This is a genomic window from Nonomuraea sp. NPDC003709, from assembly GCF_040610775.1.
Taxonomy (GTDB): Bacteria; Actinomycetota; Actinomycetes; order Streptosporangiales; family Streptosporangiaceae; genus Nonomuraea; species Nonomuraea angiospora_A.
The window spans coordinates 55,133-111,530 of sequence record NZ_JBEXMW010000018.1 but is presented as its reverse complement, the minus strand read 5'-3'; the positions used below and the strand labels follow the sequence as shown (position 1 = coordinate 111,530).

The 56,398-nt window shown below is 70.5% G+C and carries 49 protein-coding genes and 1 pseudogene (2 of these 50 cut by a window edge); 23 read left to right on the top strand and 27 right to left on the bottom strand.

The features are described 5' to 3' along the window. The 4 genes from purD to ABZX61_RS42705 form a co-directional block, all read left to right on the top strand. On the top strand, positions 1 to 908 hold the 3' portion of the coding sequence (purD, locus tag ABZX61_RS42720; protein ID WP_355202892.1) for a phosphoribosylamine--glycine ligase. 307 nt of this gene lie to the left of the window's left edge; 908 of the gene's 1,215 nt are visible here — the last part of the coding sequence; its start codon lies beyond the left edge, outside the window; it ends in the stop codon at positions 906 to 908. Further along, a complete protein-coding gene (locus tag ABZX61_RS42715; protein ID WP_355202889.1) occupies positions 905 to 1,741 on the top strand; it encodes a phosphoribosylaminoimidazolesuccinocarboxamide synthase in 837 nt (278 codons plus the stop codon). Before purD ends, ABZX61_RS42715 begins: the two co-directional genes overlap by 4 nt. A 77-nt stretch (positions 1,742 to 1,818) precedes the next feature. Continuing rightward, positions 1,819 to 3,084, top strand: coding sequence for a UDP-N-acetylglucosamine 1-carboxyvinyltransferase (murA, locus tag ABZX61_RS42710; RefSeq protein WP_350732587.1), 1,266 nt, complete (start codon positions 1,819 to 1,821; stop codon positions 3,082 to 3,084). Between the two features lie 201 nt (positions 3,085 to 3,285). Further along, positions 3,286 to 4,575, top strand: coding sequence for a GTP cyclohydrolase IIa (locus ABZX61_RS42705; protein WP_185069825.1), 1,290 nt, complete (start codon positions 3,286 to 3,288; stop codon positions 4,573 to 4,575). A gap of 545 nt (positions 4,576 to 5,120) precedes the next feature. Here the strand turns inward: ABZX61_RS42705 and ABZX61_RS42700 are convergent. Further along, a complete protein-coding gene (locus ABZX61_RS42700; protein ID WP_355202885.1) occupies positions 5,121 to 5,555 on the bottom strand; it encodes a rhodanese-like domain-containing protein in 435 nt (144 codons plus the stop codon). Between the two features lie 164 nt (positions 5,556 to 5,719). On the opposite strand from ABZX61_RS42700, the gene ABZX61_RS42695 reads away from it, so the two are divergent. Beyond that, positions 5,720 to 6,739 carry an EamA family transporter gene (locus tag ABZX61_RS42695; protein ID WP_355202882.1) on the top strand — a complete coding sequence of 340 codons (1,020 nt, stop codon included), beginning with the start codon at positions 5,720 to 5,722 and terminating at the stop codon, positions 6,737 to 6,739. Here ABZX61_RS42695 and ABZX61_RS42690 read toward each other — a convergent pair. Next, positions 6,674 to 7,903 (bottom strand): annotated as a pseudogene (locus ABZX61_RS42690) (aminotransferase class III-fold pyridoxal phosphate-dependent enzyme); the annotation flags it as partial. The gene ABZX61_RS42695 and the pseudogene ABZX61_RS42690 sit on opposite strands and share 66 nt — an antisense overlap. 114 nt (positions 7,904 to 8,017) lie before the next feature. On the opposite strand from ABZX61_RS42690, the gene ABZX61_RS42685 reads away from it, so the two are divergent. Genes ABZX61_RS42685 through ABZX61_RS42665 form a run of 5 tightly spaced genes read left to right on the top strand, consistent with a single transcriptional unit; the run spans position 8,018 to position 12,826 of the window. Next, positions 8,018 to 8,863 carry a fumarylacetoacetate hydrolase family protein gene (locus tag ABZX61_RS42685; protein ID WP_355202879.1) on the top strand — a complete coding sequence of 282 codons (846 nt, stop codon included), beginning with the start codon at positions 8,018 to 8,020 and terminating at the stop codon, positions 8,861 to 8,863. 9 nt (positions 8,864 to 8,872) lie between these two features. Continuing rightward, entirely contained in the window at positions 8,873 to 9,949 is a 1,077-nt protein-coding gene (locus ABZX61_RS42680) for an AraC family transcriptional regulator (RefSeq protein WP_355202877.1), read from the top strand. Between the two features lie 14 nt (positions 9,950 to 9,963). Next, the gene (locus ABZX61_RS42675; RefSeq protein ID WP_355202874.1) at positions 9,964 to 10,887 is read left to right on the top strand and encodes a BadF/BadG/BcrA/BcrD ATPase family protein; all 924 of its coding nucleotides are present in this window, start codon (positions 9,964 to 9,966) and stop codon (positions 10,885 to 10,887) included. Further along, positions 10,884 to 12,089 (top strand): hypothetical protein, encoded by a 1,206-nt coding sequence (locus ABZX61_RS42670; protein ID WP_355202872.1) that lies wholly within the window; start codon positions 10,884 to 10,886, stop codon positions 12,087 to 12,089. The genes ABZX61_RS42675 and ABZX61_RS42670 overlap by 4 nt, the downstream gene beginning before the upstream one ends. Then, positions 12,089 to 12,826: an SIS domain-containing protein gene (locus ABZX61_RS42665; protein WP_355202869.1), complete on the top strand. Its 738-nt coding sequence runs from the start codon at positions 12,089 to 12,091 to the stop codon at positions 12,824 to 12,826. The genes ABZX61_RS42670 and ABZX61_RS42665 overlap by 1 nt, the downstream gene beginning before the upstream one ends. On the opposite strand, the gene ABZX61_RS42660 is transcribed toward ABZX61_RS42665, so the two are convergent. The 6 genes from ABZX61_RS42660 to ABZX61_RS42635 are packed head-to-tail and all read right to left on the bottom strand — an operon-like array spanning position 12,823 to position 19,532. Beyond that, positions 12,823 to 14,166, bottom strand: a complete 1,344-nt coding sequence (locus ABZX61_RS42660) for a GTP cyclohydrolase IIa (protein WP_350732600.1) — start codon at positions 14,164 to 14,166, stop codon at positions 12,823 to 12,825. The two genes, ABZX61_RS42665 and ABZX61_RS42660, sit on opposite strands and share 4 nt — an antisense overlap. Further along, a complete protein-coding gene (locus ABZX61_RS42655; protein ID WP_355202866.1) occupies positions 14,145 to 14,951 on the bottom strand; it encodes an amidohydrolase family protein in 807 nt (268 codons plus the stop codon). Before ABZX61_RS42655 ends, ABZX61_RS42660 begins: the two co-directional genes overlap by 22 nt. After that, positions 14,948 to 15,685 (bottom strand): amidohydrolase family protein, encoded by a 738-nt coding sequence (locus ABZX61_RS42650; RefSeq protein ID WP_355202863.1) that lies wholly within the window; start codon positions 15,683 to 15,685, stop codon positions 14,948 to 14,950. The genes ABZX61_RS42655 and ABZX61_RS42650 overlap by 4 nt, the downstream gene beginning before the upstream one ends. After that, positions 15,669 to 17,261, bottom strand: coding sequence for a heparinase II/III family protein (locus ABZX61_RS42645; RefSeq protein WP_355202861.1), 1,593 nt, complete (start codon positions 17,259 to 17,261; stop codon positions 15,669 to 15,671). Before ABZX61_RS42645 ends, ABZX61_RS42650 begins: the two co-directional genes overlap by 17 nt. Beyond that, a complete protein-coding gene (locus tag ABZX61_RS42640; protein WP_355202858.1) occupies positions 17,252 to 18,253 on the bottom strand; it encodes a Gfo/Idh/MocA family oxidoreductase in 1,002 nt (333 codons plus the stop codon). The genes ABZX61_RS42645 and ABZX61_RS42640 overlap by 10 nt, the downstream gene beginning before the upstream one ends. Further along, on the bottom strand, positions 18,237 to 19,532 hold the full coding sequence (locus ABZX61_RS42635; protein ID WP_355202856.1) for an extracellular solute-binding protein: 1,296 nt from the start codon (positions 19,530 to 19,532) through the stop codon (positions 18,237 to 18,239). Before ABZX61_RS42635 ends, ABZX61_RS42640 begins: the two co-directional genes overlap by 17 nt. Positions 19,533 to 19,732: 200 nt before the next feature. Here ABZX61_RS42635 and ABZX61_RS42630 point away from each other — a divergent pair, with 200 nt between their 5' ends. The 3 genes from ABZX61_RS42630 to ABZX61_RS42620 are packed head-to-tail and all read left to right on the top strand — an operon-like array spanning position 19,733 to position 23,000. Beyond that, positions 19,733 to 20,620 (top strand): sugar ABC transporter permease, encoded by an 888-nt coding sequence (locus ABZX61_RS42630; protein WP_355202853.1) that lies wholly within the window; start codon positions 19,733 to 19,735, stop codon positions 20,618 to 20,620. Next, a complete protein-coding gene (locus ABZX61_RS42625; RefSeq protein WP_350732611.1) occupies positions 20,617 to 21,450 on the top strand; it encodes a carbohydrate ABC transporter permease in 834 nt (277 codons plus the stop codon). The genes ABZX61_RS42630 and ABZX61_RS42625 overlap by 4 nt, the downstream gene beginning before the upstream one ends. A gap of 26 nt (positions 21,451 to 21,476) precedes the next feature. Continuing rightward, complete coding sequence (locus ABZX61_RS42620) at positions 21,477 to 23,000, top strand: hypothetical protein (protein WP_355202850.1); 1,524 nt, start codon at positions 21,477 to 21,479, stop codon at positions 22,998 to 23,000. An 11-nt stretch (positions 23,001 to 23,011) separates the two neighbouring features. Here the strand turns inward: ABZX61_RS42620 and hisC are convergent, their stop codons facing one another. The 4 genes from hisC to fbaA all read right to left on the bottom strand — a co-directional run bounded on the left by hisC (position 23,012) and on the right by fbaA (position 27,019). Continuing rightward, the gene (hisC, locus tag ABZX61_RS42615; RefSeq protein ID WP_355202848.1) at positions 23,012 to 24,070 is read right to left on the bottom strand and encodes a histidinol-phosphate transaminase; all 1,059 of its coding nucleotides are present in this window, start codon (positions 24,068 to 24,070) and stop codon (positions 23,012 to 23,014) included. 90 nt (positions 24,071 to 24,160) lie between these two features. Continuing rightward, entirely contained in the window at positions 24,161 to 25,444 is a 1,284-nt protein-coding gene (locus tag ABZX61_RS42610) for an adenylosuccinate synthase (protein ID WP_355202845.1), read from the bottom strand. Positions 25,445 to 25,551: 107 nt separating this feature from the next. After that, complete coding sequence (locus ABZX61_RS42605; RefSeq protein WP_350732618.1) at positions 25,552 to 25,962, bottom strand: DUF3151 domain-containing protein; 411 nt, start codon at positions 25,960 to 25,962, stop codon at positions 25,552 to 25,554. A gap of 34 nt (positions 25,963 to 25,996) precedes the next feature. Then, positions 25,997 to 27,019 carry a class II fructose-bisphosphate aldolase gene (gene fbaA / locus ABZX61_RS42600; RefSeq protein WP_350732619.1) on the bottom strand — a complete coding sequence of 341 codons (1,023 nt, stop codon included), beginning with the start codon at positions 27,017 to 27,019 and terminating at the stop codon, positions 25,997 to 25,999. 108 nt (positions 27,020 to 27,127) lie between these two features. Here fbaA and ABZX61_RS42595 point away from each other — a divergent pair, with 108 nt between their 5' ends. Then, a complete protein-coding gene (locus tag ABZX61_RS42595) occupies positions 27,128 to 27,835 on the top strand; it encodes a DedA family protein (protein WP_350732620.1) in 708 nt (235 codons plus the stop codon). 62 nt (positions 27,836 to 27,897) lie between these two features. Then, positions 27,898 to 28,308 carry a hypothetical protein gene (locus tag ABZX61_RS42590; RefSeq protein ID WP_355202841.1) on the top strand — a complete coding sequence of 137 codons (411 nt, stop codon included), beginning with the start codon at positions 27,898 to 27,900 and terminating at the stop codon, positions 28,306 to 28,308. 64 nt (positions 28,309 to 28,372) lie between these two features. Here the strand turns inward: ABZX61_RS42590 and pyrE are convergent, their stop codons facing one another. Then, entirely contained in the window at positions 28,373 to 28,906 is a 534-nt protein-coding gene (gene pyrE, locus ABZX61_RS42585; RefSeq protein WP_350732624.1) for an orotate phosphoribosyltransferase, read from the bottom strand. 143 nt (positions 28,907 to 29,049) lie between these two features. On the opposite strand from pyrE, the gene ABZX61_RS42580 reads away from it, so the two are divergent. Both ABZX61_RS42580 and ABZX61_RS42575 read left to right on the top strand, forming a co-directional pair. Continuing rightward, on the top strand, positions 29,050 to 31,410 hold the full coding sequence (locus tag ABZX61_RS42580) for a sigma-70 family RNA polymerase sigma factor (RefSeq protein ID WP_355202839.1): 2,361 nt from the start codon (positions 29,050 to 29,052) through the stop codon (positions 31,408 to 31,410). 187 nt (positions 31,411 to 31,597) lie between these two features. Continuing rightward, the gene (locus ABZX61_RS42575) at positions 31,598 to 32,794 is read left to right on the top strand and encodes an NYN domain-containing protein (protein WP_355202836.1); all 1,197 of its coding nucleotides are present in this window, start codon (positions 31,598 to 31,600) and stop codon (positions 32,792 to 32,794) included. A 520-nt stretch (positions 32,795 to 33,314) separates the two neighbouring features. Here ABZX61_RS42575 and ABZX61_RS42570 read toward each other — a convergent pair. After that, positions 33,315 to 33,944 (bottom strand): response regulator, encoded by a 630-nt coding sequence (locus ABZX61_RS42570; protein WP_350732628.1) that lies wholly within the window; start codon positions 33,942 to 33,944, stop codon positions 33,315 to 33,317. Positions 33,945 to 33,947: 3 nt separating this feature from the next. Then, a complete protein-coding gene (locus tag ABZX61_RS42565) occupies positions 33,948 to 38,129 on the bottom strand; it encodes a HAMP domain-containing protein (protein ID WP_355202832.1) in 4,182 nt (1,393 codons plus the stop codon). Between the two features lie 570 nt (positions 38,130 to 38,699). On the opposite strand from ABZX61_RS42565, the gene ABZX61_RS42560 reads away from it, so the two are divergent. Next, positions 38,700 to 39,794 (top strand): GAF domain-containing SpoIIE family protein phosphatase, encoded by a 1,095-nt coding sequence (locus ABZX61_RS42560; RefSeq protein WP_350732630.1) that lies wholly within the window; start codon positions 38,700 to 38,702, stop codon positions 39,792 to 39,794. Positions 39,795 to 39,892: 98 nt separating this feature from the next. On the opposite strand, the gene ABZX61_RS42555 is transcribed toward ABZX61_RS42560, so the two are convergent. The 3 genes from ABZX61_RS42555 to rho all read right to left on the bottom strand — a co-directional run bounded on the left by ABZX61_RS42555 (position 39,893) and on the right by rho (position 44,099). Then, positions 39,893 to 41,665 (bottom strand): prolyl oligopeptidase family serine peptidase, encoded by a 1,773-nt coding sequence (locus ABZX61_RS42555; RefSeq protein ID WP_350732631.1) that lies wholly within the window; start codon positions 41,663 to 41,665, stop codon positions 39,893 to 39,895. Between the two features lie 144 nt (positions 41,666 to 41,809). Continuing rightward, on the bottom strand, positions 41,810 to 42,859 hold the full coding sequence (locus ABZX61_RS42550) for a putative RNA methyltransferase (RefSeq protein WP_355202828.1): 1,050 nt from the start codon (positions 42,857 to 42,859) through the stop codon (positions 41,810 to 41,812). A 133-nt stretch (positions 42,860 to 42,992) separates the two neighbouring features. Further along, entirely contained in the window at positions 42,993 to 44,099 is a 1,107-nt protein-coding gene (rho, locus tag ABZX61_RS42545) for a transcription termination factor Rho (protein WP_350732633.1), read from the bottom strand. Positions 44,100 to 44,509: 410 nt separating this feature from the next. Here rho and ABZX61_RS42540 point away from each other — a divergent pair, with 410 nt between their 5' ends. From ABZX61_RS42540 to ABZX61_RS42530, 3 genes are read left to right on the top strand one after another with little or no spacing between them, the layout of a single operon-like run. Beyond that, the gene (locus ABZX61_RS42540; RefSeq protein WP_355202825.1) at positions 44,510 to 44,662 is read left to right on the top strand and encodes a hypothetical protein; all 153 of its coding nucleotides are present in this window, start codon (positions 44,510 to 44,512) and stop codon (positions 44,660 to 44,662) included. A 30-nt stretch (positions 44,663 to 44,692) separates the two neighbouring features. Next, positions 44,693 to 45,412, top strand: a complete 720-nt coding sequence (locus ABZX61_RS42535; RefSeq protein WP_350732636.1) for an MBL fold metallo-hydrolase — start codon at positions 44,693 to 44,695, stop codon at positions 45,410 to 45,412. Positions 45,413 to 45,437: 25 nt separating this feature from the next. Beyond that, positions 45,438 to 46,361, top strand: a complete 924-nt coding sequence (locus ABZX61_RS42530; protein WP_355202822.1) for a hypothetical protein — start codon at positions 45,438 to 45,440, stop codon at positions 46,359 to 46,361. 3 nt (positions 46,362 to 46,364) lie between these two features. On the opposite strand, the gene ABZX61_RS42525 is transcribed toward ABZX61_RS42530, so the two are convergent. Beyond that, positions 46,365 to 48,266 (bottom strand): nitrate- and nitrite sensing domain-containing protein, encoded by a 1,902-nt coding sequence (locus ABZX61_RS42525; protein WP_355202820.1) that lies wholly within the window; start codon positions 48,264 to 48,266, stop codon positions 46,365 to 46,367. A 62-nt stretch (positions 48,267 to 48,328) separates the two neighbouring features. On the opposite strand from ABZX61_RS42525, the gene ABZX61_RS42520 reads away from it, so the two are divergent. Then, the gene (locus ABZX61_RS42520) at positions 48,329 to 48,742 is read left to right on the top strand and encodes a hypothetical protein (protein WP_313044104.1); all 414 of its coding nucleotides are present in this window, start codon (positions 48,329 to 48,331) and stop codon (positions 48,740 to 48,742) included. Between the two features lies 1 nt (position 48,743). On the opposite strand, the gene ABZX61_RS42515 is transcribed toward ABZX61_RS42520, so the two are convergent. Continuing rightward, entirely contained in the window at positions 48,744 to 49,085 is a 342-nt protein-coding gene (locus tag ABZX61_RS42515) for a hypothetical protein (RefSeq protein WP_355202818.1), read from the bottom strand. 89 nt (positions 49,086 to 49,174) lie between these two features. On the opposite strand from ABZX61_RS42515, the gene ABZX61_RS42510 reads away from it, so the two are divergent. Further along, the gene (locus tag ABZX61_RS42510) at positions 49,175 to 49,702 is read left to right on the top strand and encodes a DUF6886 family protein (protein WP_355202816.1); all 528 of its coding nucleotides are present in this window, start codon (positions 49,175 to 49,177) and stop codon (positions 49,700 to 49,702) included. Here ABZX61_RS42510 and ABZX61_RS42505 read toward each other — a convergent pair. From ABZX61_RS42505 to xylA, 7 genes are all read right to left on the bottom strand, one after another. Then, a complete protein-coding gene (locus ABZX61_RS42505) occupies positions 49,677 to 50,639 on the bottom strand; it encodes a 2-dehydropantoate 2-reductase N-terminal domain-containing protein (protein WP_355202813.1) in 963 nt (320 codons plus the stop codon). The genes ABZX61_RS42510 and ABZX61_RS42505 overlap by 26 nt on opposite strands. Positions 50,640 to 50,651: 12 nt before the next feature. After that, positions 50,652 to 51,386 (bottom strand): glycosyltransferase family 2 protein, encoded by a 735-nt coding sequence (locus ABZX61_RS42500; RefSeq protein WP_350732644.1) that lies wholly within the window; start codon positions 51,384 to 51,386, stop codon positions 50,652 to 50,654. Positions 51,387 to 51,448: 62 nt separating this feature from the next. Next, entirely contained in the window at positions 51,449 to 51,979 is a 531-nt protein-coding gene (locus ABZX61_RS42495; protein WP_355202810.1) for an AAA family ATPase, read from the bottom strand. Further along, positions 51,976 to 53,577, bottom strand: a complete 1,602-nt coding sequence (gene lysS / locus ABZX61_RS42490; protein WP_355202807.1) for a lysine--tRNA ligase — start codon at positions 53,575 to 53,577, stop codon at positions 51,976 to 51,978. The genes ABZX61_RS42495 and lysS overlap by 4 nt, the downstream gene beginning before the upstream one ends. Before the next feature lie 127 nt (positions 53,578 to 53,704). Beyond that, the gene (locus ABZX61_RS42485; RefSeq protein ID WP_355202804.1) at positions 53,705 to 54,805 is read right to left on the bottom strand and encodes a Gfo/Idh/MocA family oxidoreductase; all 1,101 of its coding nucleotides are present in this window, start codon (positions 54,803 to 54,805) and stop codon (positions 53,705 to 53,707) included. Then, positions 54,802 to 55,545 (bottom strand): sugar phosphate isomerase/epimerase, encoded by a 744-nt coding sequence (locus ABZX61_RS42480; RefSeq protein WP_355202801.1) that lies wholly within the window; start codon positions 55,543 to 55,545, stop codon positions 54,802 to 54,804. Before ABZX61_RS42480 ends, ABZX61_RS42485 begins: the two co-directional genes overlap by 4 nt. Next, positions 55,542 to 56,398: the 3' portion of a xylose isomerase gene (xylA, locus tag ABZX61_RS42475; RefSeq protein ID WP_355202799.1), read on the bottom strand. Its footprint extends 295 nt past the window's final position; the window shows 857 of its 1,152 coding nt (coding positions 296-1,152); its start codon lies off the right edge, out of view — the gene reads right to left on this strand; the stop codon is at positions 55,542 to 55,544. Before xylA ends, ABZX61_RS42480 begins: the two co-directional genes overlap by 4 nt.

Below are 56,398 nucleotides of genomic sequence, written 5' to 3'. Positions count from 1 at the left end.
AGACCTTCGCCAAGGAGGTCATGAAGGCGGCCGACGTGCCGACCGCGCGGGCCAGGACGTGCGTCACCGAGGAGGAGGCGGCCGCCGCGCTCGACGAGTTCGGGGCCCCTTACGTGGTCAAGGACGACGGGCTCGCGGCGGGCAAGGGCGTGGTCGTCACCGACGACAGGGACAAGGCCCTTGCGCACGCGCGCGCGTGCGAGCGCGTGGTGATCGAGGAGTTCCTCGACGGGCCGGAGGTGTCGCTGTTCGCGCTGTGCGACGGCAGCACGGCGGTGCCGCTGCAGCTCGCCCAGGACTTCAAGCGGGCCTACGACGGCGACGAGGGCCCCAACACCGGCGGCATGGGCGCCTACACGCCGCTGCCGTGGGCGCCCGACGGGCTGACCGAGCAGGTCATGCGGGAGATCGTGCACCCGACGATCGGCGAGCTGACCCGGCGCGGGCTGCCCTTCCAGGGCGTGCTCTTCGTGGGGCTGGCGCTGACCTCGAAGGGGCCGAAGGTCGTGGAGTTCAACGCGCGCTTCGGCGACCCGGAGACGGAGGTGCTGCTCGACCGGCTGGAGACGCCGCTGGGCGGGCTGCTGATGGCGTGCGCGACGGGCGAGCTGGGGCTCGACCCGGTGTTCAAGGACGGCTCGGCCGTGACCGTGGTGATCGCTTCCGAGGGCTACCCCGAGGCGCCGGTCAAGGGCGACGTGATCAGGGGGCCGCAGGAGAGCGGCGACGCGTACGTCCTGCACGCCGGGACCGCGCGGCAGGGTGACGAGGTGGTCTCCGCCGGCGGGCGGGTGCTCGCCGTGGTCGGCCACGGGCCCGACCAGGACAGCGCGCGCCGGGCGGCCTATGACCTCGTCGGCCGGATCGAGCTGCGCGGCTCCCACCACAGGACGGACATCGCCCGATGAAGCACGTGCACTCCGGCAAGGTACGCGACCTCTATCAGACCGACGACGGCAAGCTGTTGATGGTCGCCTCCGACCGCCTGTCGGCCTTCGACTACGTGCTGGAGCCCGATATCCCCGACAAGGGGGCCATTCTCACGCAGATGTCGTTGTGGTGGTTCGACCAGCTCAAGGACGTCGTGCCCAACCACGTCCTGGGCAAGGGCGACGACTCCCGCAGCGTGCTGTGCAAGCCGCTGACGATGGTGCAGGTCGAGTGCGTGGCGCGGGGCTACCTCACCGGCGGCGGGCTCAACGAGTACCGCGCCGACGGCACGGTCTCCGGGGTCCGGCTGCCGGAAGGGCTGGAGGACGGCTCCCGGCTGCCCGAGCCGATCTTCACGCCGTCCACCAAGGCGCCCATGGGGCAGCACGACGAGCCGATCTCGTACGAGCAGGTCGTCCAGGAGGTCGGCAAGGAGACCGCCGAGGAGCTGCGGCGGATCACCCTGGCCGTCTACACGCGTGGCGCGGAGATCGCCGCGGAGCGCGGCATCATCGTGGCCGACACCAAGATCGAGCTCGGCTGGGACGCCGACGGGGTGCTGACCCTGGGCGACGAGGTGCTGACCCCTGACTCGTCGCGGTTCTGGCCGGCCGACGAGTGGAAGCCGGGCCGCTCACAGTCCTCTTTCGACAAGCAATTTGTACGTGATTGGCTGCTATCGCCCGAATCGGGATGGGACAAATCCTCCGGAAACCCCCCACCTGCGCTTCCTGACCACATCGTGGAGCGCACGAGGCAGCGATACCTAGAAGCATATGAGCGCATCACGGGGGCTTCCTTTAGCGGATGATTCGGCTGGGCCAGTTGGTGTTACCGACTACTGTTGGCCCGATCGAGCCTCACCGTTGATTTCAAGGAGCCGCACGAATGGTCCGTTACCGCGTGCGCGGTGGCAACGCACTGCGTGGAACCGCGTTCATCCAGGGCGCGAAGAACGCCGTGCTCCCCATGATCGGTGCGGCTCTGCTCGCCGCCAAGGGCCGCACCGTTCTACGCAACGTGCCGATCATCGAGGACGTCCGCCGCGCGGTCGAGCTGGCCGAGGCGGTCGGCGCGTACGTCGAGCTGCACGAGTCGGAGCGCACGCTGGTCATCGACGCCTCCAGGCTGACCAGCGCCGTTCTGCCGGCAGAGATCGCCAGGCGCTTCCGCGGTTCCGTGCTGTTCACCCCCGCCCTGCTCCACCGGCTGGGCGAGGCCATCATCGAGGGGATCGGCGGCTGCAACCTCGGCAGCCGCAACCTCGACTTCCACTACCTCGGCTACAAGCGGCTGGGCGCGCTCGTGGACGAGGGCGAGACCGTCATCCACGTCAAGGCGTCCGGCCTGACCGGCGCGACCCTCTACCTCGACACCCCGTCGCACACCGGCACCGAGAACCTCATCATGGCCGCCGCCCTGGCCAAGGGCACGACCGTGATCGAGAACGCGGCCCTGGAGCCCGAGGTGCTCGACGTCATCGACATGCTGACCAAGATGGGCGCGCGGATCAGCGGCGGCGGCACGGGGTTCATCACCGTGGAGGGCGTGGAGGAGCTGCACGCCGTCGAGCACACCGTGATGCCCGACCGGCTCGACGCGGGCGTGTTCGCGATGGCCGCGGCGATCACCGGGGGCGAGCTGAGCCTGGTGGGCACGGGCCTCGACCTCGGCGTCGTCCGCTACAAGCTGGAGCAGATGGGCGTCGAGTTCGCCCGGCAGGGCGCCGTCCTGCACGTGCGGTGCGAGGGCCCGCTGCGCCCGATCAACATCATCACCGACACCTACCCCGGCTTCGCCACCGACCTGCAGTCGCCGATGATGACCGTCGCCGCGCTCGCCGACGGCACCAGCTACATCCACGAGCGCATCTTCGACGGCAGGTTCGCCCTGGCCGGAGAGCTGAACAAGATGGGCGCGAACGTCGAGGTCGAGGGCAGCCGGGCCATCGTGCGCGGCCGGACGCCGCTGATCGGCACCCAGGTGACGGCCCACGATCTCCGCTCCGGCATCGCCCTGGTGCTCGCCGGCCTCGCCGCCGAGGGGGAGACCCACATCGACTCCGGATACCTCATCGATCGCGGCCACGCGCATCTCGCCGCCCGAATGCGCGCTCTCGGTGCGGACATTACACGAGAGATTTCAGAGCGCTAAAAAACGCCAGAAAAACCTCGTTGAGCTGCTAGGACATCTTGTCGGGCGGTCAACCTGAACGACTTTCCGGAAAAGTCGGGCGTGACATTACGGCCCCCGCGAGCGATCGTTCCAAAAGAGAGCACTGCAACGGACGGCAGGATGGGACGAACATTGGTCGAGAGGGCCGAAGAAACTCCCCGAGTGTCACGCCCGGGCGCTATGACACCGGACCTCACCATCGGCGTGGTCGGACCCCACGACCTGGTCGAGCGAGTCATGCTGATGGGTCATGCCGCGGCTCCGCTGCCGTGTCGCCTGGTCGCGGCCGCATACCGCGACGAACAGGAGGCGCCCGACAAGGTGACGCGGCTCGGACCTGGAGTCGACGCATGCTTGTTCGCCAGCCCGGTCCCTTATGACCTGGCCAGGCGTTCCGGTGTGCTGACGATGCCGGCGACGTACGTCCAACTCGGCGGAGCAGCACTGGTGGCGGCGTTGGCCAAGGCCGCGCTCGACACCCGCATCGACCCCCAGCGGGTCAGCATCGACGTGGTGAGCCGGGCCGATGTCGAGGAGGCGTACACCGACCTCGGCATCCCCGCGACGGACGTGCACAGCCGCGACGAGCCGGGAGCAACCGGCACGATCGCGGCCTACCACGAACGTCTGGCCAGGCAGGGGGCCACCTCGGGGGCACTGACGTGCCTCCCCGCGGTGGCCGAACGCCTGCACGCCGCGGGCGTTCCGGTCATCAGGATCAGGCCGACGTCGGCGGCGGTCCGCACGGCGCTGCACACCGCGGCGCTGCTGGGGGCACACCACCGGCTGGAGGAGTCACAGCTCACCGTGGTGCTGGTGGAGGTGCCGACGCTGCGCGAACCCGTGCGCCGCGCGGCCCCCCGCTACTGGCGCGACGAGCTGCGGCTGTCACTGCATCGGCTCCTGGTCCAGGAGGCGAACCGGATCAACGCCACCGTCTGGCCCATCGACGATCACAGCTATCTGGTTACCGCTACCAGAGGCTCGATCGCGGCGGCGACGGACGGGTTCAGGGTGTTGCCGTTCGCGGCCAGGATCAGGGACGAGCTGGGACTGGCGGTCGAGGTCGGCGTGGGCATGGGTCGCACGACGCATGACGCGGAGTCGCACGCCCGGGCGGCACTGGCCCGCACGCAGGCGGGCAAACAGGCACAGGGATTCGCGGTGGATCGCGAGGGGCGGGCACTCATCCCGGCCCCCCGGATGCCACCGACCGGGTCCAACGCACTCAAACCGAAGGGGGTGGAAGTACTGGCCCGGCTCGCGGCCAAGCTCGAAGGCGGAGACACCGTGGTGGACGCCGAGGGCGCGGGCAAGATGCTGGGAGTGACGCCGCGTACGGCTCGGCGGTTGCTGCGCACGTTGGTTGACGAGGGACTCGCGTGGCCGCTACCGCCGAACCGCACACCGCAGCCTGGCCGTCCGCGCCAGCTGTACCGGCTGATCGTGGAGAAGCTCGGGCCTCGATGAGGGTCCGGGACTGAGCGTTTCGGTGCCGGGCCGCCTCTCGGCACCGAGCGTCACGGGCGGGGTCCGCGCCCGCGGGCACTTCGTGCTGCCCGCCGTACGGGCCTGAGGCGTCTCTTGAGGCTGGAAACGCTCCTGGGGCTGGTCTGATGCCCGGCGGGGAGCCGCCGCCCCTCTGTGTGCATTACGGAGTCGTGTGTGACTGTTGTGGGCTTTCGTATGACCTGGGGAACAGGATGGCATTGACAATCGATGTCATCTTTGCGAACTCACGCATTGACTCTTGTGAACTCATTGGTTGACCCGTGTAGATCCGGGTATGTTCTCCAGTGCCCCCGATCGACGGGATTCGGACGGGGGCGCCAATTCTTTCAGGCGTCGATCTTCCGCTCTCGCGAGCGTTCTGGCTGTGTGTTTCTGGCCGAGGCGTCGCGGTTTCGTCCAACACCACGTGCCTCGGCGCGTTTCCGCAGGTCGGAGGCCGGAAGTCGTGGTAGGGAAGCGGCCGGTTTCGGGCTGATACGTCCGGTGTTGCGGGCCGTGCGCCGTCAGCAGGCGCAGGCGGCGCCGGACACCGGCGCCGTGAGGGCGTCCACGGGGCGCCGGGTGACGCCCGAGGCGGTCTCCACGGGGAAGCCCTCCCTCGCCCAGTACTCGAAGCCGCCGATCATCTCCTTGGCCCGGTAGCCCAGCTTCGCGAACTCCAGGGCCGCCCTGGTGGCGCCGTTGCACCCCGGGCCCCAGCAGTACGTCACGACCATGGCCTCACCCGGGACCAGGCCGGGCGCCCTCGTGGCGATCTCGGCGGTCGGGAGGTGCACGGCGCCCTCGATGTGGCCCTGGTCCCAGCTCTCCCGGCTGCGCGAGTCGACGACCACGACGCCGGGAACCCCCGCGGCCAGGTCGGCGGCCACGTCCGAGACGTCGGTCTCGAAGGCGAGGCGGGCGGCGAAGTGGGCGAGCGCGGCGGCGTTGTCGGACATCGGGGGATCGTTCCCTTCGTAGCGGGTGACTGCGAAGGATCGTGTCACTTTCCGCAGGTAGGAGGACAGTGGCGCGAATGCCCCTGATCGCTAATATCCCGCCAGAGTGCGATGTCTGATACCTGCGAGAGTTCTGTCGGGGTCGCCCGGTACAGTCATGAGCCATGCGTACGGACACCACTGACAGCCGGCCCACCGTCCTCGTCTGGGGCGCCCTGGCGGTCGTCTACGTGGTCTGGGGTTCGACGTACCTCGGGATCGGCGTCGCCATCGAGTCGATTCCGCCGATGCTCAGCGGGGCCCTGCGGTTCATCACCGCCGCCGCCCTGCTCGCCGGTTTCGTGCTGATCCGGTCGGGGCCGTCGGCCTTCAGGATGTCGCGCCGGCAGTTCGTGGGCGCGGCCGTCGTGGGCGTGCTCCTGCTGACCACCGGCAACGGGCTGCTGGCGGTGGCCGAGCAGTACATCTCCACGGGCCTGGCGGCGCTCCTGGTGGCCTCGGTGCCGCTGTGGCTGGTCGTGTTCAGGTTCGCCGTGCGCGACCGTCCCAAGACGCTCACGCTCGCGGGCGTGCTGGTCGGGCTCGGCGGGGTCGCGGCGCTGTCGCTGACCGGCGCCGACGGCGGCAGCGGCGTCGGGATCGTGGTGGTCCTGCTCGGCTCGGTGTCCTGGGCCGTGGGCTCGTTCCTGTCGAGCAGGATCCAGATGCCCGCCAACGCGCTGGCCACCAGCGCGGTCGAGATGGTCGTGGGCGGCGCCGGGCTGCTGGTGCTCGGGACCGGGGTCGGCGAGCGGCTCGACGTGTCGGCCGTCACCACCAGATCGTGGGTGGCGCTGGCCTACCTGGTGCTGGTGGGGTCCCTGATCGGGTTCACCGCGTTCTCCTGGCTGCTCGGCAACGCCCCCATCTCGCTGGTGTCCACCTACGCCTACGTCAACCCGGCGGTGGCCGTCGCGCTCGGCGCGCTCATGCTGGACGAGCCGATCACGACCCAGGTGGTCGTCGGCGGCCTGGTCATCCTGGCCGGCGTGGCGCTGGTGATCTCAACCGAGCGGAAGCGACCGAAGCGCGTCCTCGAAGACGTCGACGGTGGCGGCGACGTCGGCCTCGGTGTGGGCGGTGGACAGGAACCACAGCCCGCGCGGCACCATGTTGACCCCGCGGTCGAGCAGCGCGGCGTGTAGGCGGGTCATCATGGCGCGGTCGGTCCCGGCGAAGTCGCGGTAGTCGCGTACGGCGGGCGCGTCGGTGAAGTACGTCTGGAAGACCGGCCCCGGCCCGTCCACCAGCATCGGGACGCCCACCTTGGCCGCGGCCTCGCGCAGGCCGGCCATGAGCTGCCGCCCCCGCGCGTAGAGGGTGCCGTAGACCTCCTCGCGCTCCTCGTCCAGGATGCGCAGGGTGGCCTCGGCGGCGGCGATGCCGACGGGCTGGGAGTTGAACGTCCCGGCGTGCGCGACCTTGCCCGAGGAGATGGCGTCCATCACGGCCGCCCGCCCCGCCAGCGCGGACACCTGCATGCCGCCCGCCATCGCCTTGCCGAAGACCGACAGGTCGGGGCTGACGCCGAGGTACTCCTGGGCGCCGCCGGGGGCGAGCCGGAAACCGGTGATGATCTCGTCGAAGATCAGCAGGCTGCCGTGGCGGTCGCACAGTGCGCGCACCCCCTGGAGGTAGCCGGGGTCCGGCTCGATGGCGCCGGTGTTGCAGAGCACCGGCTCCGTGACGACGGCGGCGATCTGTCCCGCGTGCTCGTCCATGAGACGGCTGAGCGCCTCCAGGTCGTTCCAGGGGCAGATCACCAGGTCGGCGGCGGGCGGCTGGCCCGCGGTGCCGGGGACGGGGCGCGGGTGGTCCTGCGGTCCCGCGTCGTCCAGGGACGGGTGGACGCTGTAGAGGACCGGGTCGAGCCAGCCGTGGTAGTGGCCCTCGAACTTGAGGATCTTGGGCCGTCCCGTGAAGCCGCGCGCCAGGCGCCAGGCGGCGTGCGCGGCCTCGGAGCCGACGGTGTTGAAGCGGACGCGCTCCGCCGAGGGCACCATCGCGCACAGCCGCTCGGCGACGCGGGCCTCCGCCGCGTGCTGGGCGGAGTAGACGATGCCGCGGGCCACCTGCGCGGCGACGGCCTCCACCACGGCGGGCGGGCAGTGGCCGAGCAGGGCCGGGCCCTGGCCGAGCACGTAGTCGGTGTAGACGTTGCCGTCGACGTCCCAGAGCCTGGCTCCCGATGCCCTGTCCACGTAGAGCGGCACGCCCGCGGTGCGGCGGGCGTCGCTGGAGACGCCGCCCGCGATGTAGCGCTGGGCATTGGTGTAGAGGTCGCGGCTGACGTCCAGAGTGCGGGTCATGCCGACCATCAAACGGGGGCACCTCGCCCGGCCACAAGAAAGAGAGCAAGAAGCGGGTCTAAGCGCAAATTTCGGTGCTTGTGGAGGTCACAGGGCCTTGATGGGCTTACGGACATGTTTCTTGGACGCATTCGGCGCACCCCTTCCGGCCCCGTCGAGCTGGTGGCCCGGCGGGTGCCCGGCGAGCTCGTGAGCCTGGCCGACCTCGGGTCCGACCCGGTGGCGGCCCTGGACTCGTACGGGCTCGACCGCCTGACCGAGCTGGTGGCCGGCCACGACGGCCCCACCTTGGACGAGAGCGCGGTGATCTTCGAGCCGCCCGTGGCCACCTGCACGAAGATCTGCTGCCTCGCGCTGAACTACCAGGAGCACGCGGACGAGAGCGGCCTGGAGGTGCCGCCGGAGCCGGTGCTGTTCTTCAAGCCGCCGTCCGCGCTCGTGGGCCACGGCCACCCGGTCATCGCCCCCGCCCGCACCCGCCACCTGGAGCACGAGGTGGAGCTGGCCGTGGTCATCGGCAAGGTGACCAGGGACCTGCCGGCCGAGCGGTGGCGCGAGGCCGTCGCCGGATACACCGTGATCAACGACATGACGGCCCGCGACCTCCAGCTGGCCAACATCGCCCGCAACGTGCCGTGGGACCAGTCGAAGGGGTTCGACACCTTCGCGCCCGTGGGCCCGTACCTGGCGACGGTGGACGAGGTGCCCGATCCGCAGGAGCTGGAGCTGACCTTGGAGGTGGACGGCGAGGTCAGGCAGCGGGCCAACACCCGGCAGATGGTCTTCGGGCTGCCCCGGCTCATCGCCGACCTGTCCGACGGGATGACGCTGATGCCCGGGGACATCGTCGCGACCGGCACCATCGCCGGGATCGCCCCGCTCAAGGACGGCGACACCATGCGGGCCACGGTGGAGGGAATCGGGACGCTGGTGAATACGGTCAAATTTCGGTCCGCCTAAAGTAGAGGCATGACCTACGCCGTGGCTGCCCTGGTGGACATCGACGACTTCATGGTTTCCGAGAAGACCCGTGGCCGGCCATGGGCGCTGCGCCAGCTCCAGCGCGCCGACCACGCGGTGCGCTCCGCCGCGAGCGCCCGCCGCGACGCGACCTGCCACCCCCGACCCCCGGAGGAGTGGCTGATCGTGTTGTCGGGCGCCGACCCGGGCGCGCTGATGTCCGACGCGGAGGAGCTGGCCGAGGAGCTGCGGGCCAGGATCGTCCGTGAGACGGCGTGGACGGCCACGGTCAGCCTGGGCGCGCCCAGCCTCGAACACCTCGCGGCGGAGCGGGACGCCAGGCGGGTCAACGACTACAAGCTCGTGCTCGGCGGCGACCGGGTGATCGCGCCACCCGCGCACGAGAGCGCCGCGCCGGCGCCTCCGGTGCGCATCGAGCAGGAGCTGACCAGACGGGTCCGCGCCGGTGACCGCAACGGCGCGGCGGGGCTGCTGGCCGGGTGGGTGGACAGGTGCGCCCGGGAGCCCGGGGTCGACCCGCGCACGCTGCGCAACTGGCTCATCGGCCAGCTGCTGTTCGTGGTGGACGTGGCCAACCGGAGCAGGCTGGCCGACGGGTCGACGGACTGGGTGGAGGCCTGCGCCCGGCTGCCGATCGAGGACATCATCATGGTCGGAGACATCCACGAACGCTCCTACCTGCACATCTGGCTGCGGGAGACGCTGGGCCGCCTCATGCCGGCCGCGCCCCGCCGTGACGTGCTCGCGCTGGCCGAGGCGTACCTGGCGGAGCACTACACCGATCCCGGGCTGCGCCTGGCGACCGTGGCGGAGGCCGTGAGCGCGAGCCCGTACTACATCTCGCACCTGTTCGCGGAGGAGCGGCGGACGACGTTCCTGCGGCACCTGACCGGGCTGCGGCTGCGGCACGCCCGCCGGTTGCTGTCCACCTCGGCGCTGCCGGTGGACGTGGTCGCCGCGCACACCGGCTACCCGACCGCGAAGGCCCTGCGCAGCGCGTTCCGGCGGCACGTCGGCTGCTCCCCCACGGAATACCGCAGGGCCGGGCTCCGGCCCGAATCGTGACCAGGAGGACGCGCATGGACCTGGCGATCGACGGCGGGCAGACGGGCCTGCGGATCGGCCTGGCCGAGTCGGGGCGGATCCGGGAGATCCGCGAGCTGCCCGGCCTGTCGTACGCGGAGGGCTCCCCGGCCGAGGCCGTGCTGGAGCGGATCGGGACGGGATGGGGGCCACTCGGCACCGTCTGCCTCGGCCTGACCACCATCCTGGACGACCCCGGCAAGCTGGCAGCCCGGCTGCTCTCCATGGCCCGCCGCGTGCTGATCACGACCGACGTGGTCACCTCGCACGCGGGGGCGTTCGCGGGCGGCGACGGCGTCGTGCTGGCCGCGGGCACCGGAGCGATCGCCCTGGGCGTGGGTGACGGCATCCGGCAGGTGGACGGCTGGGGCTACCTCTACGGCGACGCGGGCAGCGGCTTCTGGATCGGCCGCCGCGGCCTCGACGCCGCCTTCCGGGGCTTCGACGGGCGCGCGGAGCCCGGCCCGCTCACCGAGCGCGCCCAGGCCGTGTTCGGCGACCTGGCCAGCCTGCCCGAGCGCCTCTACCTGGCCCCCGACGCGGTGGCGCGGATCGCGCGCTTCGCCGTCCACGTCCTGGAGCTGGCAGGAGACTCGGGCCGCGTCCTGGAGCCGGCGGGAGACCGGAGCCGCCCGGATCCCACGGCCCGCGCCATCGCCGATGAGGCGGCCCGCGAGCTGGCGGGCACGGTGGCGGCGGCCCGCTGCCTCGCGAAGGAGGCGGCGGTGCCCGTCGCGTGGACCGGCCGCCTGCTGCGCGACCCCGGACTCCGCGCCGGCTTCGAGGCGGAGCTGGCCCGGCTGCTGCCTCAAGCGACCCTCCGGCCTCCCGCGGGCGACAGCCTCGCGGGCGCCGCCCTGCTGGCCGCCTCCACGGGGCCGAGCCGCTACGAGACGATGATCAGAACGGCGGAACGATGAGAGTGGGACACGGCACCGCAGAGCTGCCCGTGCCGGACGGCACGCCGATGGGCGGTTACATCGACCGGCCGGGGCCGTCCACGGGCCTGGCGGACCCGCTGTCGGTCAGCGCGGTGACCTGGTCGGACGGCGGGAGACGGTTCGCGCTGGCGATCGCCGACGTCATCTGCGTCAACGAGGACCTCGCCGCGCGGGCCAGGCAGGCGGTCGGGTGCGAGCTGTGGCTGGCGGCGAGCCACACCCACGCGGGGCCCGAGACCGGCTGCGTACCGGGCGGCGGGCCGACGCCCGAGCCGTGGCTCGGCCGGCTCACCGAGGCGGTCCGCACGGCCGTGCGGCGGGCGATCGAGGCGGAGCGGCCGTGCGAGGGCATGGCGTACCGCGGCGAGCTGCACGGGGTCGGCGCCGACCGGAGCAGGCCGGGGGCGCCGGCGGTGGTGCCGCTCGACCTGATCGCCGTGCGCGACGGCGGGCTCGCCGGGGTGCTGGCGGTGCTTCCCGTGCACCCCACCGTGCTGCCCGCGGCCAATCGCCTGGTCAGCGCCGACCTGGTCGGAGCCGTACGCGCGAGCCTGCGGCGGCGGCTCGGCGAGGACGTCTGGGTGGCGGTCGCCACCGGCGCCGCCGGCGACATCAGCACCCGCCACACCCGGCGCGGCCAGGACGCGGCGGAGCTGCGACGCCTGGGCGAGCTCGTCGCGGACCGCTGCGCCGAGCTGCTGGCGGGCCCTGGGACCCCGCTCTGGCGGGCCGGACCCACCGGCATCTCCTGGGCCACGCGACGGCTGACGCTCGAACCCGCCGCCACGACGGCCGACGAGGCGGCCCTCCTCGCCGGGTACGAGCAGGCCGCGGCGTCGGGTGACCCGGTCGCCACCCGCCTGGCCCGCAGCAGGCTCGAAGGGCTGCGGGCGCGCACCGCACCCCCCGTCCGGACCGGCGTGGACGTGAACGTCGCCCGCCTCGGCGGGCTCGCCCTCGCCGGGCTGCCCGGCGAGCCGTTCCTGGCCGTCGCCGAGCGCGTCGCCGACCGGCCAGGTGAGCCGACCGTGGTCCTGGGCTACGTCAACGGCTACCCCGGATACCTGCCGACGGCCGCCGCCTACCGGCGTGCCGAGTACGAGGTCCTGGCCAGCCAGGTGGCCCCGGGCAGCGCCGAACTCATCGCCGAGACCGCACGAAACCTGCTGGAGGATCTGTGATGGACCAGAGCTCGTACGCGCTGATCGCCGGATCGGCCGTGGACCGGCTGCTCACCGCCGAACGCGACGCGATCCGACAAGCAGGCGCGCTGGTCTACGCCTCGTTGCGCGCGGGCGGGGTGCTCCAGGCGTTCGGCACCGGCCATTCGAGGTCCGTCGCGCTGGAGCTCACCGGCCGGGCGGGCGGCCTGGTGCCGGTCAACCAGCTCGGCATCCGCGACCTCGCCTACTACGGTGACGCCTCGCCGCGCGACATCCTCGACCCGAAGATCGAGCGTGCGCCCGGCCTCGCCGCACGCGTCTGGGAGCTGGCCGACATCCGGCCCGACGACGTCTTCGTGATCATCTCGAACTCCGGCGGCAACGCGGCGATCGTTGAGATGGCCCGGCTCGCGGTCCGGCACGGGCACCCCGTGATCGCGATCACCTCTCGCGCGCACACCGCCGCGGTGGCCGTCGAGGAGCGGCTGGCCGACCTGGCCCAGGTGGTCATCGACAACGGGGCGCCGTACGGCGACGCCACGCTGCCGCTGCCGGGCGGCGGCAGCGCCTGCGGCGTCTCGACCCTCACCGGCGTGCTGATCGCGCAGCTCCTGGTCGCCGAGGTCGTCGGCCGCTTCCTCGCGGCCGGCGAGCCGCCGCCCGTCTTCAAGTCGGCCAACACCCCGGGCGGCGACGCGCACAACGCCCTGCTGCTGGACAGGTACGGCCCGCGCGTGCGCCTCGGCGACGCCTAACTCCGCACGAGCCGGTACGGCTGGCGGGGCCGGCCCGCCTGGGTGCCCTTGACCGGAGGCATGGGCCAGGCCAGGCCCTCCTCCGCGAGGCTCTGCAGCACCCGGCGGGCGCTGCGCGGGGAGATCGACAGCACCTCCGCGACGATCTCGGCGTCGACCACCATCGAGTCGCCGTCGTGCAGGCCCTCCACCAGGCGTTCGAGCAGCTTGGCCGCCTTGGTGGCGACGATCGGCTCGCTGTCCTGCCGCTTGCGCCGGCGTACCGGCAGGGACAGCACGGTGCCGTCGCCCCCGACCAGGTACGCGGCGGTCGCCCCCGCGTTGCGGGCCTTCTCGACGGCCGCCATCGCGTTGGCGTCGGCGTCGCGGGCCGTGCTGCCGAGCCCGACGCCGACCTCGACGTCGACCCCCACGTCAGAGCGGATCCGGTCCATGAACGGCGCCATCCTGAACCCCTCCGTGGCCTGGCCGAGCGCGCCCACGGTGGCGGTGACGACGTAGCCGTTCTCGTCGCGGGGCGCCACGGTGGCGCCCATCAGCCGCGCGTCGGCGAGCAGCGAGCGGTGCAGCGACAGCTTCAGCTCCTGCTGCCAGTAATTGCCCGGCCCGGAGTAGCTGGGCTTGGCGGAGGCGGCGAGCTCGACGACCACGATGGCGATCTGCGCGTCCTCCAGCCTGCTGCCGGTGCCGAGCAGGGCGGCGGTGTTGAGCGCGAGGCGCAACGTGTGGGAGGTCGGCAGCAGGCGCAGCACGGGCACGCCGGCGGCGCTCAGCTTGTTGGCGACGCTCCTTATCGTGGTGAGCGCCGCGGTGGTCTCGCCCTGGCGGTAGAGCTCCTCGTGGAAGGCGCCGAAACCGCGCGCCGACTCCGGCCGGTCGTACTCGGAAAGGTGCACGCCGGCCGTGCTCACCCCGATCTCGCCGTACGCCTCGTCCACGTCGGCGGCGGGCAGCGAGTCGATGCTCACCCTGGCCGGGTCGATCCCGTGGGTGAGCACCCCGCGCAGCAGGCTGGCGTACAGGCTGGCCCCGCTCATGGGCACGAACGTGGCGGGGACGGTCAGCTCGCCCGCCTGCCTGGCCAGGTCGTGCTGGAGGGGCCCGGTGAACAGCACCACGTCGATGCTGTCGGCGATCCGCGAGAACTTGTCGTAGGTCTCGTGCTCCTCGGCATGAGGCGCGCCGAGCAGCCGCCAGTCGGCCGCGGCCGGCAGGCCGGCGCCGATCATCATGATCTGTTCGACGAGATCGTGCGGTCCCACGACTCCGATCGTCACCCTGGGCCGCGACTCCGAACGCAGCCGGTCCATGATCTTGATCACCCCAGTCCGGATCTCCACTGCAGCAAGCGGGTCATCGTCGCACCGAGCACCGCGGCCTGGTCCCCCTCTGCGAGGCCACTGAAGATTACCCTCCCCAGCGAGATCCGAAGATCGATGAAGGGGAAGTCGGACCCGTAGACGACCCGGCCGGCACCGAGCTCCCGCACCATCCTGGCGATGTCGGGCCCGGTGTTGAAGGACCCGCACACCTCCAGGATGACCCCTGGGCGCCGGTGCGCCACCTCGATGGCCCGCTCGATGCCCAGCGGGGTCGCGCCCGCGTGCCCCGCGATGATCACCACGTCGGGGTGCTCCGACGCGACGGCGTCCACCGCGGCCAGGTCGTTGTAGGGGGAGCCGTCGTAGGTGTGGGTGAGCACCGGGCAGCCGGTACGCTGCGCGAACTCCCACACGCCGGCGTAGCGCCTGCCGGTGAGCGGGTAGTCGTGCAGGTCGGGGTGGAGCTTGATGCCGCCGAAGCGCGGATCCGCGCTCCACCTGGCCAGCTCGCCGTCGGGGTCCTGCCAGGGGTTGATCGTCAGGTATCCGGTGAAGCGGTCCGGCGCGCGCTCCACCGCCTCGGCGGTCGCGGCGTTCCCGGCCGCCGCGTCGAGCTGGATCGCCAGGTGGCTGGAGATGACGGCGTGCGCCACGCCGCACCTGTCCATCACCCGGGCCATCGCGTCAGGGGACGCCTCGGGGATGAAGAACAGGCTGTAGGGGCCGGCGTGGGCGTGGGCGTCGACGATCCGGACGCTGGTCTGCGGGCGGCGCTGCCACAGCGCCGAGGTGATCGCGTTCACATCGCCCCCACGGGCAGCAGTTCCAGCAGGGTGCCGGCGCCGATGGCGGCCACGGCCGCGTCGTCGAGCTCCGCCCACAGCAGCCGGGTGACCGCCTCGGCGGGGTCCCTGAGCGGCGCCCCCGTGCCGAAGACGAGGCGGCGCTCGCCGTACCGCTCGACGAGCCATTCGAGCCCGCAGTGCGAGGACAGGTTGGCCAGCCCCAGGTAGACGTTGCCGGTGCGGGAGAGCACCCCGGCCGCCTGCCTGAGCTGGCGGTAGCCGATCGCGCCGACCACGACCCGCAGCTTCGGGTGCGCGGCGGCGACGGACTCGACTGCGGCCCAGCCGGTCTGGGCCGCGTCCACGAGCAGCGGCAGCCCGGCCTCGGCAACGGCTGTCAGCATGGCCGCGCAGTCGCGGCCGGCGAGGTCGTAGCCGTGGTCGGCGGGGTAGGCGCGGACGGCGCACACCCCGCCCTCCAATGCCCCGGTCACGAACTCGTCCGGCGTGCCGGTCTCGCCGCAGGTGCCGGGCAGCATCACCCAGCAGGGGCGCAGCCTGGAGTGGTCGGCGACCAGGCCGAGCAGCTCCCTGTTGCCCGTCGCGGGGTCGTGCAGCCACGACAGGGTGTGGCTGACCACGGCCTCCGCGATGCCGAAGCGGTCCATCCTGTCCAGCGCCTCCGTGATCGAGCCCGTGCCCACGTCCCTGCGGGGATAGCGGCCGAGCATCGCGTCAGCGTCGATCAGCATGAACCGTCCAATCTTCGGGGACAACGGGGGGTTCGTCGCGGTAGGGGAAGATGCCGACGGTGAACCTGCCGTCGGCGCGCCGCAGGCCGAGCGAGTGGATCTCGCCGTACTCGGCGGTCCTGGTGGCGGGGTCCGGGATCCTGGCCGGGCCCGTCCCGTACACCACCTCGTCGGGCGGTTCCAGCGGCACCACCAGGATTCCCGGGCCACGGGTGCCCGCGAACCCGCCGTCGCGCTCGACCCACGGCGACAGGCCGTGGATCTGCCAGATCGCCTCCGCGTCGATCCGGTCGGTGACGATCCAGTACGGGTTGTCGCCCTTGACGAAGACGATCTCCCGGTCGTGCCGCGCGCTGTAGCCGTGGTGGTGCCCCGCGAAGACGTCGGCCCGCGCGGAGACGGAGAACAGGTCACAGGCGGCGCGGCGGTCCTCGACGTAGCCCTCGCCCGGGACGAGCAGCGTGTTGTGCGCCCTGGTCGCCTGGTACCAGTCGTAGTAGCCGGGGTCGTCGTAGGACGGCGGGCCGCCCCCTTCCCAGGCCAGTGGCACGCCCCAGCCCGACAGCACGAAGTCGAGCGCCGCGTGGTGGCTGTGCGGTTCGAGCTCGTGCCCGACATAGGGGCCGTAGTTGACGACGGTGTGGAAGTCGCCGTGGCGGAAGGTGGCGTAGCCGCTGGCCTCCAGGTTGTGCGAGCCCTCGGCCGGCCCGACGTCCTGCGGCCAGATCAGGCCGCTGTCCTGCAGATGGGGCACCCAGCCGCCGGACGTCGTCAGGACGCTCAGCCAGTGGTACATGGCCTGGCGGCGCGGGTGCCGCGCGAGCGCGGGCTCGACGGCCACGGCCCGTTCGAGGTTGTCCAGGCACATGAGGTGGTAGCTGGGCGAGCGCTCGTGGTGGCCGCCGTCGGCGCGCACGTCCTGTTCGAGGTGCTCCAGGATGCGGGCCATGGCGACCTCGGCCCACTGCCCCGCCTCGGGCAGGTCCGCGAACACCCTGGCCGTGTGCAGCAGCTCGCACGCGTTGACGAACTGCCAGTTGCCGTGGCGGAACTCGTCGTGCTCCTCGGCCGACCACCTGGCGCCGCCGACGACCGTCTTCATCATCCGCAGCCAGCACCCGTCGCTCAGCGCGGGCTCGTCCGCGAAGACGGCCAGCGCCTCGGTGACGTACATGGCGCGGGCGCGGACGCCGAGCGAGTACCAGACCACGTCGAGCCCCGGCCAGTCGCCCTCGACCCGGTCGCGGTCGTCGTACCACTGGCGGAACAGGCGGTCCCACTCGGCGGCGTAGCGGGGGTCCCCGGTCCCGGCGTAGGCCGTGATCAGCGGGGACATCCAGCGCAGGTAGTGGAAACCGTACAGCAGCGAGCGGCCGTGGCCCTTGTCCAGGAAGTCGACCTCGATCCCGAGCAGGGCGTCCGCGCCCTCCGCGCCGAGGGCGGCCGGGATCGGCCGCCGCCGGCGCCAGGCCCTGGCCTCGGCGACGCCGCCCGCCCCGAGCGTTTCCAGCAGGGCCTCGTCGGTGATGTGCCGCATGCGCGTGGGATGCACGTGCGGCGGTTTCTCTACGAACATGTCACCGGCCGCCCCGTGCGGGCGGACTCGTGCGCGGCGGCGAGCACGGCGGTCACGTGCCGCGAGCTCTCCACGCTGACCAGCGGCTCGGCGCCGGTACGGGCGCAGTCCACGAAGTGGTGGATCGCGTCGCGGTAGGCGCCCGCCGGGATGCCGTGCACGACCCGCTGGAGCATGTTGCGCGGGTAGGAGTAGGACTTCTCGGTGGCGAGCTGGATGTTCTCCTTCTGCCGGTCGAGCTGGATGACGCCCGACTCGCCGGCCACGGTGATGTAGCTGTCGACCATGGTCGGGAAGGTGTTCGGGTAGATCCAGGCCGACTCGAACGTGGCCACGGCGCCCCGGCTGAAGCGGGCCTGGATCTGCATCGCGTCAGGGGTGTCGATGCCCATCCCGCGCAGCTTGCCGTGGCGGGCGGTGGCGAAGACCTCCACGACGTGGTCGTCGTAGAGCCAGGTGACCAGGTCGATGTCGTGGCTCGACAGGAACCAGGCGCAGGTCGTCCGATCGGCCCAGCCGATCATCTCGGTGGGCACGTGGATCGTGTCGTCCTTGCGGGCGTAGCCCACGACCGGCTCGCCGATCAGCTCCATCTGCTGCTTGGCCTGCGCGTACGCGGGCACCCAGCGGTGGTTGAACAGGCACATCGCGGTGACGCCCGCCTGCCGGATCGCGGCCACGGAGCGGTCGGCGTCCTCGACCGTGGTCGTGAACGGCTTCTCGACCAGGATGTGCAGCCCTGCCTCCGCCGCCGCCACCATCACGTCCGCGTGCAGGTGGTCGGGGGTGGTGATCGACACGGCGTCGACGGTGCCGGAGTCGATCAGCTCCCGGTAGCCCGGGTGGACGGCCGCCTGCGGGGCGGCGTCGAGAGGACGGCGCGCGACGGCGGTGACCTCGGCGTCCGGGTGGGCGGACAGGACTTCGGCGTGGCCGCGGCCCATGATCCCGGCGCCGACGATCCCGACTCTGAGCTTAGGCAAGTGCGTCATTCCATTGCTTCTCTGCGGCGTCGAGCGCCTCCTTGGCGCTCTTGGATCCCTGGAGGAAGGCCCTGATCTCCTCGGACAGCGACTCTCCGAGCTCGGCGTCCTTGGCCGTGCCCAGCGGGACGTACTCCAGCTTCGGCAGGCCCTTGACGATCACCCGGCGGGCGACGTCCATCGGGGAGTCGCCGGTGATGTCCGAGAAGAAGGCGTCCTTGGTGGAGGAGATCGTCGAGGGGTAGATCGGCACCAGCTTGCAGAACGCGAGCTGGTTGGCGCCGTTGGTGAAGAACTTGACGAACTCGGCCGCCGCCCGCTGGTGCTTCGACGCCTTGGGGATGGCCACGGTCTGCTGGGCGAGCAGCAGGTATCCGCCGGTCCCGGTCTGGACGGGCTCGGTGACGAGCAGGTCCTTGTAGACGTCGGGGGCGTTCTTCTCGACGTTGACCAGCGTCGCCGCGGACGCGCTCGCCGCCATCGCGATCTGGCCGTTCTCCAGGGTCTGCGGGTAGTTCCGGACGTCCTTGGAGATCGATCCCGGCGCGATACCGTGCTTGTCGTAGCTCGCCTTGAACGTGTCCAGCAGCTTGGCGACCTCGGGCGTGTTGAACGTCGCCTTCTTCTTGTCGGCGCTCAGCAGCTCGATTCCGTAGTAGCGCAGCACCGAGGCGGCGTTGACGCCGGGGATGTCGTTGCTGCCGTAGACCTTGGTCTCGGCGTAGACCTTGTCGGCCAGGGCGAGGGCCTCGGCGTAGGACTTGGGCGGGGCCTTCTCGTCGAAGCCCGCCTTGCCGACGACGGACTTGCGGTAGATGCCCACGGGAGTGCCGCCGTTGTACCAGGGCACGGCGTACAGCTTGCCCGCCACGCGCAGCGAGTCGACCAGGTTCGGCTGGAAGTCGGCGAGGTCGGCGGGCTTGAGCAACTCGTCGAGAGGGGCCAGCGACGGGGTGAACCGGCCGAGGTCGGAGGAGGCGATGTTGACCGCGTCGGGGACGTCGCCGCTGGCGACCGCGGCGAGCAGCTTGGTCGCGATGTCCTGCCCGGGCACGTCGACCCACTTGACGGTGACCTTGGGGTGCTCCTTCTGGTACTGGGCGATCAGCCCGTCGATGTAGGAGCCGAAGTTCTTCTTCAGGTTGATCGTCCAGAACTCGACCTCCCCCTCGAACGGCTGGTCGTCCGCCTGTCCCCCCGACGTGCTGCCCGACGTTCCGGCCACGCAGCCGGACGACATGAGAGCCAGCGCGAGCGCGCCTGCCCCCAACGCTGTTCTCCTCGACATCGGGGGACCTCCTGAGAATTATGGCCGTCCTTAATAATTCTTTCGGCACAATGACACTCCGGCGCCTGAGTCGTCAAGGGTCCCTGCTCAGATCGGCCCTTGACGGTCGAGATCGGCCATCTATAGTCTGCGTCCAAATTCTGGCCAACTCTTATCGAGGCTTTGGGCGTCACTATTAAAGACCGAAGGATGTGAGGCCGGTGGCCGCCAGCCGGATCCCAGGGCAGCGCTGGTACACGCCGTACCTCTTCCCCTTACCGGCCCTGGTGCTGTTCGGGGTGTTCTTCGCCTGGCCGGCCGTCACCGCCGTCCAGCTCTCCTTCACCGACTACGACGGCGTCACCCCGCCCGTCTTCACCGGACTGGACAACTTCGTCAAGATCCTCGGGGACGCCAGGTTCTGGACCGCCCTGCGCAACTCGCTGGTGTTCCTCGTGGGCCTGTTCCCGCTGCTCGTCGTGCTCCCGCTGCCGCTGGCCGTGCTGGTGAACCAGAAGCTGCCCGGCATCAGGACGTTCCGGATGCTCTACTACCTGCCGGTCGTGACCTCGATGGTCGCGGTCGCGGTGGCCTGGAACTACGTCTTCCACCAGCAGGGCGTGGTCAACTGGCTGCTCACCGGCCTGGGCATCCTGGACGAGCCCATCCAGTACCTCCTCGACCCCGTCTGGGCGCTGCCCGCGCTGATCCTGGTCGAGGGCTGGAAGAACATGGGCGTCTACATGATGGTCTACCTCGCGGGCCTCCAGACGATCCCGTCGGAGCTCTACGAGGCCGCCAAGATAGACGGCGCCAACGGCTGGCACCGGATGCGGCGCATCACCGTCCCGCTGATGGTCCCCTACATCGCGGTCACCGTCACGATGGCCATGCTCGACGCGATGCAGGCGTTCACGACCGTCTTCGTGATGACCAAGGGCGGCCCGCAGGACGCCACCCTGATGCTCGGCTACTACATCTGGGCCGAGGCGTTCGAGAAGTACGACATGGGCTACGCCAGCGCCGTCGGCCTCGTCCTGTGGGTCCTGCTGATCGTGATGGCCCTGCTCAACTATCGGCTCACCAGCGGAAGGAAGGACGAGCGGTGACTCGGAGGCTCGGCTGGTGGGTGCGCCGCGCGGGCATGTACGTGCTGCTCACCGCGATCGCCCTGGCGTTCGTCGGCCCCTTTCTCATCCTGCTGTCGGCGGCGTTGAAACCGGCCGGCCAGGCCGTCTTCTCCTTCCCGCCGGACATCATCCCCCGGCCCCCGGTGCTCACCTGGGCCAAGGAGGCGTGGACGGCCATCCCGTTCCCGCGCTACCTGCTCAACTCCGCGTTCCTGGTGGCCGTGATGGTGCCGCTCTACATCCTGGTGTCGGCTCTGTGCGCGTACCCGCTGGCGCAGATGGCCTTCCGCGGCCGGAGCCTGATCTTCTTCGCGATCCTCGCCACCATGTTCCTGCCCGGCGAGGTGATGCTGCTGCCGAGGTTCTTGGTGGTCTCCCAGATCGGGATGGCCGACGGCTACCTGGGCGTGATCCTGCCCGGCCTGCTGTCGGCGTTCGGGATCTTCCTGCTCCGGCAGACCTTCGCCGGGGTGCCACGCGAGGTGGTGGACGCCGCCAGGACCGACGGCTGCCACGAACTGCGCATCTTCTGGCACGTCATGCTGCCGGCCGCCCGCCCCACCCTGGCGATCCTCGGCGTCTTCGGCTTCATCTCGGTCTGGAACAGCTTCATCTGGCCGATGGTCGTGCTGAAGGACTCCTCCCTGTATCCCATCTCGCTGGGGATCGCCTACCTGGCCGGAATCACCGGCACCGACATCCGCAGCCTGGCGGCGGGCACGATCATCTCGATCCTGCCCGTGGTCGTCTTCTTCATGATCATGCAACGACACGTCCTCGAAGGCATGCGCGGCGCGGTCAAGAGCTGACGCCGCCCGTTGTGAAAGGGTCATCCATGCTTACTCGCCGCCAATTCGGCGTGGGCGCGCTCTCCCTCGGCGCCCTGGCAGCACTGCCCGGCACGGCCCGCGCCGCGGCAGGCTACGACTACACCACGCGTGAGACGTTCGACCTGTTCGACAAGGTGTTCCACGAGAGCGGCAACGCCGGCCAGCCCACCGACACCAATGAGGCGGGCGGTCTCGGCTGGGGCGCCTCCTACGTGATGGCCGCCTACATCAGGATGTACGAGGCCTACCGCGACACCACCTACCTGGACCGGCTCATCCACAACGCCGACCTCGTCCTGGGCAACCGCGACTCCGAGCGCGGCGTCACCGACTACCGCGGCCTGTCACTGCCCGCCTGGCGCAGCATCGTCTACAGCGCGGGCGGCGTGAGCCTGCTCGACTCGTCGGGGCAGCCGCTCCTGGAGGTGCGCAGCGCGCTCACCAACGTCAACGACGCGGTGGCGACCGTACGGGCGGGCACCTCGGACGGGCGGTTCACCCTGGAGGTGAACAACCCCGTCAAGAGCAAGGTGTCCACCTTCACCGACCTGAGTATGGACCCCGCCAGCCCCGACTACGCGGTGAAGCGGATCCTCGACGCCTACCCGTCGCCGACCATGGTGACGGCCAAGGACCTGCGTCCCTCGCCGGCGGGGGCGACGACGCCGGCGCTCGGGACGTTCAAGCTGGCCGCCGCGCCGGTGATCTTCTCGGTGCACACCGGCATGATCACCTACCCGCTCGCGTCGTTCGTCCGGATCGTCCGCCGGGACCCGCGCCTCTTGCGCAACGCCCGCTACCGGGCCAAGGCCGCCGAATACCTCAAGGCGTGCCGGGACGCCGCTGCCGCGCACGACCCCGAATGGGTGGCGGACGGCTACTACATCTGGCCGAAGGGCATGCCCGTCCCCTACGACGGCGTCGAACAGCCGATCAACCAGAGCGTCGCCCTCGGCCAGACGTACGCGGAGCTGGCGGCGGCGACCCGCGACCCGTTCTTCCGCGACCGCACCCGCCGGCTCGCCGCCACGTTCGCCCGCGACCTCAAGACCAACGACAAGGACGCCTACTACTGGCCGTACTGGCCCAGCTTCGGCAAGCTCTACAGCGGCTACACCAAGGCGGACGCCGTCTCCGAGTGGACCCCGTCCTTCGGCACGCCGCCCAAGGGCGGGCAGCAGATCGAGGACCTCAGCCACGGCGGCATCGACGTCGAGTTCGCCGCCGCCGCGCACCGGTTCGGCCTCGCCTTCACCGACGCCGACATGGGCCGCTTCGCCCGCAGCTACACCAAGAACATGGCCACCACCGACAACGGCGTGGCGACGACGTTCCTGCGGGTGGACGGCACCGGCGGCCTGGCCGCCGCCGGGCAGTACCTCCAGGCGCCGCGCTACATGCCGGTGGCCCAGTGGGACCCGGCCCTGTTCACGCACGCGCTGGCGGTCTACGCCGACCACGCCGTCCAGTCGCAGTACGGCTCCACGCTGCTGTCGGTCGCCTACCTCAACTGGCAGCCCCGCCGCTGATCAGCCGCGGATCAGACGCGGAAGGCCGCGGCGGCGGTGAGAAACGCGTCGTTCGCCTCGGGGGAGCCGATGGACACCCGCGCTCCCTCCCCGGCGAACGGCCGCACCGCCACGCCCTCCACGGCGCAGGCGGCCGCGAAGTCGAGGGTGCGCTCACCGAGCCTGAGCCAGACGAAGTTGGCCTCGGTGGGCGGCACCGTCCAGCCCTGGGCGATGAGCGCCTCGCGGACCCTCGTACGCTCCTTGACCACGTGCTCGACCCGCTCCAGCAGCTCGTCCTCGGCCTTGAGCGAGGCGATGGCCGCGACCTGGGCGAGGTGGTTGACCGCGAACGGGATGATCGTCTTGCGGATCGCCGTCGCCACGGGCTCGTGCGCGACCAGGTAGCCGACCCGCAGGCCCGCCAGCCCGTACGCCTTGGAGAACGTGCGCAGCACGCAGACGTTCGGCCGGTCGCGGTAGAGGGTGAGGCCGTCGGGGACGTCCTCGTCGCGCACGTACTCCCGGTAGGCCTCGTCCAGCACCACCAGCACGTGCTCGGGCACCCGGTCCAGGAACGCCTCCAGCGCGCTCCGGCGGATCGAGGTGCCGGTCGGGTTGTTCGGGTTGCACACGAACACCATGCGCGTGCGCTCGGTGATCGCCTCCGCCATGGCGTCCAGGTCGTGGTCCTCCCCGGCCAGCGGCACCATGACCGACTTCACTCCGGCGAGGTCGGCCAGCAGCGGGTACGCCTCGAACGACCGCCACGCGTAGACGACCTCGACCCCGGGCTCCCCGATCGACTCGAACAGCTGCTGCGCCACCGTGACGGACCCCGCGCCGAGCGCGATGTTGTCGGCCGGCACCCCGAACCGCTCCGCGATGGCCTCCGTCAGCCCGACGGCGCCGGGGTCGGGGTAGCGGTTGATCTGCCGCGCCCCCTCGGCGATCGCCTCGACCACGGACGGCAGCGGGTCGTACGGGGATTCGTTGGAGGACAGCTTGAACGACCGGCCGTCGGGGGTCGCTACGACCTTGCCCGGCTTGTAGGCGGCCATGGTGTCCAGGATGTGGCGGAAACGAGGCATACCCCAACCATATGAGGCCAGGCAGGCCAAGACACCACCTGGCCTCGCGGTGTGCCGGGGTCCGGTCTCGCCGGACCCCGGCGCCTGCTCTCAGACGAGCGAGCGCACCACCACGGTCTGGTCGCGGCCGGGGCCCACGCCGATGGCCGAGACCGGAGCGCCGCTCATCTCCTCCAGCGCCCGCACGTACGCCTGCGCGTTCGGCGGCAGATCGTCGAAGTCCTTCGCGCTCGTGATGTCCTCCTGCCACCCCGGCAGCTCTTCGTAGATCGGCACGGCGTGGTGGAAGTCCGTCTGCGTCATCGGGATCTCGTCGTGCCGCACCCCGTCCACGTCGTACGCCACGCACACCGGGATCCGCTCCAGCCCCGACAGCACGTCCAGCTTGGTGAGGAAGTAGTCGGTGATGCCGTTGATCCGGGTCGCGTAGCGGGCGATGACCGCGTCGAACCAGCCGCAGCGGCGGTTGCGGCCCGTGGTGACGCCGTACTCCCCGCCCGTCTGGCGCAGCCACTCGCCGACCTCGTCGGTGAGCTCGGTCGGGAAGGGGCCGGAGCCGACCCGGGTCGTGTACGCCTTGAGGATGCCGATGATCTTGGTGAGGCGGTTCGGCGGGATCCCGGCCCCGGCGCAGGCGCCCCCGGAGGTCGGCGAGGAGGACGTGACGAAGGGGTAGGTGCCGTGGTCGATGTCCAGCAGCGTGCCCTGACCGCCCTCCAGCAGCACGAACTTGCCCTCGTCCAGCGCCTTGGAGAGCACCAGCGAGGTGTCGGCGATGTGCGGCTTGAGGCGCTCGGCATAGGCGAGGTACTCGTCCAGGACCGCCGTGGGGTCGATGCCGCGGCGGTTGTAGACCTTGGTGAGCACCTGGTTCTTCTCGCCCAGGGCGACCTCGATCTTCTTGGCCAGGATGCCGGGGTCGAGCAGGTCCTGGACGCGCACACCCATGCGGGCGATCTTGTCGCCGTACGCAGGCCCGATGCCGCGGCCCGTGGTGCCGATCCTGGCCTTGCCGAGGTAGCGCTCGGTGACCTTGTCGAGGGCCTTGTGGTGCGGCATGATCAGGTGCGCGTTCGAGGAGATCAGCAGGCGCTCGGCGGAGATGCCGCGCGCGGCGAGCCCGTCGATCTCGCTCAGCAGCACGCCGGGGTCGATGACCACGCCGTTGCCGATCACCGGGACCACGTCGGGCGACAGGATTCCCGTCGGTAGAAGGTGCAGCGCGTATTTCTGGTCCCCGATGACCACGGTGTGTCCCGCGTTGTTGCCACCCTGATAGCGGACGACGTAGTCGACGTCGCCACCGAGCAGGTCGGTGGCCTTGCCCTTGCCCTCATCGCCCCACTGGGCGCCTACGAGAACGGCAGCCGGCATGGTTCAGTCTCCCGTGCACAAAACGAAAACCCCTGGCGCAAGCGCGACAGGGGCTCTTGCGTAGAGAGACTACCCGAACGTGCCTATTCGTCCCAAGACAACGAGGACTATCCCTTGGCGAGCGCCTCGTAGCCCGTCTCGGTGCTGTCCCTGAGGAACTGTACGCACCGCTCGGCCTCGTCCTTCTCGCCGATCGCCTGGGCGGCCCTGGACAGGGCGTACAGGCAGCGCAGGAAGCCCCGGTTGGGCTCGTGCTCCCAGGGGATGGGCCCGTGTCCCTTCCAGCCGCTGCGGCGGAGCGCGTCGAGCCCGCGGTGGTAGCCCGTGCGGGCGAAGGCGTAGGAAGTGACGGCGTGCCCCTGCGCGAAGTACTCTTCCGCGAGCGTTGCCCAGGCCGCCGGGTAGGCGGGGAAACGGGCGGCCACGTCCGCGGCCTTGGCTCCGGAGTCGAGCGCCTCCCTGGCCTCGGGCAGATCCGGCAGTTGAGTCGGGGGCGGCCCGGCGAGAAGGTTATCCATAGGACAAGTCATACCCGCCGGGCCATGAAACTGGCTAGGAGATCTTCGTCCCAGCGCTCTTGAGGTTCTCGCACGCCTCCACGACGCGCTTGGCCATGCCGGCCTCGGCGCTCTTGCCGTAGGAACGGGGGTCGTACATCTTCTTGTTGCCCACGTCGCCGTCCACCTTGAGCACGCCGTCGTAGTTGCGGAACATGTGGTCCGCGATCGGCCTGGTGAAGGCGTACTGGGTGTCGGTGTCGATGTTCATCTTGACGACGCCGTACGAGATCGCCTCGTGGATCTCCTCCAGCGACGAGCCGGAGCCGCCGTGGAAGACCAGGTCGAACGGCTTGTCCTTGCCGTACTTGGCCGCGACCGCCTCCTGGATGTCCTTCAGCACGCCCGGACGCAGCTTGACGTGGCCGGGCTTGTAGACGCCGTGGACGTTGCCGAACGTGGCGGCCAGCAGGTAGCGGCCCTTCTCGCCGATCCCGACGGCCTCGGCGGTGGCCAGCGCGTCCTCGGGGGTCGTGTAGAGCTTCTCGTTGATCTCCCCGACGACGCCGTCCTCCTCACCGCCGACGACGCCGATCTCCATCTCCATGATGATCCGTGCCCTGGCGGACTTCTCCAGGAGCTCCTTGGCGATCTCCAGGTTCTCCTCCAGCGGCACGGCGGAGCCGTCCCACATGTGGGACTGGAAGAGCGGGTCGAGGCCCTTGGCGACCCGTTCCAGGGAGATGTCGAGCAGCGGCCTCATGAAGCCGTCGAGCTTGTCCTTCGGGCAGTGGTCGGTGTGCAGCGCCACCGTCACGGGATATTTGGCGGCCACCACCCGCGCGTACTCGGCCAGCGCCGTGGCCCCCGTGACCATGTCCTTGACGGTCGCGCCGGACAGGAACTCGGCGCCGCCCGTGGAGACCTGGACGATGCCGTCGCTCTCGGCCTCGGCGAAGCCCCGCAGAGCGGCGTTCAGCGTCTGCGATGAGGTCACGTTGATCGCCGGGTAGGCGAATCCGCCGGCCTTCGCCCGGTCGAGCATCTCAGCGTAGACCTCTGGAGTCGCAATAGGCATGATTCATCTCCCTGAGAAGTAACGGCTTCGCGCAGGCCCAGTATCCCGACTCACTACCCCGTGTGGTAGACACAACGCGTTTGTCGCCTCTACAGGTAGGCTCTCGGCGTGGACTGGCTCTGGAATCTCCTCGACCCGACGTGGTGGCTGACCGTGTTGGGGGCTTTCGCGACGATCGGCGTTCTCGCCATCATCTTCGCCGAAACGGGCTTGCTGCTCGGGTTCTTCCTCCCCGGCGACTCGCTGCTGGTGGCCGCGGGGATTTTCAGCTCGGCCTCGGTGGCGCAGGGAATGGGCATCGAGCCGCTCTCCTTTCCCGTCCTCTTGATCGGCACGCCTCTGTGCGCCATTGCGGGCGCCCAACTCGGGCATTTCCTGGGGGCCAGGTTCGGCCGCAGGCTCTTCGAGAAACCTGATTCGCGCTTGTTCAAGAGGGAGCACGTCGTCAGGGCCGAGGAGTTCTTCCAGAAGTTCGGTCCGGCCAGGGCGGTGATTCTGGCCAGGTTCGTGCCGATCGTGCGCACGTTCATGAATCCCGTCGCGGGCGTGCTGGAGATGCCGGCCAAGCGGTTCTTCCTGTGGAACGTCGTCGGCGGCGTCGTCTGGGTCGAGGGCCTGCTCCTGCTCGGCCACTTCCTCGGCAGCAAGGTCGACCCCAAGCAGATCGACAAGTACATCCTGCCGGGCGTCTTCGTCATCGTGTTCATCTCGCTGATCCCGATCATCGTCGAGGTGATCAAGAAGCGCAGGGAGCACAAGAGCCTTCCTGAGCCCAACGGCAAACACCACCGCGTGCCGACCGACACCCAGTTCTGAGCCGAAAACCGGGGGTTACCCGGGGTACGCTGCCCCCTGTGGGACGCCACAGGTCAGATCCGATGGGCATCGCCCGTATGGCGCTCGCCGTCCTCGCCGCGGGCGCCGTGGTGACGCTGCTGGTCATCGGCGGCCGCGCGCTGTTCGGCTCGTTCGGCGCGACGCCGCCCGAACGCGAGCGCGCGTCGGCCGTCACGCCCGGCCCCGCCGCGGAGACCACCGCGCGGGTGCCGACCGTGCACATCGAGTGCCTGGCCGATGCCTGCCCCATCGTCACCGTACGCGTGCCGGGCGGCGACGTGCTGCAGTATCGCGAGATGAGCAGGGGCGAGGAGGTCAGCTACTACGAGCCGGAGCTCGACGTCGTGCTCAGCGACGCGGGCACCGTCCGCGTCACCGAGAACGGCAAGCCGCGCGAGCAGGGGAAGGCCGGCGCCCGGGAGGCGTTCACCGTCAAGTCGTCCGGCGGCTGAGGCCCGCGCCTGTGCCCCACGGCTGAGGCCCTGTGGTTGAGGCCCTTCAGAGCCCGAGGTCGCCTCAGAGCCCGAGGTCGCCGAGGGTGAAGACCGAGCGGTACTCCAGTCCCTCACCGGTGATGCGCTCCCGTGCGCCCCGGTCGACGATCGTGGCCACGGCCACCACCTCGGCCCCCGCCTCGCGCAGCGCCTCCACGGCCGTCAGCGGCGAGGAGCCCGTCGTGGAGGTGTCCTCGACGGCCAGCACGCGCCGTCCCTTCACCTCGGGCCCCTCGATCCGGCGCTGCATGCCGTGCTGCTTCTGCGCCTTGCGCACCACGAACGCGTCGAGCGTGCGCCCGCGCGCCGCCGCCGCGTGCAGCATCGCGCCCGCGACCGGGTCGGCCCCCAGCGTGAGCCCGCCCACCGCGTCGAACTCCAGGTCGGCCGTCAGGTCGAGCATCACCCGGCCGACGAGCGGCGCGGCCACGCCGTCGAGGGTGATGCGGCGCAGGTCGAGGTAGAAGTCGGCCTCCATGCCGGAGGAGAGGATGACCTTGCCGTGGACGACGGCCTTGCTCTTGATCTCGGCCAGCAGGTTGTCGCGATCCGTCATGCGCCCAAGCTTATGGCTCCGGCCGGAGGGCCCGTCGCGGCGCCCTCGAAACCTCTCGAAGGTAAAGGCGCGGGTGCGGTTTAGTCCCGACGGAGAGTGCGGAATGAATGCGCGAGGCAACCCCGTGTAATCGTGAGGTCACTATGGGTGGCGGAACTCCGCAAAGCGACGCAGAGCTTCTCCAGGCGGTCAGAGAGGGCAACGCCGCCGCCTACGGGCAGCTCTACGAGCGTCACGCCGCCGCCGCCCGGGCGCTGGCCAGGCAGCTCGTCCGGCGCTCCGAGGTCGAGGACGTGGTCGCGGAGTCGTTCACGAAGATCCTCGACCTGGTCGGCAGGGGCGGCGGGCCCGAGTCCGGCTTCCGCACCTATCTGCTGACGGTGGTGCGGCGCACGGTCTACGACCGCTCCAGGATCGAGAGCCGTCAGGTGGCCACGGGCGAGATCGAGGAGTACGACCCTGGGGTGCCGTTCGTCGATCCGGCGCTCGTGGAGCTGGAGAAGTCGCTGATCGCCAAGGCGTTCTTGTCGTTGCCCGAGCGGTGGCGGGCGGTGCTCTGGCACACCGAGGTCGAACGGTGCAAGCCGGCCCAGGTGGCGCCGCTGCTGGGCCTGTCGCCCAACGGCGTGGCGGCGCTCGCGTACCGGGCGAGGGAGGGGCTGCGGCAGGCGTACCTGCAGATGCACCTGGGCTCGCCGCCGAAGCACGACTGCCGGCCCGTCCTGGGCAAGATGGGCGCGTACGTCCGCGACGGGTTGACCAGGCGCGACGCCAAGGTGGTCGACGAGCATGTGGGCGCCTGCGAGGAGTGCAACGGGGTCCTGCTGGAGCTGACCGACGTCAACCGCGGGCTGCGCGTCATGGTCGGTCCGCTGGTCGCGGGGCCGATCTTCGGCGGGTACGCGACGACGCTGGCGAAGTCGGCCGCGGGCGGCGGCGCGGGCGGGCTGCTGCGGGCGTTCCGCCGGCTGTGGCGGGGGCCCAGGCAGCAGCTGGCCGCGATGGCCGGCAGCATGGCCGTCACCGTGGCCGTGGCGGCCGGGCTGCTGCTGGTCACCGACGAGAAGCCGATCGCGAGGCCCACCGCCGCCGTGCCGGTCGCGGGGCCGCCGCCGTTCGCCGGCGAGCCCATGCCGGTGCCGGTGCCCGTGCCGTTGCAGAGCGAGGAGCCCACGCGGGTGCGGCCGCCGGCCAGGAGCCCGGTCAAGAGCCCTGTCACGAGCGGGGAGCCGGGCAAGGCGCGGCTGCGTGCCACCGTCGAGGCGCTGGGCTCGCTCGTACGCGCCCGGCCCGGCATCGTCGGCCTGCGCCTGCGCAACTATGGCGAGGCGCCCAGCGAGGAGTTGACGGCGCTCGTGGACCTGCCCTCCGGCGTGACGCTCGTCCCGCCCGCGCGGCGCGACGACCGCGACACCGTGGGCACCGTGGACGGGTGGGCGTGCCGCCCCTCCGGGCGCGACGCGCGGTGCGCCAGGGCGCCGCTGGCGGCGGGGCAGGGCACGGCGCTGTTCCTGCGGGTACGGGTGGCGGCGGAGGCGCCGGAGGGCGCGGGCCCGGCCGTCCGGATCGACTCGGGCCCGCTGCACGTCACGGCGCAGGCGGAGGACGGCGTACGGACGACCGGGGCGCCCGCCAGGTTCGCCACCGACGGGAAGGTGGCCGTCAGGGCGATCGGCAACTCGCTGCTGACCTGCCCCGAGACGGCGGACGGCTGCGCGGAGGCCCGGAAGCGCCGGCGCGGCCAGCGCGACAACGACCTCTGGCCGATGACCGCGCTCGACCAGGACGGCAGCTCCGGCACCGGCGCGTCCAGCGGGGCCGCGCTGAGCCTGCCCAAGGGGAGCAAGGTCGTGTGGGCCGGCCTCTACTGGTCCGCGAGCGCGACGACGGCCGGGCCCATCAAGGTCAGACCGCCGGGGCGGCGCCAGTACACGCTGGTCAAACCCGACGACGTGGCGCTCCGCGAGCTGCCGTCAGGGGCCGTCTACCAGGCGTACGCCGACGTCAGCGAGCTGGTCTCCGCCTCCAACCGCAACGGCACGTGGTGGGCGGCCGACATGCCCATGGAAGAAGGGGTGTCCCGGCATGCCGGATGGAGCCTGGTGCTGATCGTCACGGATCCCGCGGAGCCGTACAGCCAGGCCATGGTGCTCGACGCGGCCACCGTGGTCGGCGGGTCGGCGGGACGGGTGCGCATCCCGCTCGGCGGGCTGAGCCCGGCCGCCTCGCCCGCCAGGGTCGAGCTGGTGACGTGGGAGGGCGACGCCGACCTCAAGGGTGACAAGGTCTCGCTCGGGTCCGGCGCGCTCGCCCCCGAGGGCGGCGATCGGGACTCGTCGAACGTCTTCGACGAGTCCTCGACCGGCGCGGCCGAGATGACGTTCGGCGTCGACGTCGACACGGTCGGGGCCGAACTCGGGGTGGATCCGGGGCTGACGATCGCGACGGACAAGGATGTCGTGCTGTTCGGGGTGGCCGCGTTGAGCGTCCGAGCGCGATCATGACTGTGAACGGGACAAACTGGTACGGTCTGCCTGAATGCTCCGGGGTGGCAGCGGGTCGATGCCGAATCGTCGGGATTAACCCTCGCGCGATCACCAGCTTTCATTACCCTGAGAGAGGGCCGCCGAGTCCGGTCTCTGACGGTGCAGAGCCAGCCAGGACGGACCACCAGGAAAGGGGCGGTGCTAAGTGGATCGCTGTGCGCTGTTCGTGGACGCCGGCTATCTGCTGGCCGATGGCGCGATGGCCGTGCACGGCACGCGTCATCGGGAAGCGGTTGCCTGGGACTACCCGGGGCTGCTCCAGCTGATGACCAGCCTGTCGCGCGAGCGCACCGGCCTGCCGCTGCTGAGGTGCTACTGGTACGAGGCGACGGTCGAAGGCCGTCGCACGCCGGAGCACGACGCGCTGGCCGACATACCGGGCCTCAAGCTCAGGCTGTCGCGCATCCGGCCGGGCCGGCGCGAAGGCGTCGACGCCCAGGTCCACCGCGACCTCATGACGCTCGCCCGCAACAACGCCATCTGCGACGCGGTGGTCGTGAGCGGGGACGAGGACCTGGCCCAGGTCGTGTGCGACGCGCAGGACCTCGGCATCAGGGTCAGCGTGATCCACATCGCGGCCGACGGCGGCTGGGCCGTGTCGCGGTCGCTGCGCCAGGAATGCGATGACCTGGTCGAGCTGGGCGCCGTCCACCTGCGCCCTTACGTCAGCCTCGTCGCGGGCATCGCGGAGTCGTCCAACGGGCACCAGCCGATCAGCAACGGGCAGGCCGCCCATTCGCTGCCGCCCGCCCAGCCGGCCCTGCCCCCGTCGCTGCCCCCGCTGCCGCCGTCCAGCGGCAGCCACGCCGCCGGCTCCTCCACGCCGTCCTCGTCCAACGGGTCCTCGTCCGGGCGCGGGCAGTCGTCCGCGCCGCCCGTGCTGCCGACGTACGCCAGCTACCAGCCCGAGCAGCCGCCGGTCACACCCGCGCCGCCGGCCGCTCCGGCGACCGGGCCCATCCAGTCGCAGTCGCCCAGCACCGGACAGTTCGCCAGCCCGTCGTCCAGCGGCACCTACCAGCCGGCCCAGCTGGGGCCGTACACGGGGCCGCAGCCCGCGCCCGTCACCCCGCCGTCCGCGGCCACCGCCGGCGCCACCACGCTGGCGGACGCGGTCAAGTCCGCCCACCGGGAGGGGCACGACTTCGGCGAGTCCGTGGCGCGCGACGCGCCCGCGCTGTGGCTGGAGGCGGTGCTGGCGCGCAAGCCGCGAATGCCTTCGGACCTGGAGGCGCGGTTGCTGCAGGGATCTTCCCTGCCGATCGACTTCCTGCTGCACGACGAGGTACGGCACGCGCTGAGACGCGGCTTCTGGGACGCCTTGGAACGCGCCCGTCACTGACTCACCCCCCAGCCGATCCCGCCCCGCCGGTCACTTCCCCACCTCATCGGCCGGCCCCGCCGCTATCGCCGAGTCGCCTCGTCGGTCCCGCCGTTATCGCCTTGTCACTTCGTTGGCCGGCCCCGTCGCTCCAGCCTTGTCGCCTCGTTCCCCACGCGACCCTCCGGCCAGGAGCTCCCCGGCCACCCCACCACTCACTACAGGAATCCCGATTACGGCGCTTCCCGTTACGCGCCTCTCCGGGACTTCTGGCCGAGCCCCTTCGCGGCCGCTCCCACCCACGACGCGGCGCTTGGGAGGCGGCGGTTGCGTGGTGGTGCCTGCGCTCGAGTTGCCGCACGTCGTCGGTGTGACGCGCCGACTGCCGTCGCGCCCGGCCGCCATGCCCCGGCCGTCGTGCCCGCCGCCGGTGTGACGCGCTGACCACCGTCGCGCCCACCGTCATGCCCCACCGGCGCACCCGGCCGTCATCCCCCAGCCTCCATGCCCCGCCGTCATGCCCGGCGGGGCGGGGGCGGGGTCAGGAGAGGGCGTCGAAGCCGGCGCGGAGGTGGTTGAGGCGGTCCGTGAGGTCGGACAGGGGGACGGTGAGGGCCGGGTCCTGGGCCTTGCGGGCCAGCTCCCGAACCCGGGCCAGCTCGTCCTCCACCGCCGTCAGCCGTCGCGACAGCTCGGGCAGCACCGAGGCGTGGTCGCCGACCCCCGGCGGGAGTTCGCCGCTCACGCGGTCGCGGAGCAGGGACGCCTGCTCGGCCAGCCGCTTGTTCATGTTGTACAGCTCCGTGAACACCGACACCTTCGCCCGCAGGACCCAGGGGTCGAACGGCTTGGTCAGGTAGTCGACCGCCCCGGCCGCGTAGCCGCGGAAGGCGTAGTCGGGCGCGCTGTCCACCACGGTCAGGAAGATGATCGGGATGTTCCTGGTCCGCTCCCGCCGCTTGATGTGGGCGGCCGTCTCGAAGCCGTCCATGCCGGGCATGCGCACGTCCAGCAGGATCAAGGCGAACTCGGTGTTGAGCAGCGCCTTGAGGGCCTCCTCGCCCGACCTGGCGCGCACCGGCACCAGGTCGAGGGAGCTGAGGATGGCTTCGAGGGCGATCAGGTTCTCCTCGCGATCGTCAACGAGGAGAATCTTGGCGCGATCTGGCATCGATCACGACCCTTCGGCTGAGGCTGACGAGTCGGACATGGACCCGCGCCCGCGGCTCAGCCAGCCGCGCAGGCGTTCGAGCAGGCGGTCCACGTCCACCGGCTTGGGGACGTAGTCGGACGCGCCGGAGGCGATGCTCTTCTCGCGATCGCCCCGCATGACCTTGGCGGTCAGCGCGATGATCGGCAGGTCGGCGAACTGAGGCATGCGCCGGATGGCGGAGGTGGTGGCCCAGCCGTCCATCTCCGGCATCATGATGTCCATCAGCACGAGCGCGACGTCCTCGTTTCGTTCGAGCTGCTCGATCCCCTCCCGACCGTTTTCAGCGTAGACGACCGTGGAACCGTGTCGTTCCAGGACGCTGGTCAGCGCGAAGACGTTACGGATGTCGTCGTCCACGATGAGGATCTTGGCGCCGCTGAGCGGGTCGTCGCCCTGCCACTGGGCCGGGGTCTCCACCGGCTCGACCAGTTCGTGCATCGGCAGGTCGAGCGGCAGCGGCGGCTCGGGCGCGACCGCGGCGGCCGACTCCTCCGCCGGAGCCGTCATCAGCTGGCGGCGGGCCACGCCGCCGTCGGTGGCGGCCAGCGGGCCGGTGTAGGAGGCCGGCAGGTAGAGCGTGAACGAGCTGCCCTTGCCCAGCTCGCTGTCCACGTGGATCTCGCCGCCGAGCAGCCTGGCGATGTCCCGGCAGATCGCGAGACCCAGGCCCGTGCCGCCGTACTTGCGGCTCGTCGTGCCGTCGGCCTGTCTGAACGCCTCGAAGATGACGTCCCGCTTGTCGGGCGCGATGCCGATGCCGGTGTCGATCACCTGGAAGGCGAGCAGGTCGTCGGCGCCGTGCAGGGTGTCGTCGTCGAAGTCGACCCCGGGCGGCGCCATCGAGACGCGCAGCTTCACCTCGCCCCGCGGCGTGAACTTCACCGCGTTGGAGAGCAGGTTGCGCAGCACCTGCTGCAGGCGCTGCTCGTCGGCGCGCAGCTCCTTCGGCACGTCGTTCTCGACGTCGACGCTGAACGACAGCCCCTTGTCCTGCGCCAGCGGCGTGAACGCCGCCTCCAGCAGGTCCACCATCTTCGGCAGAGACACCTGGATCGGGTGGATGTCCATCCGGCCCGCCTCGACCTTGGAAAGGTCGAGCATGTCGTTGATGAGCTGGAGCAGCGACGAGCCCGCGCTGTGGATCGTGCGGGCGAACTCCACCTGCTGCGAGGTCAGGTTGCCCTCGGCGTTCTCGGTCAGCAGCTTGGCCAGCACCAGCAGGCTGTTGAGCGGCGTGCGCAGCTCGTGGGACATGTTCGCGAGGAACTCGGACTTGTACCGCGAGGAGACCGCCAGCTGCTCGGCGCGCTCCTCCAGCGTGCGGCGGGCCTGCTCGATCTGGAAGTTCTGGATCTCGATCGCGCGGTTCTGCTTGGCCAGCAGCGCCGCCTTGTCCTCCAGCTCGGCGTTGGATCTGCGCAGCTCCTCCTGCTGGCGCTGCAGCTCGTCGGAGCGCTCCTGGAGCTCCCTGGTGAGCCGCTGCGACTCGGTGAGCAGGTCTTCGGTGCGGGAGTTGGCGATGATCGTGTTCATCGTGACACCGATGGTCTCGACGAGCTGGCGCAGGAAGTCGAGGTGCACCTCGCCGAACGGCGTGAACGAGGCCAGCTCGAGCACGCCGAGCACCCGGCTCTCGAACAGGATCGGCAGCACCACGATCTGCGCGGGCGTGGACTGGCTGAGCCCGCTGTCGATGGTGATGAACTGCGGCGGCACGTCGTCGAGCATGATGTGCCGGCCCTCGGCGGCCGCCTGGCCGACGATGCCCTCGCCGATCGCGAACCGCTGGCGCGGGCCCCGGTCGGGGCGCACGCCGTACCCGCCGATCAGTATCAGCTCGTGGTCGCCCTCGGGGTCGATGCCGTAGAAGGCGCCGTAGCGGGCCGAGACCAGCGGCGTCAGCTCGCTCATCGTCAGCTTGGCCACCTCGAGCAGGTCGCGGTGGCCCTGCATGAGCCTGGAGATGCGGGCCAGGTTGGACTTGAGCCAGTCCTGCTCCTGGTTGGCCTGGGTGGTCTCGCGGAGGTTGGCCACCATCGAGTTGATGTTGTCCTTCAGCTCCATCAGCTCGCCCTGCGCCTCGACGGCGATCGAGCGGGTCAGGTCGCCGCGGGCCACGGCGCTGGTGACGGTGGCGATGGCGCGCACCTGCGTGGTGAGGTTGCCGGCCAGCTCGTTGACGCTCTCCGTGAGCCGCTTCCACGTGCCCTCGACGCCCTCGACCCGGGCCTGGCCGCCCAGCTGCCCCTCGGAGCCCACCTCCCGGGCGACTCGGGTCACCTCGGAGGCGAACGACGACAGCTGGTCCACCATGCGGTTGATGGTGGTCTTCAGGGCCAGGATCTCGCCCTGGGCGTCCACGTCGATCTTGCGGGTGAGGTCGCCGTTGGCCACGGCCGTGGTGACCTCGGCGATGTTACGCACCTGGGAGGTCAGGTTGTTGGCCATGAAGTTGACGTTGTCGGTCAGGTCCTTCCAGACGCCCGAGACGCCGGTCACCCGGGCCTGGCCGCCCAGTTGGCCCTGCGTGCCCACCTCGCGCGCCACTCGGGTCACCTCGTCGGCGAAGGAGGACAGCTGGTCCACCATCGTGTTGAGGGTGTCCTTGAGCTGCAGGATCTCGCCCTGCGCGTCAACGGTGATCTTCTTCGACAGGTCACCCTGGGCCACCGCCGACGACACGGCCGCGATCTGGCGCACCTGGGAGGTCAGGTTGTTGGCCATGAAGTTGACGTTGTCGGTCAGGTCCTTCCAGACCCCGGACACGCCGCGCACCTGCGCCTGGCCGCCCAGCTGGCCCTCCGTGCCCACCTCCCGGGCGACTCGGGTCACCTCGGAGGCGAACGACGACAGCTGCTCGACCATCGTGTTCATGGTCGACTTGAGCTCGAGGATCTCGCCCTGGGCGTCCACGTCGATCTTGCGGGTGAGGTCGCCGTTGGCCACGGCCGTGGTCACCTGGGCGATGTTGCGCACCTGGTACGTCAGGTTGTTGGCCATCGAGTTGACGTTGTCCGTCAGGTCCTTCCAGACCCCGGACACGCCCTTCACCTCGGCCCGGCCGCCCAGCTTGCCCTCGGTGCCCACCTCGCGCGCCACTCGGGTGACCTCGTCGGCGAAGGAGGACAGCTGGTCCACCATCGTGTTGAGGGTGTCCTTGAGCTGCAGGATCTCGCCCTGCGCATCAACGGTGATCTTCTTCGACAGGTTGCCCTGGGCCACCGCCGTCGCCACGGTCGCGATGCTGCGCACCTGGGAGGTCAGGTTGTTGGCCATGAAGTTGACGTTGTCGGTGAGGTCCTTCCAGACGCCCGAGACGCCGGTCACCTGGGCCTGGCCGCCGAGCTGGCCCTCGGTGCCCACCTCGCGGGCGACTCGGGTGACCTCCTCGGCGAAGCCGGAGAGCTGGTCGACCATCGTGTTGACGGTGTTCTTCAGCTCGAACATCTCGCCCACGGCGTCGACCGTCACCTTGCGGCTCAGGTCGCCCTTGGCCACCGCGGTGGTCACGACCGCGATGTCGCGCACCTGCGCGGCCACGCGGGACGACATCGTGTTGACGGCCTCGGTGAGGTCGCGCCAGCTTCCCGACATGCCACGCAGGTTGGCGCTGCCGCCCAGCCGGCCCTCGGTGCCGGCCTCGCGCGCCACCCTGGTCACCTCGCTGTTGAACAGCGCGAGCTGGTCGACCATGCCGTTGATGGCCTTGCCGAGGCGCCGCACCTCGCCCCTGGCGGACCGGTCGAGGTCGATCCGGCGCGACAGGTCGCCCTTGGCGACCGCGTCGATCACGTCGGCCGCGCCGCTCACGGGGCTCACCAGGGCGTCGATCAGCTGGTTGACCGACTCGACGCTCTCCGCCCACGCGCCGACGCCCGGCCCGGGCGTCAGCCGTTCGCCGAACCGCCCTTCCTTGACGACCTCTTTGCGAACGCGCACCAGCTCGTTCGCCAGGTGTTCGCGGCGGTCGGCCACTTCGTTGAGCAGCAGCCGGACCTCGCTGAGGATCCCGGGAGGCGCGTGGGGGACACGACGCCGGAAATCACCATCACGCCAAGAGAAAAGGGTCTCAAGGATGGGAATGAGATCCGACTCGGTGTAGGTCCTCTCCTCCGGGGTTGGCGCGGCCTTGGCCGTGGTCATGGGGCCTCCTTCACTCGCGGCGGGCTCCGGCGAGTGATACAAGTCTGTCACGATGAGTAGCTCTGAGTCCTGCCCTTGGATTTACCCCAAGTCAGCTGTAAGTGTGGTAGGCACGGTGGGATGACTGCTTCTCCCCATGCCGTGCTCGCTGCGACCTTCGCGCCGGGCGAGACCGCTGTGACGGCTGCGATGAGGTTCACGCGCGAGGTGATGACCGCGTGGGCCACCGGCGGCGTGCTCCATACCGCCGAACAAGTCGCGGGAGATTTGGCCGAACAGGTCGCTGACGAGCCGTTTGAGGTGATCTGGAAGCATCTCGGGGATGCCGTACAGGTCGAACTGAGGCAGCGAAGCCTCTCACAGGGTGATCCGAAAGCTCCTTCCGCGAACGTCGAAGAGTGGGGCGTCACCTTCACGGGCGATTCCCGTGTCCATTGGGCTAGGCTCACGCTACCTGGCTCCCCGGACCGGGTTGCCGCCGAATGGCTTGAGGAGAGCGCCCGAGGCCCGCACTGGCTCGGGTTTCTCGCTGATGCGAGTGACCTGCTCGCGGGCACGCTCGACCCCGACATGGTACCTGCCCTCGTCGCCCAGGTCGTAGTCCCGCGATTGTCCAGCTGGTGCGCCGTCTACACCTCCGACAACTCCGTCGGGCCGATGCGGCTGGTCTACCTCTGGCACGCCGACGAGGCCAGGATCGACGGGCTGCGCGAGCAGCTCGCCGATATAGACGTGTCCGCCGCCGACACCAGGGTCACCTCGACCGTCCACCTGGCCGACTCGCAGGTGCTCGCGGTGCCGCTCACGGCGCGCGGGCGGGGGCTCGGCATGATGTGCCTGGGCCGGCCCGACCGCTTCCCCGACGACGTCATCCAGTTCGCCGAGGACATCGGCAGGCGTGCCGCGCTGGCCATGGACAACGCCCGGCTCTACGCACAGCAGGCCGCCGCCAACCGGGCGCTCCAGCGCAGCCTGCTGCCGCCCAACGAGCCCGAGGTCCCCGGGCTCGACTATGGCGTCATCTACGAGCCCGCCGGCGAGACCAACGAGGTGGGCGGCGACTTCTACGACCTGTTCAAGGCGGGCGACGACTCGTGGCGGTTCGCGATCGGCGACGTGTGCGGCACGGGCCCCGAGGCCGCCGCCGTGACCGGGCTCGCCCGCCACACGCTGCGGCTGCTGGCCCGCGAGGGGTACGGCGTGGCGGCCGTGCTCGGGCGGCTCAACCAGGCGATCCTGGAGGAGGGCGAGCGCGCCAGGTTCCTCACGCTGCTGCACGGCGACATCACGCCCGTGGCGACCGGGCTGGAGGTGCGCCTGGTGTCGGCCGGGCACCCCGAGGCGCTGCGGCTCAAGCCGAGCGGCAAGGTGGAGGCCGTGACCACGCCGCAGTCGCTGCTGGGGGTCTTCCACGAGGTCATGTTCGAGGCCGACACCGTGCATCTTGAGCACGGCGACGTGCTGCTGGCGGTGACCGACGGGGTGACGGAGCGGCGCTCGAGCGGACGGCTGCTCGACGACGACGGCGGGCTGGCCAAGCTGCTGGCCGAATGCGCCGGGCTGTCGGCCAGGGCGGTGGCCGAGCGCATCCGCAGGGGCGCGGCAGAGTTCGCCTCCGAGCCGAGCCAGGACGACCTGGCCATCGTGGTGCTGCGCGCCCGCTAACACGCTCAACAACGCCTCCCTGTGACAGCGTCGGCACATGCTGTCACCGGGAGAGTCTGACGGTCAAGTCGATCAGTCGGGAAACTTCTTACAGTGTGTCAAATGCCGCTGTGATCCACGTGCTTCCTGGCGAATTCGAGCTGGAGGGCGGTCTGCGCGATCCGCTCCGCCACCACGAGCGAGCCGCCGATGGCGTCGTACATGTAGACCTCGTGCTCGCGCCCGTGCTCGGCCAGCTTGGCCACGTACTTCTCGATCTGGCGCAGCGGGCAGCGCGTGTCGTTCTCGCCCGCGAGGATCAGCAGCGGGCTCTTGACCTGGTCGACGTAGGTGATGGGGGAGCTGGCCGCGTACTGCTCCGGCTGCTCGTCGGGTGAGCCGCCGAGCAGCGCGCGGTGGTAGGCGCGCAGGCTCTCCGCCTCGTCCTCGTACGAGGTCTGGTGGCAGGCGATCGGCACCGCCGCGATGCCGGCCGCCCACAGCTCCGGCTGGGTGCCGAGGCCGAGCAGCGTGAGATAGCCGCCCCAGGCCGCGCCGGCCAGCACGATCCGGTTCGGGTCGGCGATGCCGCGATCGACCACGACCTGGCGTACGGCGGCCACGTCGGCCAGCTCGATGTGCCCGACGTCGCCGTGCAGCGCGTCGCGCCAGGCGGAGCCGTAGCCGGTCGAGCCCCGGTAGTTGACCCGCACCACCGCGAACCCCGCGTCCACCCAGGCTGCGACCTCCGGCGAGAACGCGTCGCGATCGTGCGCCGTCGGGCCGCCGTGCAGCAGGAAGACGGCCGGGTACGGGGCGACGCCCGTCTCGGGTTTGGAGACCAGCGCGTGGATGCGGCCGCCCTCGCCGTCGACGTCGATGTCCTCGACGGGGACGCTCGGCGGGGCGGGCGGGCCGCCGGGATTGACCACGACCTGGCCGCTGCTGGAGCGGATGACCGGCGGGCGCGAGGCACTGGACCAGGAGTACTCGACGTGGCCGCCGGGCCGGGGGGACGCCTCCTCGATCACGCCGTGCGGGGTGTCGATGAGCGTCAGGCCGCCGCCCGCGAGGTCGTAGCGGTGCAGGTACGTGCGGGCGCGGTGGTCGCGCAGGATGAGCAGGCCGCGGCCGTCGTCGTACCACTCGGCGTTCAGGTCGCCGGGGTCCCTCAGCCAGATCTCGCGCTGCTCGCCGCTCACCGGGTCCCAGACCAGGGGCTCGTGGCGCTGGCGGCGCTCGTGCAGGGCCAGCAGGCGGCGGTCGCCGACGACGGGGGCGAAGTGCAGGCCGGTGACGCCCTTGGTGGGCCCGTCGTACAGCTCGGCCACCGTCTCGCCGCTCGGGCGGACGACGCGGAGTGCGGGGTGGCGGAAGTCGCCGTACTCGCCGTGGTTGATCGCGATGAGCGAGCCGTCGAGGGACATGTCGGCCACCCAGGCGGCCTCGCTGTGCTCGTACAGGAGACTCGCCGGGCCGCCGACGCGTACGACATGGATCCTGAACGTGCCCTCGCTGGCCATGCTGATCGCCGCGACGCCCGTCGTGGACAGGGCGAGGCCGCCGGGCTGGCCCGGCGGCAGGTCGGGGGCGACCGGCTCGTTGGGGCCGCCGGCGAACGGCTGGCGCCACCACACGCCGAACTCGTCGCCGGCGGTGTCGGCGAACCAGTAGATCCACTGGCCGGTGGGGTCGATGGCGGCGTACGCGGTGCCCTTCGGGCGGTCGGTGACCTGGCGGACGGCGCCGCTCACGCGGTCCCAGGCGTAGACCTCCCAGGTGCCGGTGGCGTTGGAGCGGTAGATGGAGCGGTTGGGGGCCTGGCGTGCCCAGGACGGCAGCGTCATGCGCGACGCGCGGAACCTGGCCTGCCAGCGTTCCTCCGCCTTCATCCGGTGCGCCCCCTCCCATTGATGTCCCGTGCCTCCGGGCGCGGGATGCCGTCCAGTATTGCGCGTGTTCCGGGGAAAAACTCAGGGAATGTGGGGGAATTTCGGACTAAATGCCCCATCAGTAACACCAGTCCCACATGCCCGTCAAGGAACGGGTCTTGATCGGGGTACGGGCTCGAAGATAGACAGGTGAAACGCTGCGTGCGTTACTACTTTTTGCTGGCTGTTCATGGCATTTCGGGAGATAAATCCCGCTATTCGCCTGTCGAGCTCGGCCGGGTCGGTATGCCACGCACTCGGGCCCATCCCGACCACCTGGGCGATGCCGCCATGCCCCAGCTCCATCTCGAACTCGACCGAACGTCGCTCCACCTCGGCGAAGCCCTCCAGGCTCCGCGCCAGCCTGCGCTCCTTCTCGTCGTCCACGGAGAGCAGCCCGAGCTCCTCGACCAGCGGGCTCAGATGCCGCGCCGCCGGGGTCACGACCACCGCGACGCCGCCGGGCCTCAGGATCCTCCCGAACTCGGGCCCGTTCCTGGGCGCGAACACGTCCATCACCACATCGGCCACCCCATCCCTGATGGGGAGCGGACGCCACACGTCGGCCACGAACGCCCCTGCCCTGGGATGCACCCGCGCCGCCCGGCGTACAGCGTGCTTCGACACATCGAACGCCATCCCGATGCCATCGTTCACCGCGTCCAACACGGCCGCCAGGTAGTGCCCGGTGCCCGCGCCTGCGTCGACGATCAACGGCGCGGCCCAGCCCTCCGCGCGACGATCACCGTCGATTTCCGGCTCGTACGCGGGATCCGTTGATCCAGCGCCGTAACCGGCCTCCACTCCCGCCCCACGGTACGCCCTCAGCCCCGTGCCGTCATTCGTTTCGGTGGAGTACTCACGTTTTGCTGGAACGTTCTTGCTGCACGCGTACTTTCGTACAGTTTCTGCTACTGCGTCGTGCAGTGGTGAGTAGTGGCCCGCGTCGAGAAATTGCGCCCGCGCGGCCACCATCTCGGGGCTGTCGGCCGTTCCCGGGGGTTTGTTGCCGACCAGGAGGCTTACGTAGCCCTGCTTGGCGATGTCGAAGGCGTGCCCTTGGGCGCACCGCAGCGCGCCGGCGTCGAGCCGGAGGGTGGCTCGGCAGACGGGGCACGCTAGGTATTCGACGATATCGGCCAGCATGCCGCCCATTCTCGTCCACCACCCCGGGACCCTTCCCACGGGGCGGGGCTTGGCTCCTGACGTGCGCATCACCACACCGCCGGTCTCCGCCCCCTGCTCGCCGACGCGGCGTGCTGAAGGGGTGCGGGCGTTGGGTGTGGGGTCAGGCGGCGGTGGTGGCTTCGAGGAGGAAGGCGGCGTTGGAGGGGGTGGCGCGGAGCTTGTCGACGAGGATCTCGAGCCCCTGCCGCTTCTCCAGGGAGGTGAGCATGCGCCGCAGCCGCCACACCACCTGCCGCTCCTCCGTGTGCAGCAGGATCTCCTCCCGCCGGGTCCCCGAGGCGTCCAGGTCCACGGCCGGGAAGAGCCGCCGCTCCGCGAGCTCGCGGACGAGGTGCAGCTCCATGTTCCCCGTCCCCTTGAACTCCTCGTACAGGTTGTTGTCCATCCGCGACCCCGTGTCCACCAGGGCGGTGGCGAGGATGGTGAGGGAGCCGCCGCCCTCGACGTTGCGGGCGGCGCCGAAGAAGCGCTTGGGCGGGTACAGGGCCCCGGCGTCGATGCCGCCGGTGAGGACCCGGCCGCCGCCGGGCGCCAGGTTGTTGTACGCCCGCCCCAGCCGCGTCAGCGAGTCGAGCAGCAGCACGACGTCCTGGCCGGACTCGACGAGCCGCTTGGCGCGTTCGATGGCCAGCTCGGCGACGGCGGTGTGGTCGCGGTCGGGGTGGTCGAAGGTGGAGTAGAAGATCTCGCCGGAGATCGTGGCGCGCATCTCGGTGACCTCCTCGGGCCGCTCGCCCACGAGGAGAACCATGAGGTGGACCTCGGGGTGGTTGCGGGTGATCCCGGCGGCCAGCGCCTGCAGGACCATGGTCTTGCCGGCCTTGGGCGGGGCGACGATGAGGCCGCGCTGCCCCTTGCCGATGGGCGCGAAGAGGTCGATGACGCGCGTGCTGAGCGACTCGGTCTCGATGCGGAGCCGCTCGGTCGGATGTACGGGTGTCAGCTCGGCGAACCCGGGCCGGTCGCGCCACTGCGCGGCGCCGTTGACCGAGGTGACGCCGACGAGTTTGTTGCCGGCGAACGACGCGACGACGTGGTCGCCGGGCCGCAGGTCGAACTGCCGTACCTTGTCGGGCGTGAGGCGCACGTCGCCGGGTCCGGGGAGGTGCCCGGCCCGGAGGAACGCGGATTTCTCGCGTACGTCCAGGAGGCCCTCGACCTGGCGGACGGGCACGTCCGCACGCTGCTCAGGAATGTGTACAGACATGGTGAAACCCCTTTGGGGGAATGCGCCGGACCAGCCCGAAAGCGGTCGGGCGCGGTGCGAAAAGAAAGGAAGCCGGGCCCCTCGAGAGAACCGGGGCGAGACTCAGATGAAGATCAGCGGAGCCGAAGCTCGACGCCTGGTGGCAAGATACCACACCACCTTGCCCAGTCAACGCCTAGCCCTCTTGGGCTATTCCCGGACCGTTCTCGGAGTTTCTCCCACGGACGCGGGCAGGGGGGCGTGACAATGTTCTTCTCGGCACCGTACTGCGAGGAAAATTACCGCAGCCGGTGTGCCGGAGGGCATAGGGCCCCCGTCGAAGCAGCGCCATCGTGTCAAGTGACATGCAGGACCCCTGCAACTCGGTGAGGGTTCCATAGAACCAACAGAAACTCCTTGGGGGAGCACCCATGAAGACCGTCAACCACTGCCCGCAGTGCCACCACGAGCTCGACGAGGGCCCGATCATGTACAGGTGCGCGCACTGCTGCCGCGCCGTCTACGCGGCCGACATCGAGAACGAGTTCGTTCCGCGCCGGCAGCAGGTAGCCGTAGCCGCTTAATCTGGGCGAGTGCCGCATACATCTATAACAGTGTCCGGCGTCGAGGTGACGCCGCTCTGCGACGCCGTAGGTCCCATGGGAGCGGCGATCCGCCGCCCGCTCGCCGAGATGTTCCCCGATTCCGGGCTCCAGGACGAGCCTTGGGTCCTGCACTTCCACTGCTACCTGATCCGCGACGCGGCCGGTCGGCTGACCCTCGTCGACACCGGCATCGGTGACGAAGACTCACCGGCCGCGAGCTGGGCCCCCGTTCCCGGCACCCTGGCCGGCGAGCTGGCCGCCGCGGGCGTCTCGCCCGCCGAGATCGGCACCGTCGTCCTGACGCACCTGCACAGCGACCACGCCAGCGGCGTGGTGACCGACGGCAGGCCCGCGTTCGAGAACGCCCGGTACGTCCTCCAGCAGGCCGAGGTGGACGCCGCGCAGGGCCTCGTGCTCGACCGGCTCCTCACCCCGATCAAGGGGCAGCTGCACGTCGTCGAGGGCCACGCCGAGGTCTCACCGGGCGTCCACGTGCATCACGCGCCCGGGCACACGCCGGGCCACCAGATCGCCAGGGTCGGCGACGTGGCCATGACCGGCGACCTCGTGCTCCACCCGGTGCAGCTCGACGACCCGGCCATCCGGTACGCCTACGACGACGATCAGGAGGCGGCCGCGCGCACGCGGGCGGAGGTGCTCGCGGCGCTCAGGGCCGAGCGCGCGATTCTCGCGACCGCTCACTTCGGCGAGCCGTTCCTGCGTTTGTGACGTTTCCCAGGCACGATGTGTAATCATGAAGATACGCATTGTGACTGGTGCCGCACTCGGCGCCGCTCTGGTCGTCCCGTCGGCGGCGTGGGCGGCGCCCACGCCTGATCTGTCCGGGGCCGCCGTCTACGCGGCGGCAGGCAACCAGCTCAGCCGATACACGGCCGCCGGCGAGTGGCACCAGCTCGCCAGCTTCGGAGCCACGCAGTTCGCCGCGTCGCCCGACGGCACGAAGGCCGCCTGGATCACGGAGAGCGGCAACCTCAACATCAGGCAGCGCGGCAAGACCAGCACGATCGTCAGCGGTCTCCAGGGCAGTACGCCGTGCCTCACCCCGGTCTGGTCCGCCGACTCGACCAAGGTGGCCTATCCGAGCGCGAACGGCACGATCAACGCCGTCCGGGCCGACGGCAGCAACGCCCCGCACAAGCTGGGCGTGTCCAAGGGCGTCTGCCACCTCGCCTGGGCGGGGAACGGGCGCTATCTCGCCGGCTACACCAGCACCGGCGACGCCCTCTACCGGCTCGACACCAAGACGGGCAAGACCGCCATGGTCAAGAACGTCAAGTCCATCAACCACGTGCAGAGCCTGTCGCCCGACGGCAGCAAGGCGGTCGTGGCGTTCCCGGAGGGCACGCAGGCGTCCGGCACCAGGACCTGGCCCACCACGTTCAAGCCGGTCATCGTCGAGGTCCCGACGGGCAAGAGGCTGAAGCTGCCGGCCAAGGGCAACGCGATCGGCGCGTACTACCTGCCGGACGGTCGTCTCGTGATGCGGATGGCCGCCGCGCCCGCGCAGCCGGGGCACGCGGGCGGCCACACGGCCGCCCACGCGGCCGGCCACGCCCACAACACGCTGGTCGTGTTCGACAGCGCGGGCAACGAGATCCAGCGGCTGGCCGAGCCTGCCAAGGCCAAGAACCAGGCGCTGCTCCAGGTCGTGTCGTAGGGGCTACCGCCCGCTCATGACCGGCTGATCGGCCAGGAGCGACAAGGGCAGGGAGGCCATCGCGGTCAGGCCGCCGTACGGGGAGGGCGCGAGAGTGACCTTGATGCCGTGTCTGGCCGCGAGCCTGCTCACCACGAACAGGCCGAGCCGGTCGCTCTGCGCCAGGTCGAACTCCGGCATCTTCGCCAGCCGCTCGTTGAGCTCGTCCAGCTCGGCCCTGACCAGGCCGAGACCGCGGTCCTCGACCTCGATCATCAGACCGTGCGGGGTGGTCGAGGTCCGCAGGTCCACCCTGGTCTGGGGCGGCGAGAAGAGGGTGGCGTTCTCGATCAGCTCGGCCATCAGGTGGGCCACGTCCGTGACCACCGCGCCGTGCAGCGCGACCGGCGGCGGCTGGAGGATCTCGACCCGCTCGTACTCCTCGACCTCCGCGACGGCCGCGCGCAGCACGTCGAGGATCGGCACCGGGTTGCGCCAGCCGCGCCCGGGCGCCTGGTCCGACAGGATGATGAGGCTCTCGGCGTGCCTGCGCATGCGCGTGGTGAGGTGGTCGAGCTTGAACAGGTCCGCCAGGGCCTCGGGCTCCTCCGTCGCCCGCTCCATGCTGTCGAGCTGGAGCAGCTGCCGGTGCAGCAGCGACTGGTTGCGCCTGGCCAGGTTCACGAAGACCTGGCTGACGCCGTGCCGGAGCCGGGCCTGGCTCACCGCGGCCGCGACGGCCGTGGACTGCACGTCGTTGAATGCCTGGACGATGTCGCGTACCTCGGAAGTGCGGGACTTGACCTCGATCGGGGCGACCTCGTCGGCGGTGGGCGGGGCGGTGTTCGTGCGCAGCCGCTTGACCAGGCCGGACAGCCGCACCTCGGCCAGCTCCGTGGCGGCGTCGCGGAGCCCGGCCAGCTCGCGCACCAGCCGCTTGCGGAAGCGCAGCGAGAGCATGATCGACGCGATGACGGCGATCAGGCCGAGACCGCCCGCGACCCCGATCTTGATCAGCATGCCGATGGCCGCCGGGGTCACCCGGCTCACGAGGCTCTTGACGGCCAGGGCCTGGTTGCGCTCGACCGCCGCCCACAGGTTCTGGCCGTCGACGGGCCAGGTGGCGGCCGTGACGGGCAGGCCGTTCGTGGCCGCCTGGCCCCGGATGGCGTCCTCGGCGTCCAGGAACTCCTTGTAGACCGGTGACTCGGCCAGCCGCGCGTACGGGCCGCGCAGGTCGCGGTCGAGGTGCGAGAGCGCCTGCGAGAACAGCAGCCGCCTGGTGGCCACCATCCCCGTGAACGCCTCGTGCTCCGCGGGCTCGACCCGGCCCCTGGCCAGCACGACCGCGACCACGGCCCGCTCCCTGGACAGCACGTCCTTGGCCTCGCCCAGCATGGTCACCGCCCTGGCCTGCTTGTAGAGGGCCATGTCGGGCACCAGCACCATGGCGTCGTACATGCGGAAGGACGCGTCCACGATCTGGCTGTAGCCGTCGATCACGTCGAGCGGCGCCACAGTCGTGCCGTCCACCTCGCGGCGGACCTCCGCGAGCTGGTCGAGCTTGGTGTTGAGCGTGACGAGCTGCGCGGTCATCTCCGGTGACAGGTCACGCTGGTTCTTGGCGAGCGTACGGAACGCGGTCACGGCCTGGTCCGTCTCGCCGCGCTGCTTGGCCATCTTGGCGGCGCCCTGCCCGCTGACCAGGAACTCCACGGAGACCAGCCGCTCGTCCTGCAACTCGATGTTGACGCGCTCGGACGGGTCGGCCAGGTTGGTCGCCAAGTCCTTGATCGACAGCAGGCGCATGCCATCGCCGCCGGTCAGGCCCGCGGCGAACGCCCACAGGCCCACGAGGGACAGCAGCGGGACGAACAGGAGGACGAGAAGTTTCACGGCGATGGGGCGGCCACGCGTGGGGGGCATGCGACCTCCGGGTGCAAGATGAGATCGCCTCGCAGAGTACACCCCCCTTTGGAAGGATTTCTGTGCGTCTTCCGCGTTCTTTCTCTGGCTGGACCATCGCGGTCTTCGGATTCCTCGCCTTCGCGCTCGGCCTGCTCGGGTTGGTCTCACCCGACTCGCTGCTGGCCATGCTGGGTTTCGAGGTGCTCGATGTCCGTCCCGCCGGTGACTACACGCTGGTCTATATGGCCGCCTCGTCGATGGCGGCGGTGAACATGGGCGTTTATTACGTTTTCGCGGCTTCTCACGACTACACGCCGTTTTTCCGGTGGACGGTGCCGTTCAGGCTCGTGACATTCGCGGTCTTCACCACGCTGGTGCTGACCGGGGCCGCGCCGGCCAAGTTCTTCGGCGTCGGGCTCTGGGAAGGGCTCGGCGCGCTCATCACGGGGTTCGCGCTCTGGCGCGAGGGCAAGCTGGTGCCCTCGCGCCAGTGACTCACGGCCTGGCCTCCTCCGAGTCGCGCGCGACCAGTCGGTCGCCCGGCTCGGGGGAGTGTCGCAGGCGCTTCTCCAGCTCGCGCTTCTCGTCCTCCAGCCGGGCCACCCGGTCGGAGGCCTCGGCCCTGGCGCCCTGCAACCGGCGGCGGCGCCTGGCGGACCTGCGCGAGCCCGAGCCGATCAGCCAGAGGCCCAGCGCCAGGACGGCCATGACCGCCGCCCCGGCGAGGAACATCTCCACCTGATTGGGCTCGAAGGTGTACCCGAACAGGATGTACCTGGCGCTCTCCTCGGTCAGGACGAGGGCCACGGCGCTGCCGGCGAGGAGAACCAAGAGCACTCCAAGCAGAATCATCCAACTCACCCCTTGTCGTAAGAGCCCGTTTCCACTGCCCTGTCGGGGATGAGGTATGCGCCAAGATTGCAATCATGAGACCCGAGCCGGGGCAGGTGCTCCACTTCTCCGAGGACCCGACGATCGAGCGTTTCGTCCCGCATGTGGCCCCGACCTCGATCTTGACGGAGTCGTACGTGTGGGCCGTCGATCGCGACCGCTGTCCCGACTACTGGTTCCCACGCGCCTGCCCGCGGGCCATGGCCTGGGTCGGGCCGCGCACCACCGAGGAGGACACGGCCCGGATCGTCGGCGCGGGGTGCGGCGATCGCGTGCACGCCATCGAGTACGGCTGGCTCCAGGCGCTCAAAGACGTCCGGCTGTACGCGTACCGGCTGCCGGCGGACGGCTTCGCGCCCATCGGCGACCCGCCGACCGCCGTGGTGTCCACGGTCGCCGTGACGCCGCTCGGCCCGCCGGAACGCGTGGGCGACCTGTTCGAGCTGCACGAGGAGGCGGGGATCCAGCTCAGGGTGCTGCCCAGCCTGTGGCCGTTCTGGGACGAGGTGATCGCCAGCACGCTGGAGTTCAGCGGGATCAGGCTGCGCAACGCCCGTCGATGAGGGCCTGCAGGGTCTCCAGCGGCATCGAGCCGGGCGGCCGCTTCTCCTGCGCGAACTTGTTGGCCTCGCGCCGCAGCACCTCGTTGACCGGGGTGGGTACGCCGTGCAGGCGGCCGAGCAGCACGATCTCGCCGTTGAGGTAGTCGGCCTCGATGGAGCCGCTGCTCCTGGCCAGGCTCTGCCACGACGACCCGCCGCCGCGGACGATGCCCTCGATGGGCCGGATGTCCACCTGGTGGCCGCGCAGGCTCGCCTCTTCCTCCGGCGTGGAGTACGTGATCCCGGCCCGGTCGAGCAAGGCTTTGGCCTCGGTCCTGGCCGCCTCGACGATCTTGTCCCTTCCGGGAACGTGGCCCACGAGCGCCTCCACGGCGTTGCCCAGGTTGCTGAGCAGCTTGCCGTGCTTCCAGCGCATGACGTCGGTCTGGGTCAGGCCCACCAGGCCGTGCTTGCCGAGGTCGCCGGCGATCCGCTCGGCGAGGTCATCCACACCCTGGGGATAACGTCCGACGTGGAGCAGGCCCGAGTACGGGTGTCCGTGGGCGGCGACGACGCCGGGCTCCAGATGCTGGGCCGGCAGCCACACGCAGACGCCGTAAACGCGGTCGAACCGCCGCAGGACCATGCGCTCGTTGGCGACGCCGTTCTGGGCGCAGGCCACGGGCAGGTCGGACGGCCAGTCGGCCAGCGCGGAGACGGTGTCCTGGGACTTGGTGGCCAGGATCAGCACGTCGTCGTCACGCGCGGGGACAGGGCCGTCGGCGACGGGGATGTCGAGGGTCTCGGTGGATTCGGGGGTGATCAGGCGCAGGCCGTCACGCTTGAGTGCCTCGTAGTGGGCGCCTCTCGCGACGAGGAGAACGTCGTGCCCGCCTTGGTGGAGGCGGGCACCGATGGTTCCGCCGACTGCTCCGGCCCCGATCACTATGTAGCGCATTGTCCAAGGATGTCACTTTGCGAGGGCGACCTGGGTCTGCGCCGGCACGCCGGCCCCCCGCGTACGCTCCCGCATGATCGTCTTGAGCACGCGCCAGCCGTCGCGCACCGCGTTCAGGTTGCTCACGCCGTGGATGCGGGAGCGCTCGTGGCTGGGGACCTCGTGGATGATGAGGCCGGCCTGGGCGGCGCGGACGTTCATCAGGGTCTCGATCTCGAAGCCGTCGCAGTCGAGCTCGAGGGAGTCGAGGTGACGGGCCCAGAAGGCGTTGTAGCCGTAGCAGAGGTCCGTGTAGCGGGTGCCGTAGAGCAGGTTGGTCATCCCGGTGAGGACCTTGTTGCCGAGCGAGCGGATCGGACTGAGGTCGTCCGAGCCGCCACCAGGGGCGTACCTGGAGCCCTTGGCGAAGTCGGCGCCGTTGATGAGAGTGGAGACGAAGGAGTGGATCTCCCGGCCGTCGGTCGAGCCGTCGGCGTCGATCATGACGATGATGTCGCCGCGGGCGGCCTGGAAGCCCTCGATGAGGGCGTTGCCCTTACCGCGCCGGCTCTGCACGACGACCCGGAGGTCGGGGCGCAGCCTGCGCGCTACGGCGATGGTGTCGTCGGTCGAGTTGCCGTCGACCAGGATCACCTCGTCGATCCAGTCGGGCAGCGTCGCGAAGACGTGGGGAAGGTTCTCGGCCTCGTTCATCGCGGGGACGATGACACTGACACTGACGCTGGCGGCGAAAGGCTGCTTGTTCATGGAATCAAGATGACTCGCCACACATGCAAGTCACTTGACACTGCCTTGCATTGGTCCGTCATTTATCGGACCAGCGCCTCCGCGGCCCTCTCGATGATCTCGTCGACGGTCTCCCCGGGGGTCTGGCGCGTGGTGTCCAACCATAGGCCAATGCGCGGGGTCTCGGTCCGCAGCGACTCGTCTAGCTGGGTAATCGTCCAGTCGGAGCCGTACCCGACCTTGGGGCGGGCACGTTCGCGGCGATCCACTTCATCCGGATCGGGTGCCAGGACGATTACATGAAGAGGACGAGTATGAATCAATTTCGTAAACCGTTCCAAGTCCGGGCCAAGAATAACGTCCTGGACTATTGGCGTGAATCCGGCATCGAAATACAGGTCCGCGGTGTTCGCCGCTATCCGGTGACGCAGGTGCAGCTGGCGGAGCGCCTCGCCGTCGAGGTCGGGGGTCATCTCGGCGCGGCCGCCCACGACCATGCGCCGGAACGTGTCGCCGCGCACGTGGGCGGAGCGCGGCAGGCGCTCCGCCAGCGCCTGCGCCACGGTGGACTTGCCGGCGGCCGAGACGCCGGTGATCAGGACGGCGCCGTTCACGTGCCGACGAGCTTCCGCACCCGGTCGGCGCCGATGGACAGCAGCAGCGTGGGCAGCCTGGGGCCGGTGTCGCGGCCGACCAGCAGCCTGTAGAGCAGGGCGAAGAAGGCCCGCTGCGCCGCCTTCAGCTCGGGTGTCGCCTTGGCGTCGGCCGGCAGGCCCGCCTGGAGCTTCGGCACGCCGTACACGAGCGTGGTGAGGCTGTCCAGCGACCAGTCGTCCAGGCCGTCGGACAGCAGCCGCAGCGACTCGCGCTCGGTCTGGCCGAGCGAGTCGAGCAGCTCCTCGTCCGGCTCCTCGCGCACGCGCGTGCGCTCGCCGGCGGGCACGTGGGCATCGACCCAGCGCTGTGCCCGGTCCAGGCGAGGGCGGGCCTCGTCGAGCGTCTCGATCGCGTCGAGGTCGCGCAGGATTCGCAGGGTCTGCTCGGCGTCGCCGGTCGTGACGTCCACGATGGAGGCCAGCGTCCGGTACGGGACCGGGTGCGGGGTGGCGGGCAGCGGGCCCGCGGCCGTGCCCACCGCCCTCCTGTACGCGGCCAGCTCGGCGGGCTGCCCCTGATCATCCGCGATCTTGCGGCCCAGGGCGTCCCACTCGTCGTAGAGCCGCTGGATCTCCTGGTCGAAGGCGATCTTGAAGGACTGGGCGGGCTTGCGGCGGGCGTACAGCCAGCGCAGCACCGGCGCCTCCATGATCTCCAGCGCGTCGGCGGGAGTCGGCACGTCGCCCTTGGAGCTGCTCATCTTGGCCATGCCGGTGATGCCGACGAACGCGTACATGGGGCCGATCGGCTGCCGGCCGCCGAACACCTCGCCCACGATCTGGTCGCCGACGATCCACGCCGAGCCGGGAGAGTGGTGATCGACCCCCGACGGCTCGAAGACCACGCCCTCGTAGGCCCAGCGCATCGGCCAGTCGACCTTCCAGACGAGCTTGCCGCGGTCGTGCTCGGCCAGGCGCACGGTCTCGCCGAAGCCGCACTCGCAGGTGTAGGCCAGCTCGGTGGTCGCGTCGTCGTACGCGGTGACCGTCGTCAGGTCGCGCTCGCACAGGTCGCAGTACGGCTTGTACGGGAAGTACTCCTCCACCTGCTTCGACCGGTAGCGGGAGAGCACGGCGTCGATCTTCGCGCGCTCGCGCACGGCCAGCAGGATCTGCTCGCGGTAGGCGCCGCGCGTGTACTGCTCGGTCTGGCTGATGCCGCGGTATTCGACGCCCAGCTCCTCCAGGGCCTGGATCATGGGCGCCTTGAAGTGCTCGGCCCAGTTGGCGTACGAGCTCCCGGGAGGGGCGGGCACCGAGGTCAGCGGCTTGCCGATGTGCTCGGCCCACGACGGGTCGACGCCCGCGGGCACCCTGCGGAAGCGGTCGTAGTCGTCCCAGGACAGCAGGTGCACGCACTCGACCCCGCGTCGCCGGATCTCGTCGGCGACCAGGTGGGGGGTCATGACCTCGCGCAGGTTGCCCAGATGGATGGGGCCCGACGGGCTCAGGCCTGAGGCGCAGACGATCGGTTTGCCGGGCGCGCGCCGCTCCGCCTCGGTGATGACCTCGTCCGCGAACCTGGAGACCCAGTCGGTCTCGGCACTTTCCGCCATCGCGCCATTCTTGCGGCTCCGCGTCACCCAAGCCAACGCGTTACCATCCAAACCCTCCGTGTCGCCAGTCCCGGACGGCCCGCGCCCCACCGCCGACGAGCGGCGGGGCGGCGGGTGGGCAGGGTCGCTAGAAGGTCGCCGCGTGCGGGTCCCAGTCGGCGGGGAGCGGGTCCGGAGCGGTCAAGGTGGAGTTGATGGGCAGGAACTCACCGCGCTCGCCCGACTCCGAGATGGCGCACATGAGCTCGAGCACGTGGTACGCCAGCTCCCCCGACGCCCGGTGCTCCGTGCCCGCCCGGAGCGACCTGGCCAGGTCGAGCACGCCGATGCCGCGCCCGGCCGTGGTGCCCGACACCGGCAGCTCGCGCCAGTCCGCGTCGCGCGGTCCCCGGGCCAGCAACGGGCCCTCGAAGGTGTTGGGGTCGGGGAGCGACAGCGCGCCCTCGGTGCCGATGATCTCGATCATCCGGCGGGGGACCGGCGAGTCGAAGCTGAACGTGGCCGTCGCCGTCGCCGTCCCCGGGAAGTCGAGCAGCGCGTTGACGTGCGTCGGGACGTCCACGGGGAAGACCAGGCCCTCCTTGGGCCCCGAGCCGACGACGCGGTGCGGCCGCGCCTTGCGGGTGTCGGCCGCCACCCGGGTGACGGGCCCGAGCAGCGACACCAGGGCCGTCAGGTAGTAGGGGCCGAGGTCGAAGAGCGGGCCGCCGCCCGGCTGGTAGAAGAACTCGGGGTTGGGGTGCCAGGACTCCGGCCCCAGGTTCTGGATGGCGGACGTGACGGCGACCGGCTCGCCGATGAGGCCGGAGCGCAGGGCGTGCAGGGCCGACTGGAGCCCGGCGCCCAGGAACGTGTCGGGGGCGCCGCCGACCCGCAGGCCCAGGTTGGCGGCCTCGGCCACGACCTTGGCGGCCTCGTCCACGCTCATGGCCAGCGGCTTCTCGCCGTACACGTGCTTGCCGGCGCGCAGCGACTCCAGCGCGACGGCCGCGTGCGCGGACGGGACGGTGAGGTTGACGACGATCTCGACCTCGGGCACCGCCAGGACGGTGGCGAGGGTGCCTGACACGGGGACGCCGTACTCGGCCGCGACCGCGGCGGCCCGCTCGGTGTCGATGTCCGCGAGGCCGAGCACACGGACGTCGGGGAATGAGGTGAGGTTTCGAAGGTATTGGCCACTGATGTTCCCGGCGCCGATGAGGGCGACGCCGATGGGGCCGTTGCTCAAGAGCTCTCCAGGGAGGTGAGGTAGGCGTGGCTGTCCGCGAGAGCGGCGAAGACGTCGGTCGCGCACTCGTCGAGCTCGACGATGCGCCAGGCGTCGGGTGCGGCGTCGAGGATCTCGGGCACCGCCATGACGCCGCGGCCCACCGCGGTGTGCGGCTCGCCCTTGACCACCGGGCCGTCCTTGACGTGCAGCGCCAGGACGCGCTCGGAGAGGCGGCCGAGCAGGGCCGGCACGTCCGCGCCGCCCACCGCCGCCCAGTAGGTGTCGATCTCCAGGAACACCTCGGGAGCGAGCAGGTCGGCCAGCACCTCGATGGCGTGCCGGCCGTCGATCTCGGGCTCGATCTCCCACCAGTGGTTGTGGTAGCCGATCCGCATCCCGTACCGGGCCGCCTGCTCGGCGAAGCCGTTCAGCAGATCGGCCGTGCGCGACAGGCCGTCGCGCGTGGTGAACTCCTCGTGCTCGATGCCGCCGGGGATGATCACCAGGTCGGTGCCGACCGTGGCGATGGCGTCGAAGACCTCCGACGGGTCCTTGCTGAGCAGCGCGTACGCGTGCGTGCTCGACACCGTCAGCCCCAGGTCGTCCACGACCTCGCGGAAGCCCTTGGGGTCCGTCGTGGGGTCGTAGGGCTCGACGGACCGGTAGCCGATCTCCGCGATCCGGCTCAGCACCGTGTCGCGGTCGGCCGCCAGCGCGTCCCTGACGGTGTAGAGCTGGACACTGATCGGTTTCGTCATCCGCGTACCCCCAGGAGGTGCTCGAGCGCGAGCTGGTTGAGCCGGGTGAAGTGGAAGCCGCGGGCGGCGGCCACTTCGGGGTCGAAGTCGTCCTTGGCCAGGTCTGCCCAGGTCTCGCCCGGCGCAAGCGTGGGCTGGGCGAGTTCGTCCACGCGGGAGGCGCTCAGGGCCTCCTGCACTTCGGGGTCGGCGCGGAAGGCCCGCGACTTCTCCTTGAGGATCAGGTAGGTGCGCATGTTCGCGGCCGCCGAGTCCCACACGTCCTGGGCGTCCTCGGTGCGCAGCGGCTTGTAGTCGAAGTGGCGGGGGCCGTCGTAGCCGCCGTTCTCCAGCAGGTCGACCAGGAAGAAGGCGCTCTTGAGGTCGCCGTGGCCGAAGATCAGGTCCTGGTCGTACTTGGGGCCGTGCTGGCCGTTGAGGTCGATGTGGAAGAGCTTGCCGTGCCACAGCGCCTGGGCGATGCCGTGCACGAAGTTGAGCCCGGCCATCTGCTCGTGGCCGACCTCGGGGTTGAGGCCCACCATCTCCGGGTGCTCCAGCTCGTTGATCAGCGCCAGGGCGTGGCCGATCGTGGGCAGGAGGATGTCGCCGCGGGGCTCGTTCGGCTTGGGCTCGAGGGCGAAGCGGAGGTCGTAGCCGCGCTCGCGTACGTACGAGCACAGCGTGTCCAGGCCCTCCTTGTAGCGGTCGAGCGCGGCCTTGACGTCCTTGGCCGAGTCCGATTCCGAGCCCTCGCGGCCGCCCCAGCACACGTACGTCTTGGCGCCGAGCGAGGCGGCCAGGTCGATGTTCCTGATCACCTTGCGCAGCGCGTACCGGCGGACGTCGCGGTCGTTGCTGGTGAACGCGCCGT

Excerpts from the sequence above, each read along its gene's own strand:
- ABZX61_RS42715 (WP_355202889.1), top strand. The coding sequence starts at position 905 with ATGAAGCACGTGCACTCCGGCAAGGTACGCGACCTCTATCAGACCGAC.
- murA (WP_350732587.1), top strand. The coding sequence starts at position 1,819 with ATGGTCCGTTACCGCGTGCGCGGTGGCAACGCACTGCGTGGAACCGCG.
- ABZX61_RS42705 (WP_185069825.1), top strand. The coding sequence starts at position 3,286 with ATGACACCGGACCTCACCATCGGCGTGGTCGGACCCCACGACCTGGTC.
- ABZX61_RS42700 (WP_355202885.1), bottom strand. The coding sequence starts at position 5,555 with ATGTCCGACAACGCCGCCGCGCTCGCCCACTTCGCCGCCCGCCTCGCC.
- ABZX61_RS42695 (WP_355202882.1), top strand. The coding sequence starts at position 5,720 with ATGCGTACGGACACCACTGACAGCCGGCCCACCGTCCTCGTCTGGGGC.
- ABZX61_RS42685 (WP_355202879.1), top strand. The coding sequence starts at position 8,018 with ATGTTTCTTGGACGCATTCGGCGCACCCCTTCCGGCCCCGTCGAGCTG.
- ABZX61_RS42680 (WP_355202877.1), top strand. The coding sequence starts at position 8,873 with ATGACCTACGCCGTGGCTGCCCTGGTGGACATCGACGACTTCATGGTT.
- ABZX61_RS42675 (WP_355202874.1), top strand. The coding sequence starts at position 9,964 with ATGGACCTGGCGATCGACGGCGGGCAGACGGGCCTGCGGATCGGCCTG.
- ABZX61_RS42670 (WP_355202872.1), top strand. The coding sequence starts at position 10,884 with ATGAGAGTGGGACACGGCACCGCAGAGCTGCCCGTGCCGGACGGCACG.
- ABZX61_RS42665 (WP_355202869.1), top strand. The coding sequence starts at position 12,089 with ATGGACCAGAGCTCGTACGCGCTGATCGCCGGATCGGCCGTGGACCGG.
- ABZX61_RS42650 (WP_355202863.1), bottom strand. The coding sequence starts at position 15,685 with ATGCTGATCGACGCTGACGCGATGCTCGGCCGCTATCCCCGCAGGGAC.
- ABZX61_RS42645 (WP_355202861.1), bottom strand. The coding sequence starts at position 17,261 with ATGTTCGTAGAGAAACCGCCGCACGTGCATCCCACGCGCATGCGGCAC.
- ABZX61_RS42640 (WP_355202858.1), bottom strand. The coding sequence starts at position 18,253 with ATGACGCACTTGCCTAAGCTCAGAGTCGGGATCGTCGGCGCCGGGATC.
- ABZX61_RS42635 (WP_355202856.1), bottom strand. The coding sequence starts at position 19,532 with ATGTCGAGGAGAACAGCGTTGGGGGCAGGCGCGCTCGCGCTGGCTCTC.
- ABZX61_RS42620 (WP_355202850.1), top strand. The coding sequence starts at position 21,477 with ATGCTTACTCGCCGCCAATTCGGCGTGGGCGCGCTCTCCCTCGGCGCC.
- hisC (WP_355202848.1), bottom strand. The coding sequence starts at position 24,070 with ATGCCTCGTTTCCGCCACATCCTGGACACCATGGCCGCCTACAAGCCG.
- ABZX61_RS42610 (WP_355202845.1), bottom strand. The coding sequence starts at position 25,444 with ATGCCGGCTGCCGTTCTCGTAGGCGCCCAGTGGGGCGATGAGGGCAAG.
- ABZX61_RS42605 (WP_350732618.1), bottom strand. The coding sequence starts at position 25,962 with ATGGATAACCTTCTCGCCGGGCCGCCCCCGACTCAACTGCCGGATCTG.
- fbaA (WP_350732619.1), bottom strand. The coding sequence starts at position 27,019 with ATGCCTATTGCGACTCCAGAGGTCTACGCTGAGATGCTCGACCGGGCG.
- ABZX61_RS42590 (WP_355202841.1), top strand. The coding sequence starts at position 27,898 with ATGGGCATCGCCCGTATGGCGCTCGCCGTCCTCGCCGCGGGCGCCGTG.
- pyrE (WP_350732624.1), bottom strand. The coding sequence starts at position 28,906 with ATGACGGATCGCGACAACCTGCTGGCCGAGATCAAGAGCAAGGCCGTC.
- ABZX61_RS42580 (WP_355202839.1), top strand. The coding sequence starts at position 29,050 with ATGGGTGGCGGAACTCCGCAAAGCGACGCAGAGCTTCTCCAGGCGGTC.
- ABZX61_RS42570 (WP_350732628.1), bottom strand. The coding sequence starts at position 33,944 with ATGCCAGATCGCGCCAAGATTCTCCTCGTTGACGATCGCGAGGAGAAC.
- ABZX61_RS42565 (WP_355202832.1), bottom strand. The coding sequence starts at position 38,129 with ATGACCACGGCCAAGGCCGCGCCAACCCCGGAGGAGAGGACCTACACC.
- ABZX61_RS42560 (WP_350732630.1), top strand. The coding sequence starts at position 38,700 with ATGGTACCTGCCCTCGTCGCCCAGGTCGTAGTCCCGCGATTGTCCAGC.
- ABZX61_RS42555 (WP_350732631.1), bottom strand. The coding sequence starts at position 41,665 with ATGAAGGCGGAGGAACGCTGGCAGGCCAGGTTCCGCGCGTCGCGCATG.
- ABZX61_RS42550 (WP_355202828.1), bottom strand. The coding sequence starts at position 42,859 with ATGGGCGGCATGCTGGCCGATATCGTCGAATACCTAGCGTGCCCCGTC.
- rho (WP_350732633.1), bottom strand. The coding sequence starts at position 44,099 with ATGTCTGTACACATTCCTGAGCAGCGTGCGGACGTGCCCGTCCGCCAG.
- ABZX61_RS42540 (WP_355202825.1), top strand. The coding sequence starts at position 44,510 with ATGAAGACCGTCAACCACTGCCCGCAGTGCCACCACGAGCTCGACGAG.
- ABZX61_RS42530 (WP_355202822.1), top strand. The coding sequence starts at position 45,438 with ATGAAGATACGCATTGTGACTGGTGCCGCACTCGGCGCCGCTCTGGTC.
- ABZX61_RS42525 (WP_355202820.1), bottom strand. The coding sequence starts at position 48,266 with ATGCCCCCCACGCGTGGCCGCCCCATCGCCGTGAAACTTCTCGTCCTC.
- ABZX61_RS42510 (WP_355202816.1), top strand. The coding sequence starts at position 49,175 with ATGAGACCCGAGCCGGGGCAGGTGCTCCACTTCTCCGAGGACCCGACG.
- ABZX61_RS42505 (WP_355202813.1), bottom strand. The coding sequence starts at position 50,639 with ATGCGCTACATAGTGATCGGGGCCGGAGCAGTCGGCGGAACCATCGGT.
- ABZX61_RS42500 (WP_350732644.1), bottom strand. The coding sequence starts at position 51,386 with ATGAACAAGCAGCCTTTCGCCGCCAGCGTCAGTGTCAGTGTCATCGTC.
- lysS (WP_355202807.1), bottom strand. The coding sequence starts at position 53,577 with ATGGCGGAAAGTGCCGAGACCGACTGGGTCTCCAGGTTCGCGGACGAG.
- ABZX61_RS42480 (WP_355202801.1), bottom strand. The coding sequence starts at position 55,545 with ATGACGAAACCGATCAGTGTCCAGCTCTACACCGTCAGGGACGCGCTG.